The following is a 55,179-nucleotide window of genomic DNA, read 5'->3' on the forward strand; positions in this document are numbered from 1 at the left end:
AGCTGTTGGGGTTGATGCTGTAGACGATCGGGCGGCCGGTGGCGCGCAGGGCGTCGCGCATGAGTGTGAATCGCGCGACCTGCTCGTCACGGGTGCCGCTGGAAGAACACCAGTCGTACTTGAGGTAGTCGACGCCCCATGAGGCGAAGGTGGCGGCGTCCCGGGCCTCGTGCCCCTTGCTGCCCGTCGACCCGGGATAGGCGCCGGTGGTCTGCGCGCAGGTGCGTTCGCCCGGCACCTGGTAGATACCGAACTTCAGGCCCTTGCTGTGGATGTAGTCCCCGAGCGCCTTCATCCCGCTGGGGAACTTGGTCGGGTTGGCCCGCAGGCTGCCCGCCGCGTCGCGCTGCGGGTCGAACCAGCAGTCGTCGACGACCACATAGCGGTAGCCCGCGTCGCGCATGCCCGAGGACACCATCGCGTCGGCGGCCTGACGGACCTGGGCCTCGGTGATCCCGCACCCGAAGCTGTTCCAGCTGTTCCAGCCCAGCGGTGGGGTGAGCGCCGGGCTGCCCGGTGCGGCGGAAGGGGTGGAGTGAGCGGAGGCCGTCACCGACGCGGTGATCGTCAGCGCGGCGGCCGCGAGGAGACGGAGCAGTCGTCTGCCTGATCGTATGGGCACCTCGGGTCCTTTCGTCGGCAGGCCGACACGAGACAGGGGATGGCTGCTGCACCGCCGTCCACCTTCAGCAGGTACATGACAGTCGCGATCATTCGAAATTTCGAACTGCTTTCGGATCGTCGACGCCACGGATACTAGGGAGGTCTCCGAGCTTGTCAACTGATCCGACCGTGCGGGAGGCCCATCAGCACGCTCCACCGCAGACTTCGAGACAGCGAAATTTTCGGAGAGTCACACGAATCATGCGAGACATACTGGCGGGAGCTCTCCACCCCTTAGCGTCCAGGACGCTCACGAGTCGACATCCGTTCTCCATCTCGAACACGACAGAGGGAGCGACGCATGGATATGTCATGCTCTCGTCGACCTATGGATCGTCGCAGGGTACTGGCCGCCGGCACGGGCCTGGTCACCGGTGCGTTCCTGCCGCTGGCCGGAGCCGCGGAGAAGACACAGGGCGAGTCCAAGCAGGGCGTGCACCACCGGTCGTTGGTCCGCCCGCCGACAGCGAGGGCGGCGGTCCTGAGGATCGCCGAGCACCTCCCGGCACGCACCCACGTGCAGGTCAGCGGGTCGATGGCGCGGTCTGCCGTGCACCTGTACGGCAAGGCTGGGATGCTGAGGAAGGAAGCGCTGCCCAGGACGTGGCCCGGACCCGACAGGGGTGATGAGCACCGTGGCGGACATCCATGCGAGTGCTCAAGGATCCGCGGTTCCCCTTGTTCCGGCGCTGTCGCCCACCGACCCTCTGGGCGATCCGTTCCTGCGCACCCGATTCGCCCTCCCCGCGAGGCCCCGGACGTACCTGCGGCGACAGCGGCTCGTCGACCACCTCGACCAGGCGCTCAGGACTCCGCTGACTCTGCTCAACGGCCCGGCCGGAGCCGGCAAAACCCTGCTGGCCGCCGATTGGGCCTCCGGGCTGGGACCGCCGGTCGCGTGGGTCACCCTCGATGGCGGCGGCGACCATCGCCCCGGGGTGTTCTGGTCCTACGTCCTGCAGGCTCTGCGCGCCTGTGGCGCACCGGCATCCGACGCGGTCGGGACCCCCGACAACGCCACCAGAGTGGGCGACAGGCTCCTGTCCTCACTTGCCGCGGAACTGAGCGTTCGAGACCGGCCCGTGCTCCTCGTGCTCGACGAGTACGACCGTGTGACCGATACCAACGTCGCGGAGCAGTTGGAGTTCGTCCTGCACCACGCGGGCCCGGGCCTGCGCCTCGTCCTGGTCACCCGCACCGAGCCGCTGCTCCCGTTGCATCGCCACCGGGCGGTCGGCGACCTCACGGAGATCCGCTCCGCGGAACTGGCCTTCACTCCCGAAGAGGCCGCCGCACTGCTCGAACTGCACGGCGTGGACGTTCCGATCCAGGCAGCGCGGAACCTGGTGGACCGGACCCGGGGCTGGGCGGCCGGTCTGAGCCTGTCCGCCCTGGCCGCCAGGGAGAGCTCCGACCCCGAGCACTATCTGAAGGAGTTCGAAGCGGACCGCAGCACGGTCGCGGACTTCCTGCTCGCCGAGGTTCTCAAGGGACAGACGCCGCAGGCACAGGACCTCTTGCTGCGCGTCAGCGCCCTGGAGCGCTTCTGCCCCGATCTGGCCAACGCGCTGACCGGCCGTATCGATGCCGAACCCCTTCTCACCGGACTGCACCGCCAGAACGCGTTCGTCGAACGTCTCGAGCACACGTGGTACCAGCTCCATCCGCTGTTCGCGGAGATACTGCGGGCGCACCTGCGCGTTCGCCTGCCCGGACTGGAGCCGGAACTCCACAGACGGGCCGCGCGGTGGCTGCGTCGTCACGGCCACCTGCCGGAGGCACTCGCCCACAGCGCCGCCGCGGACGACTGGGATCTCGCGGCCGGTGCCCTTGTGGACGACCTGGCGATCGGTCGACTCTTCACCGGTCCGGGCTCGCACGACCTGGCGCGGCTGTTCTCCCACATGGGGCCCGAGGCGAGAAGCCCGGCCACGGACCTCGTGCGTGCCGCTCACGACCTGTCCCGCCACGACCTCGATCATGGCCTGGCCCGTCTGCACCACGTCCAGGAGCAGCTTGTCGGTGACGCCCGCGACGTCGCGGCCGCCCGGCTGAGCTGTGCACTGCTGGAAGCCTTGGCCGCCCGGCTTGCCGGATGCCCCCCACGGGTGGAGAAGGCCGCCGAGTCGGCCGCTGGACTACGGCAGGAGGTACCGGCTCACCTCCTGGACAAGCATCCCGAACTCACGGCCCTGTTGCTGACCCATGTCGGCTCGACGCTCCTGTGGGCCGGGCGTTTCCGGGAGGCTCGTGCCGTCCTGACCACCGTGGCCGGGGCTCCCGGTGAAGCATCCACCAAGGCGCCCCGGGAGGAGGCGATGGGACACCTGGCCTTGCTCGACTACCTCAACGGCTGGCCCGGCAGGGCGGAGCGCAAGGCGCTGGCCGCGCTGCCCGAGGCCGATCGGCCCGGTTCGGCCCAGCCGTCCGGATCCGGGATCGGACGGCTCGTCCTGGCCGCCGTGGCCGTCGACCGCGACGAACTGGACCGGGCTCAAGCCCTCATCGACGAAACGGCCGCTCTCCCCTTGAGCACACGTGATCCGGTGATGGCCGCGGGGCGAGCCCTGGCCGCAGCGCGCCTCCTCATGGCCAGGGGGGAGATGCGCGCCGCTGTGGAGGCGGCCGACCCGGCCGTCCCCGCCGCCGTGGCCTCCCCATGGGCGACGAGCCGGGAAGCGCTCGTCTCCTCGGCCGCCCACCTGGCCGAGGGGCGGCCGGACAGAGCCACCGAGGTGCTCCGGGCTGTCTCCGTCGACCAGCCCGTGTGTGCTGTGGAGGCCGCGTCGATCCAGCTCGCCGCACGACGTCCCGCGACAGCCCTCGACCTGCTGGACAGCCTCCACGCCGAGGAACGGACCGGCCCGGCGGTGTCAGTGGGGGCAGCGCTGGTGAGGGCCCGGGCCGCCGACGCGGCCGGAGACACCGCCACCGCCCGCAAGCTCTTGGCGCGGGCGCTCCTCGACGCCCGGCGTGAGCGGCTGCGGCGTCCGTTCCTGGATGCCGGGGCATGGATCCGGCCGCTCATCACCGCGGGTCCGCTGCACGATCTGGCGGCAGGCTGGCTGACGCCCGCTCCGCCGCCCCGCGGCGAGCGGCCTGGACCGCAGCCGCCGCCCGCACCGCTCGTCGCGGTGGAGCTGAGCGCACGCGAGCGGGATGTCCTGGAGCGTTTGGCCCGGATGATGTCGACGGAGGAGATCGCCGCCGATCTCTGTCTGTCGGTGAACACGGTGAAGACCCACCTCAAGAGCATCTACCGAAAGCTGGCGGTGAACCGGCGGGGCGAGGCGGTGCGCCGAGCACGCGGCCTCCGGATGCTGTGAGGACGTGGCGGGGCGGCGGCACCGCCACCGAGGCGGCGGCGGACGGCAGGGACGTCGACCGAGGCGGGAGGCCGCCGTCCGCCCTCTCCCCCCGGCAGGACCCGACACTGAGGCCACGATCACCGTCATCCGGCCCACCACCGCTCTGTATGCGCTGGTCATGGCCGCTTTCATGTGGTCGACGCATCACCGCGGCTCATGGCCGTCACCGGCCGGGTCACCTGCTTCGGGTGAGGTCGAACCGGGCAGGGGGGTGGGACGATGACGGAAAGGGCGCCATCCGCCTGTCCCGGCAGCCGTGGGAGGACAAGCTCGTGCGCTACGAGATCCGCGTCGAGGGGCATCTCTCGGAGACACTGGCCAAAGCGTTTCCGGAGCTGGGTCATGTGGTGATGGCCGGCCAGACGGTCCTGTTCGGCCCGGTCGTGGACGAAGCGCACCTGTACGGGCTGCTGGCGCGCTGCCAGTCACTGGGACTGCGTGTCGTGGAGATGCGGCCGGTGCCGGAATGAGGCGACCGGCACGCCGTGTGTCCGGTCGCCCTGGGCCCATCAGATGGCGGAGGGGAGCCCGCCGGCCCTGGGGGCGAGCAGCGGGAGGTCCTGTGCGGGGCCCGTACAGCACGCCTGCCCTCGGGAGAGATACAAGACGAGCAGCAGCCGTCGGCGCATGCTTCCACCCGCCCGGTGCGGCTCGCGGCGGGCTACCGCTCGCGTACTCAGACCGGCGCGGGTGATCGTACTCAGCCGGTGCGGTGGTCGGACGTGGGGTGAGGTCGCGGCGGCGCTTGTACACCTCGGCAAGGTGCACGGCTCCCGGGCGGCGGGCCGCCACGGCCCCTGCCTCGTCAACCGGGCAGGACCCGGCCCACCTCATCGGTAGGGCTGCCAGGCCGTGTCCTGCCGGGTCTCATCCGGCGGCCGTGGTTACTCAGCCTCCGCTCTTGCGCCGGAACGACCGCTGATTCGCGGCCGGGCCGTGCGTGCCGCGGATCTTCGACGCGTGGGTGTTGGCGGCGAGGTCGGCGGCGTCCGCCTGCATGCCGCGCTTGCGCGCCAGAGCCTCCCGAAACTTGCGCTTCAGGTCGGACTGACCGTCATCGTCGGGCGAGAGGTCGGTGTTCTCGGCGTCAGCCGACTCCGATCCTTCTTGTGCTGTGGACTCTGCGGCCATAGTGACCTCCTGGGCTAGGACGCTGGAGAGCACAGCTTGTCATGCCGGGCACCGCGTGAGCGCCGCCGTCGGCAACGCCGAGCGCCGTGGCTCATGGCTGTCGCCCAGGCGCGTGAGGTGTCACGTTGTCGAGGGCCGGTCGCCTCCGCGACGAACCGGTCCTCGAACCCGCCGAAGTCGGCGGCCGTGGACCGGTCGGCCGCCGTCGCCAAGGATCAGCGTCAGAACAGCCGCCCCTGGCAGCCTTGTCGGGCAGAGCGCGGAGCGGGCCGGCCGGTTACCGCCGGGGCCGGTTCGTCGCCGAAGAGGGGGGCCGTGCCGCACTCGTCCAGCTCGGCCGGGATCCGTCCGTCCACCTCCGGGCGCGGCGGCGCGTCACGGTCGAACTCCTCCGGAGTCATGCACACCCAGTCGCGGCCACCCTGCTCATCCACGCGTCGTCACCGCCCCTCCCCCGGGCCCACCCCCGGAATGCTTCCCGGGATCAAGTGCCGCCCACCCATGATCAGTTCCACCATCGGGGCATGTCCGAACACCCGGGCCCGGATGGCCCACGAGCCGCAGCCGTCACGGCCCGCCATGGCGCGCGGACCGACTTTGAACACACCGATGACAAAGTATGGACATGACAAGCAGAAGTCTCCTACCTTTGCGACGCGACCAGCGCTCCACCCCGGGAGAGACCGGAACGATCCGGCACGGTCCGGTCCCCAGCACCGGAGGACCAATGCGCCAACGACCCTTCTCCCGAACCCGAAGACCTTTCTTCGCGCCACTTGCGTCCGCCATCATGGCCGGCGGCGTACTCGCCACCCCTGCGACCGCGGCCGACCCCTCCCCGGCGGGAGCCGGCCCCTCCCCCACGGTTGCCGCCGACCTACCGCCGCAGGAGCCCGGAGTCACCCTGCGCGTCTACGACGTCCAGGCTCCGCTCAGCAAGCTGTGCACCCTCAAGCCGGGACAGACCCCCAACCACGACAAGCTCATGCCCACCGTCGACTGGTCCCGCGGTGCGCCGCGCCGGAATCGGCCGACGGCCGGGCGAGTGGCGCCGGCGAAGACGCCGCTCGCCGTCAGCGACGGGGGTGAGACGGGAGGCCGTCGAGGTTGGCGCCCTCGGCCTCGGCCGCGTCGGCCAGGGCCTCGGCAGCGGCCTCCTCGGCCTGCGCCTTGTCGCTGGCGGCCTGGGCGACCATGTCGCCCGGGGGCTTCTCGCGGGTGGCCGACGACTGGGGCAGCACCTCGGTGAAGGCACGGGACACGCCCTGGAGTGCGGCGGTGATCTCGCTGGGGATCACCCAGAAGTTGTTGCCCGAGCCTTGCGCGAGCTGGGGCAGGGTCTGCAGGTACTGATACGCCAGCAACTTGGGGTCGGGGTCGTTGCGATGTACGGCCTGGAACACCTCGTCGATGGCCCGGGACTGGCCCTCGGCCTGGAGGATCGCGGCGGTACGGTTCCCTTCCGCGCGCAGGACGGCGGCCTGTTTGTCGCCTTCGGCGGTGAGGATCTGCGACTGGCGCTGCCCCTCGGCGCCGAGAATCGCCGCCCGCTTGTCCCGCTCGGCTCGCATCTGCTTCTGCATCGCGTCCTTGATGGACTGCGGCGGGTCGATGGCCTTGATCTCCACCCGGTTGACCCTCAGCCCCCATTTTCCGGTGGCCTCGTCCAGGACTCCCCGCAGCTGGCTGTTGATGGTGTCCCGTGAGGTGAGGGTCTTCTCGAGGTCCATGGACCCCACGACGTTGCGCAAGGTGGTGACGGTGAGCTGCTCGACCGCCTGAAGGAAACTCGCGATCTCGTAGAAGGCCGCTCGTGGATCGGTGACCTGGAAGTACAGAACGGTGTCGATCTCGACGACGAGATTGTCCTCGGTGATGACCGGCTGCGGTTTGAAGGAAACCACCTGTTCCCGGAGATCGATCACCGGATGAACGCGGTCGATGTAAGGGATCACGAGGCTGAGGCCCGGATTGAGGGTCCGGTGGTAACGGCCGAGGCGCTCGACATTGCGAGCGCGTGCCTGGGGCACGATACGGACCGCTCGCACCACGGTGAAAACCGCGATCAAGGCGACGATCAGGCCGGCGATCAAAAAGGCCGAGGTTTCCATGGTTTCAGTCCCGGGGGTAGACGATCGCGGTGGCGCCGTTGATCTCCATGACGTCGACGGTCTTTCCGGGGGGAATCACCAGCGTCTCGTCGTAGGCGCGGGCCGTCCACTCCTCGCCGTCGATGCGGACCCTGCCCCCCAGGCCCGTTACCTCTGAGACGACATAGGCACCCTTGCCGACCAGTGCCTCCACGCCGAATCTCGTCGTCTGGGGCCGGAGTACATGGCGCAGTGCCAGGGGGCGTACGAAAATCAAGGTGACGGTGGCCACGAGGGTGAAAACCAAGAACTGGAACGGCAGCGGCAGCCCGACCGCGGCGGACCCCGCCGTGACCAGTGCGGCCGCACTGAGCATTCCGAGCGCGGCAGTGAGGGTGAAGATTTCAGCCGCAGCCAATACCGCTGCGATGATCAACCAGATCAGCCATGGATCCATTGCGTGCCTCTTCTGACCGGTGTGGTTGCGGAAGGGCCTGACCTCCATCATTGCATCCTGATACGGCACAGCCGGGATACCCCCGGGGGACGGGAATCCAGCCGAATGACCGGAGACCTGCCCGTCGCGATGTGGATTCCGAGCAAACTGCTTCGACCTTTGGGACCGTTTTACCCACGTGGAAAGATCCGTGAACCCGCTCGAAGTGGTCAGGCCGAGTGCGGGAGCCGTCCCGGGCCACGCGGGGGGGGCGTGTCGTGCCGGTCCGCCGTGCTCACGGCGCGTCCGGCCCGCGTCGCCGCCCCGGCCCGTCACTGACGCGCATCCCGCGTGCGTCCCGGTCGCTCCCCCGCGGTCACTCGCTCGTCACTCCTTCATCCCGATGGCGTCCACCGGACGGACACGGAGCACCAGGCGGGCGGGCAGCATCGCCCCGGCCATGGCCAGCAACGCCGTCGACCCGACGATCGCGAGCCAGCCCAGCACCGGCGCCGTCGGTATCGGTGTGCCGGTCAGCGCCAGCGCGACCAGAGCCAGCGGCGGCACCGACAGCAGCGTTCCCAGGAGCCCTCCGACGGCGACCACCGTGAAGCTCTCGAGCCGCACCATCCCCAGCACCTGCGACCGGCTGCTGCCGGTCAGCCTCAGCAGCGCGAACTCCCGGCGCCGGGACGCGGTGTTCATCGCCTGGGTGTTGACGACGGTGAGAGCGGTGTAGGCGATGATGACACCCACCACCACGTAGTTCACCCACGCCATCGCCCTCTGCTCCTCGACCTGGGCATCGGCCGCCAGTGCTCCGATCGGCTCGGCTCCCGGATAGGTCCGTGCCAGAGCGGACAGCCGGTGTGCGACGTCACCGGAGGCACCGGGGGCCGACCGGATCAGCACCGACTGGTCGACGCCCGCGGTGGTGTGGGAGAGGAGCAGGTCGTGGTCGAAGGTGAGGTCGGCGAAGCCGAGTCCCCTGCCGTACACGGCGATCACCTCACCGGTGAAGGGCGTCCCGTCCCCGAGGTGCAGCCGCGCCCGGTCCCCGACGTCGAGCCCCAGCCACGAGGCGGCCGTGGTGCTGAGAGCCACCGTGTCCGGAGCCAGAGCCGACAGCTTCCCCCTGCGTTCGTCCAGGTCGACCGTGGCGGACACGGCCGACGGCTGAAGTCCCTGCGCGGTCAGGGAGACGGCTTCCTCCGTGCCGAGCAGCGAACCCACACCGACCGCCTTGGACCGCACCACACCGGTGGCGGCCGTCACCCCCGGCAGTTCGGCGGCCCGGCGCGCGAGCTCCGGCGACATGCCGGTGGGAGCGGCGAGCACGTGATCGGCGACCGTGCCGGAGCGGATTTCCTCGGTGGACCGGCTCAGCTGAGTGGTCTGGGTGAAGACGACCGTCGCCGCGAAGGAGACGGCCAGGACGATCGGGGTGACCGCGGCCGCCGTCCGGGTGGCACGGGCACCTGAGTTGGCCGCCGCGAGCCAGCCGGTGACACCGGTCCGGTCGAGGAGCGGGGCGAGGAGGGCCGTGGCGGTGCGGCTGATCAGCGGACCGAGGACCGCGGCGGTGATCACGAGCAGCAGGACGAGGGAGTTGGCCAGACCGACCAGGGTGAGGAAGTCGGCGCGGAAGCCGAGGCCGAGACCCAGCACACAGACGGCCGGCGCGAGCAGGACACCGCCGGTGATCAGACGGCCCCTGCCGATGCGCGCGGGCTCGGCGGAGGCCTCGCGCAGCGCCTCCGTGGGGCGGACGCGGGCAGCCCTCCGGGCGGCGACGAGGGCCGCCGCCACCGCGGTCAGGACCGTCACGCCGACGGCGGTGAGGAACGGGAGCGGGCCGACGACCGGCCGGAAGTCCGGCGGTACCAGGCCGCGTCCGGCGAACTGTCCGCTCAGCCAGTGGACCACACCGACGCCGAGAGGGCAGCCGAGCACTCCCGCGACGAGACCCGTCACCGCGGACTCCGCCGTGATCATGCGGTACAGCTGCCCCGGGGTGGTGCCGATCGCGCGCAGCAGGGCCATCTCGCGATGGCGGTGGCGGATGGCGAGGGACGTCGTGGCGCACAGCACGAACACGGCCACGAGCAGCACGTTGCCGCCGATGGCCGTGGCCAGCTCCACGAGGTTGGCCGCGCCGACCGCGATGTCGGTGAATTCCGCCTCGCCGCGTTCGTCACCCGTGTACACCGCCGCACGGTGCCCGGCCACCACCCGTTCGACGGCGGGCACCACCTGCGAGGACGGTGTACCCGGCGTGGTGAACACGCCGAAGGCGTCGACGGACGCACCGGACAGGGGTGCCAGCCGCTGCATCGCGGCCCCGGAGGCATAGAGCACCGACTGTCGTGGAGTGCGGTCCCCGTCGAGGGCCACCAGTCCGGCGACCTTGAAGGTGAGCGGAGTGGACGAGGTCATGAGCCGTACGCTGTCGCCGGTCCGCAGCCCGGCCCGGGCCGCGAGGCGGGTGTCCAGGACGACCTGCTGGGCACCTTGCGGCGCGTGCCCTTCGGTGAGGCGGAATCCTCCCAGGACTCGGCTCGACCAGGTGTGCGCCTGCGGGACGGCCCCGTTGGCGCCGGTGACGGCACGGTCCGCGTCCGGCAGACGGACCGTCACGCGGCGGTCGGGCACCACGGAGGCGACACCGTCGACCGCGGCGAGATCGCGGGCGAGGGAGGCGTCGAGTCGTGGTCGTTCGAGCAGCGGCTGGGAACTGCGGTACTCGGATCCGTCGGCGGACCTCACGTCGAGGTCGACGGCCTGACGGCCCGCGACGATCAACGGGGCTCTGTCGTACCGTTCGGGTGGCAGGGCGGAGCGCAGCCCGGATTCCAGGAGTACGCCGCAGGCGCTGACCACGGCCGCCCCGAGCAGGAGCGCGGTGAACGTGGCGGCGAAGGCCCCCGCGCGGGCGCGCAGGGTGGCCAGGGCGATACGCAGCATCAGCGGGTCCTCCGCAGCTCGGTCATGACGCTCTTGACCTGAGCGGCGGACGGCGCGTCCACACGGCGGACCACGCGTCCGTCGGCGAGGAAGACGACCTGGTCGGTGCGCTGGGCGGCGACCGGGTCGTGCGTGACCATCACCACGGTCTGGTGCAGGTCGGTCACCGCCTGCCGGAGCAGCCCGAGGATGTCGTCGGCCGTGTCCGGGTCGAGTGCGCCGGTCGGCTCGTCCGCGAAGATCACTTCAGGGCGGGTGATGAGGGCGCGGGCGATGGCGACCCGCTGCTGCTGCCCGCCGGAGAGTTCCGAGGGGCGGCGGCCGAGCAGGCCCACGAGTCCGACCGCGGCCGTGACACCGCGGACCGAGTCGTGGTCGGTTCCCTCTCCGGCCAGCCGCAGCGGCAGGGTGATGTTCTGCTCCACGGTGAGCGACGGCAGCAGGTTGAAGGCCTGGAAGACGAACCCGATACGGGTCCGGCGGAACCGGGTGAGCCGTCTCTCGTCCAGCTCGCCGAGGTCCTGCCCGCCGAGCCGCACCGTTCCGGAGGTCGGCCGGTCGAGCCCGGCGGCGCAGTGCAGGAAGGTGCTCTTCCCGGAGCCGGACGGGCCCATGACGGCGGTGAAACCGCCGACGGCGATGCCGGTGCTGACGTCGTCGAGTGCGACGACCGCGGACGATCCGCGGCCGTACTTCTTGGTCACCTCGGTCAGCCGTACGGCGGTTGCTGACGGATCGATGCCGAAAGGGGCGCCGGGGGGCGCTTGCCGACTGTGTGCTCCGAGCATGTGGGACCTCTGGGTCGTCGGTGGGTGAGGGGTCCTTCCAGTCCACCGGCGTCCGAGGTCCGGAGCCTCCGTCCTCACGTCGAATCACGCCCTCCGCCCGGCGGGTGAGGGAGACGACCGCTTCCACCGGCCGGACGAGACCGCGTGGCGTCCCACCACGCCGTGCGCGACGCGTCTCCTCCTCACGAAGGAGGCCGGGAGGAGGAAAGGGGGCGGCGGGAGTCAGACCTCAGGGTGGGCGGGCCGGGTGAGCAGGCCCTTTACCGTGGGGGGGCATGAGAGAACCGGGGTCACTCGCAGGCCGCCAGGTGCCTGCCGCGGTGACGGACGTGACCCTGGCCGTCCTGGCGGCGGCCGCGTGCCTGGCACTGCCGCAGGCGATCCCCCCGGGCGGTGTCCCGCTGCGACAGCCGGACCAGTGGTGGCTCGTCCTGGTGCTGTCGTCCACGCTGCCCCTCGCCGTGCACCGTCGTGTGCCGCTGGCCGGGCTGCTGGTCATGACGGTCGGGGCCGGGACACTGCAGTACCTGGACTACATCCCCCAACTCGCCGGGCCGGAGGGCACGTCGATCGGCCCCACCTACCTGTCCGTGGCCATCGCCGTGTATCTCACGGCCGTGCGGGGCGCGCCCCGCGTGACGGCCTTCGTGGCCACCGTGTTCATTCCGCTCAGCGCGCTGACCGAGGCGTTCCTCGCGCCGCGGGGGCACCGGCTCGCGGCGTTGCTGACCGACGCGGTGCTCCTGCTGGCGGCATGGGCCCTGGGCCGGCTCTCTCGGGCCCGGACGGCCGTCCGGGACGAGGCCATGCAGCGCGCCGCGGCCCTGGAACGCGAGCAGGCCGCCAACGCACGCGCCGCGGTGATGCAGGAGCGCGCACGGATCGCCCGTGAACTGCACGACATCGTGGCCCACAACGTGAGCCTCATGGTGGTGCAGACCATCGCGGCCGACCGGATCCAGGACCGGTCGCCCGACAAGGCCCACGAGTTGCACGCCACCGTCGAGCAGACGGGCCGGGACACCGTCACCGAGCTGCGTCGGCTGCTGGACGTGCTGCGCACCGACGAGGAGGGGGAAGGCACACCGTCCAAGGAGCCGCCCCAGCCGACGATCGAAGCCCTGCCCTCCCTCGTCGCGGCCGTCCGGGCCACCGGTTTGGACGTCGACTACGAGGTCTCCGGCTCCGTGGTCGCGCTGCCCGCCGGGTACCAGCTGACGGTGTACCGCATCGTGCAGGAGGCGCTCACCAACACCGTCAAGCACGCGGGCGCGACGCGTACCCGGGTGCGTCTGGTGTGGGAGGAGGAACCGGAACGGTTGCACGTCCGCGTGTGTGACGACGGACCGGGGGACGCGGCGGGGACCCCCGTGCCCGGATACGGTTCCGGTCATGGTCTGCTGGGGATGCGGGAGCGGATCGCCGCGACGGGCGGCACCCTGCACACGGGCCCTCGGCCGGGCGGCGGCTTCTGCGTCCACGCCGTGCTGGACCTGCCCGAGACCGACGGTCCGGCGAACAACCGAGGAACGGGGCACCATGCGGTCCATCAGCGTGCTGCTGGCTGACGATCAGCCGATGATCCGGACCGGCTTCCGGTTCATCCTGGAGGCCGAGCCGGACATCGAGGTCGTCGGAGAGGCCGCCGACGGTCAGGAGGCCGTCGAGGAGACGCGGCGGCTGTCACCGGACGTCGTCCTCATGGACATCCGCATGCCGCGGATGGACGGGGTCGAGGCGACCCGTCTGATCGCCGAGAGCGGTCTGCCCGGCCGGGTCGTCATCCTGACCACGTTCGACCTCGACGAGCACGTGGTCGACGCCCTGCGGGCCGGGGCGAGCAGCTTCCTCGTGAAGGACGGTCCCGCCGATTCCCTGGTCTCGGCCATCCGCACGGTCGCCGCCGGCGAGGCCGTGCTCGCTCCTCGGGTCACCCGGCGTCTGCTGGAGCGTTTCGCCGGCCTGCCGTCGGAGTCGCCGCCGCCCGTGCCGCCGCGCCTGGACGTGCTCACCGGCCGCGAACTGGACGTGCTGCGGATCCTGGCGCGTGGTCTGTCCAACGCGGAGATCGCCGTCGAGCTGAACATCGGCGAGACGACGGTGAAGACGCATGTCGCCCACATCCTCGAGAAGTTCCGCCTGCGCGACCGCGTGCAGGCGGTGATCCTCGCCTACGACTCGGGACTGGTCTCCCCGCGTCCGGCCCGCGGATCCGAACCGTTCTGATCCGGCAGGACGACCGGGCCCCGCGGGGCCCTGAGTCCTCTCCTCCTCATCCTCTGTGCGCCGCCGCGACCCGCGGCGTGCGCCCGTCACACACCAGGGAGAGTGTCATGGACACCTTGATAGGTCTGCTCGTCGTCCTCGTGGGGCTGACCACCATCGCGACCGTGGAGAGCCGGGCCCGTCGGCTGGACCGGCGGATGGCCCGTCTGGACCACAAGCTCGGTCTCCTCATGAACCACCATGGCGTGCCGGACGACGACCCCGCCCTGGCGGAAGTGGCGGCCCTGGTGCGAGCCGGACAGCACATCCCAGCGATCAAGAAGTACCGCGAGGCCACCGGCGCCGGGCTGGTGGAGGCCAAGCAAGCGGTGGACGGCCTGAAGGAACAGCGGTAATGACGTCACGTGTCAGGTGATCGCAGGTGGCCGGGGCCGGGCGAGGAGCCGGAGGCGTCCGGCCGATGTACTACCCAGGGCTACTCCCGCGGTGTCCCGGTGCGTTGAGCGGCTCTGTCCGACCGGCCCGGGCAGAGCGGGCAGAGCCTTCGCGGGCGGGCGGCGTCCGCCGGGTGCCTCAAGGGGCGTGACTCACGCCGCTTCGGCGTTGTCCCGCCGCAGCGCCGCGCGCAGCCAGTCGTCCGCGGAGCCCGGAGTCGGCCGCGGGCGGCCGCCCGGCGGAGTCAGGACGGCGGCGGCGAGTTCCCAGTACCGGTCCAGGCGCGGTTCTGCCGACAGCCGGGCCGCCAGCGAGCGGCGGAAGTCGGGGGTGTCGCGGCTTCGGTAGGCGCTCGCGTATGCGGCGACGTAGCCGTCCAACGCCTCGCCGGGATGCGGGTCGCGTGCCCTGCGCAGGTGGGGGGCCGCGAGTTCGAAGGCTTCGGCGAGGCCCGCGTACAGCAGGGCGGCGCCGCCGGCCCCCGCCACGCGGTGCACCTCCGGCTGGGGCTGCCGACCGCCCGGGCAGGGAGCCGCCGTCATGGCGTTCAGCCGGGCGAAGGCGAGTACCTGGGACGGGTGCGGTTCGTCGGGCGGCCGGGGGACGGCCACTTCCAGGAATGCCGCGGTTGCCTGACGCGGCATCCGTGGTGGCAGCCAGGCGCGCCAGAACCTGGCCAGGGGTGCGGTGCTCGGCGGGCTGCTCAGCGTGCTGAGCAGCCTCAGCCGGCCGGCGCGCTGAGCGGGCGGGCAGTCCCGCACCAGGTGGAGTGCCGCTTCCCGCCAGCGCAGGATCTTCACCTCACTGCCGAGCTCACGCAGGCGGCTGTCGACGGCGTTCTCCAGTGCACGGCCGATCGCGTCTTCGTCCTCGAGGATGCGGCGTATCTCGGGCAGGGGCAGGTCAAGGCCGCGCAGGGAGCGGATCAGCTGCAGGCGTTCCAGTGCCGGGGCGCCGTAGCGGCGGTGTCCGCCACTGCTGCGGGCGGCTTCGGGGAGCAGGCCTTGGTCGGAGTAGAAGCGGACGGTCTTCACGGTGGCACCGGCGCGTTCGGCGAGTTCTCCGATGCTCCACAACGGCTGCTGTGACGTGGACAGTTGAACCTCCCTCAAGGGGAGTTCCTACGGTACCGGTGCGCGGGCCGGGCACACGCTGCGGCCCGCGGACGATGACGTACGCGACCGGCGCGGCGTCATGTGACGGACCCGGGGAGGGCTTTGTGCGGGTGTTCATCTTGGTGTCGGGTGCGTTCACCGGGGCCCATGTCTGGCAGGAGACGGCCGCGCGGCTGACCGCGGCGGGCGGCGCGGCGCACGCGGTCCCGTTGACGGGCATCGACCCGGCCCGGCCCGCCGCGCCGGAGCACGTCGGTCTCGAGACGCACATCGATGACGTGATCGCGGCGATCGACGCGGTGGACGTGACATCAGGGCGGGAGATCGTGCTCGTCGGTCACGACTACGGGATCCATCCGGTGCTCGGCGCCGCCGATCGGCGGGCCGAACGTGTCACACGCGTCGTGTACCTGGACTGCGGGATGCCGCAGAACGGCGTTCCGGCGCTGGCCGCCGTGCCGGACCAGACACTGCGCGCGCGACTGGCCGAACGCGCCGAGGCAGGCGGGCCCCGGGGTGTCCTTCCCGCACCGGCCCGTGACGCATGGGAGCGCTGGGGCAGTACCGCCGGCGTGGGCGAGGCGGCCCTGGACCGGCTGACCGCCCTGGCGGCGCCGCAGCCGCTGGGCACCCTGCTCCAGCCGCTGCGGCTGACCGGAGCGGTGGCCGCGGTCCCCGTCACGGGCGTGCTGTGCGCCAAGAACGGCGCCAGCATCGGCATGGTGCAGAGGCTCGTCGACTTCGGGGACCCCGCTCTGGCCGTCCTGACCGAGCCTCAAGTCACCTTCTTCGAACTCCCCACCGGGCACTGGCCGATGCTGTCCTGCCCCGCCGCACTGGCAGACGTCCTGCTGCGGGCCGCGGCCGGTGAGGGGCACCGTCTGCGGCCGACCGGTGACGACGCGCCGGCGCCCGCCCACCTGCGGCCGTTCCCGCTGGACGTGCCGGAACTGCCTCGCGACCGCCGAGGTCATGTCGATCTGTACGTCCCCGACGGCGAAGGGCCGCGACCGGCCGTGATCTTCGTGCACGGCGGACCGGTGCCCGCCGGAGCGCGGCCACGCCCGCGTGAGTGGCCGACGCTGGTGGGCTACGCCCGCCTGGCCGCCTCCGCGGGCATGGTCGGCGCGACCCTCGACCACCGCCTCCACGACCTCGCGGACTACGAACGTGCCGCCGCGGACATCGCCGCCGGGGTGGAACTGGTGCGTGCCGACACCCGGGTGGACGCCGGCCGGATCGCCCTGTGGTTCTTCTCCGGCGGGGGCCTCCTCATGACGGACTGGCTGACCCGGCCCCCCGCATGGCTGCGCTGCCTGGCCGCTTCCTACCCGGTCCTGGCCCCTCTTCCCGCGTGGGGGATGTCCGGCAGTCGCTTCCACCCGGCCGGGGCGATCGATCAGGCGGGGACCCTGCCCGTCGCCCTCCTCCGCGCCGGGCTGGAGACACCCGAGATCGCCGCGACCGTCGACGCGTTCGTGACCGCGGCCGAGGACGGCGCGGTGCGACTCGAACTGGTCGACGTCCCCAACGGCCACCACGGGTTCGAAACGCTCGACCCTCCAGAGGAGACACGCCCGGCCCTGCACCATGCGATGCGCTCGGTGGTCACCCACCTGACAGGATGACGCCCCGAGGGACCTCGAGGGTGTGACGGTCGCGCCGAGCGATGGGTTCGGGGCTGCCGCCAAGGCGGTGGCGAAGGGCGGTCGGCGGCCCCGGCTGCGCCGCTGCGCGCCACGGCCGGGGGTTGACCCGGTGGGCGGTCCGGCCGCGCTCGCCGTCTCCCGGCCGCGGACGAGACCTGAGGGGACCGAGGGCCCCGGCATCGAGGTCCGCTGCCGGGTGGCCGCGCGCCACCCGGCAGCAGTGAAGGTCCGTGCTCGAATCGGATCTACAGGTCGGCGGCGTCCACCACGTCGCGCAGGTCGACGAACTTGAAGCCGGTCGCAGTGCGCGAGCCGCCCTCTCCGTCAGGGACCTCAGGGGTCTCGTGACCGTCCTGGACGACCAGCAGACCGTTCGGGTAGCGGCTGCCGAGCGGTGCGTTCAGGACGGCGGCGCCATCGCACTCCTGGGACCCGTCGAGGGTCGCCGAGGCCGCGCCGACACGGAAGCCGCCCTCGTACTCGTTGTGCTCGCTCACCTCTCGGTCGTACAGGGCGAAGGTGTCGTCGCCCTGGCTGGAGGCGAAGAGATAGCCGTCGCCGTCCCGCTCCTGAAGCAGCGTCAGTCCCTCGACGTCCGCGGAGAGCCGCTCGCCTCCGAAGCCGGGGTCGGCGCCGGCCGTGCACTCCTCGGTCGCCTCGTCGTAGACGCCGGGGACGCCGTACTCGCGGACCTTGTCCACCAGGACCGGCTCGCGGGTGAGGTCGGCGCGCATCCGCCAGATGCCGATGTCCTCCTGGCCGGCGTAGAGCGTGCCGGTGGCGGGGTCCACCACCATGCCCTCCACCTGCGGGAGTTCACCGGGCTCCGTGCAGGGGGACCAGGTCGTGCCGTTCGGCAGGCGGAAGGACGCGGGCAGGTCGAGCGTGCGGACCTTCCGGTAGGTGACGGTCCCGCTCGCGGTCGGCGTCAGCTCGACCAGCGCGAGGCGGGTCCGCTCCCGCCGGCTGACCAGGGCGTAGGTGCGCCCGGTGGACTTGTCCTGCCAGGTGGCGAGGCCGTACGCGGTGCGCTGTTCGTTGATGTCGGCCTGGTCGGTGGAGAAGACCGGGGCGGCGGCCGGGTCGGTGATGTCGGTCAGCGGGCCGCCGGGCCTGGACGGGTCGATGCGGAAGATCCGCAGGCGGTCGTTGCCGCGGTCGCTGACCACGGCCACGTCGGCCCGGCCGGTGGGGGTGCGCAGACCGGTGACGACGTCGACGTTGTTGTACCGGCCCGGTGCGTCATCCTCCGCGGGCGGACGGGGCGCGGGCAACGACTGCACCAGGCGGGCGCCCAGGTCGTACACCCGCAGTCCGCCCTCCTTGGCGGTCGCGAGGACGAGGCTGCGGCCGGGGTCGGCCGCGTTGCGCCAGATCGCCGGATCGTCGGCGTCGGAATTGCCGCCCGCCTCGTCGTCGTAGAGGGCGGGGGTCTCGCTGACGGGTGTCACCGTCGGCAGGCTCCCACCGTCGGCCCCGGCCGGGGCGGGGGCCGACAGGAAGAGCACGGCGGTGGACAGGACGAGGGCGGCGGTTCTGCGTCCGGTGCGGTGTGTTCTCACAGGCGCTTCCTTGATCGACGTCGTGGACATGCCGATGGTGCGGGGAGAACTTTGCGCGCAGGAGGCCGCTTTCTGTACGGGTGATCACGGAAGGGCCGACTGCACGCCAACTGCCGTTCAACGCACAACGGTAGGACACGGCGAGAAGCCGGTGCAGTGGACGCCGGTACGGGCGTCGGTACGGGCGTCGGGCCGCACGGAGAACCGCCCGAGAACCCACTGGAATACGGGCGTAGCATGACAAACACGGCTCGTCTCGGTTCCGTGCCTCAGCCGTTCCGGCGGAAGGAGCCCTCATGTCCACGCCTGAATTTCGCGAGGCTCCCCCGGACCGTGCGAGGCAGGAGGCCTTCGCCGGTGAAGTCGTGGACGTCCTGAACAAGGGCGCGCTGGCCCTGCTGACCAGCGTGGGCCACCAGTGCGGCCTGTTCGACACCATGGCCTCGCTCCCACCGTCGACCAGCACGGAGATCGCCGAGGCGGCGGATCTGGACGAGCGGTATGTGCGCGAGTGGCTGGGCGGCATGGTCGTGGGCGGATTCGTGGAGTACGAACCGGGAAGCCGGCGCTACACACTGCCACCCGAGCACGCCGCGTCGCTGACGACCGCGGCCGGCCCGGACTGCCTGGCCGGGATGATGCCCTACATCGCGCTCATGGGCGAGGTCGAGCAGCAGGTCGTGCGCAGTTTCCGCGAGGGCGGAGGCGTGCCCTACTCGGCCTATCCGCGCTTCCAGGCCCTTCAGGCCGAGGAAACAGCCCGGGTCTACGACCAAGCGCTGGTCGACACGATCGTGCCACTGGTGCCCGGACTCACGGAGCGGCTGCGCGACGGCATCGACGTCCTCGACGTCGGCACGGGACAAGGACATGCTCCTCTCGTGCTGGCGCGGGCCTTCCCCGCCAGCCGCTTCCACGGCATCGACCAGTCCGAGGCCGGGATCGACGCCGCCCGCTCACAGGCGGCCCACTCCGGGCTGAGCAACCTCCACTACACCCTCGGCGACTCGACGGAGATCAGCGGCACCTACGACCTCGTTACCGCCTTCGACGTCATCCACGATCTGGCACGGCCGGCCGAGACGCTGGAGGCGATCAGGCGGGCTCTGGCCGAGGACGGCACGTTCCTCATGGGTGACATCGCCGCCTCCAGCAAGCTGGAGGACAACATCGGCCACCCCTTCGGACCCGCGCTCTTCGGCTTCTCCGTCTTCTACTGCATGACGACCTCACTCAGCACCGGCGGAGCGGGGCTGGGCACGGTCTGGGGGCAGGAGACGGCGGTGCGGATGCTCAGGGAAGCCGGCTTCGCGGACGTCGAGGTCACCTCCGTGGACGGCGACCCCGTCAACGCCTACTACATCGCCACCCTGCCCTGACGGCTGGGGAGTGCCGCATCCTCTTCAGCCGGCGACCTGTGACGGCCCGGCGGCAGCGGACGAAGGGGCACTGCTCGGGCGGCGTCGTCCACGAGTCTCCGTGCCCGCCCGCGGTCCGGCGGGGCGGATTCGTCGGGGAAGAGCCGGTGCAGGGGCCGTACGAGCAGGCGGGTCAGCCGCCACGCGACGAGCACGGCCGCGACGGGCAGGACCATGCGCAGCAGCCCGGTGGCGGGAGACGGCGGCGCGAACACGGTCAGCAGGAGGCCGCCCCCGACGCTCAGGAACCAGGCCACGGCCGTGAGCGTCGAGACGGCCACCGCCACGGGTACGCCGTCCATGCCCCAGGCACGGAGGTTCGCGTCCGCGTCGAAACTTCCGGCCGAGGTGAAGCCCGCGGCGACGAGGAACCAGAAGCACAGCACCACCACGAGGGCGGTGGTCAAAAGAATCGTGGGCGGGCCGGTGGCGACCGAAAGCAACATCCGCATGCCGTACCCCCCATCCCGTCCGCACCGCCCGTCGACCGCGCTCGGCGCAGTGCCGCTCGCTGTGCTGTCCGGTGCCGGACACCTGCCGGTGTCCGGCACCGGGATCCCCCGTAGTGCTCCCCGCGACCCATCCTGCATCGCGGACGGATGCCCGCGCATTGCTGCTTTCCGGCAAGGTTGGCTGCGGTCTGCCTGCCGGTCGGCAGCATGTCGAGAACTCACCTGCGGAATGGCGGAGTTGGAGATTCCTGAGGTGTGTCGATGCTGCAGAGCGCGGTGATCGGCGCACGACTGCTGGAGCGGTCCGCGGAGGATCTCTGACGTGCGGGTACCGCCGCGCGTCGACTTTCCGGCGCGGACCGGGGACCCAAGGCTTCTCTCGCGCATGCGTAACATGCTCCCTATGAAGTCGCTCATTACGCCCGTGCGGGGTGGAACCGTCGTACGACGGGCTGTCGCCCGGGACGCCAAGCGGCTGACGCGCCTCGTGCGCGGCTCGCGTGCCTACGAGGGTCAGTACGCGGCCATGGTCGCGGACTACCGCGTCGGACCCGACTACATCGAAACGCATCAGGTCTTCGTGGCGGTCGAGGGCGATGAGGGCGCGGGCCGGGTGCTCGGTTTCTACTCGCTGGTCCTCACCCCGCCGGAACTGGACCTGCTCTTCGTCGAGGACGGGATGCAGGGCCGCGGCATCGGGCGACTGCTCGTCGAGCACATGAAGTCCGAGGCGCGCACGGCGGGGCTGGACCGTGTCCGGGTGGTGTCCCACCCTCCGGCCGAGGGTTTCTACCGCAGCGTGGGCGCGCTGCATACCGGGACCGCCCCCGCGAACCCGCCCGCGGTGGCCTGGGACCGGCCCGAGCTGGAGTTCCCGATCCCGTGACCGCCACGCGTCCCTCGCTGTCTACTTCGGTGGGGTGACGAGACAGAAGGGGTGACCGACGGGGTCGGCGTACACCCGGTATCCGACCGACTTGTCCGACCCGTCGAGCAGGGTCGCGCCCAGCGCGAGCACACGCGGCTCGGCCACGTCGAGATCCGCGACCATGACGTCGACATGCATCTGCTGAGGGTGGTCAGGGACGGACCACTGCGGCGGCCGGAAGTCGTGGACCCGTTGGAATGCCACGAGAGGGGCACCGGACTCATTGCCGAGCACGACGAACTCCCTGCTGTCCTCCAGCCGCGAGAGTGACAGCAGTTCCCCGTAGAACTCGGCGAGCTCGGAAGGCTCAGGGCAGTCGATGACGATGGCGTACAGCTGTCCGATCATCCCGCCGACTATGGTGCTCACGTCCGAGAAGCACCACGTGTTTTACGCTTCGTCCCGTGAGGACGGACCGCTCCGGACTCAGTGATGCTCCGGCTCTGGCGAGGTCAGTTCTGCGCGGTGGGCGGACGACGATCTCGTTGACGTCCACGTCCACCGGTTGCTCGACGGCGAAAGCGATGGCCTGAGCGATCGCTTCGGAAGGAATCGCCATCTGGTCTCGCATCTCCGTGAAATCGTTCCACGCCGGCCGGGACTCCGCGGCGGGACCGCAGTGAACGGAAGGGGAACCTCGGAGAAGTCCGGCCGCCCACCGAGGCGCCCGCCGCCTTCGCGCCCGGGCGGCGCAGCCCCGGAGAATCGAGCATCCGGGTCACGGAGGACTGACCCGCAGCGTCAAGTGCGCTCGGGCCTCCTCGCCGGTGGGCAGGCCCGTAGCGGCTCAGCGAAGCAGCGCTCCGCGTACGGAGATTCCGCGCCGCGTGCGCAGCCACCGCAGCTCCCACATCGCTACGCCGGTGACGGACAGGGGAGCGCCCAGGACGAACGCCACCCGCACCCCGAACGGCACGGTGCCGTAGGTCACCGCCAGCACGATGAGGGTGGTGCGGATCTGGGCGAAGCGGTCGTCCACCACGGCGTCGGCGTCCGAGGCCGATCCGTAGGACAGCAGCATCCAGGAGATGGCGACCAGGCCGAGGATCGTCCGCAGGACCTGCACCCTCTTGACGGCCGGATCGTGGACACGATCCGGCCGGGACGGCGTGAACACCGCGCGTCCCACCGCTATCGGATTGAAGAGACGTCCGAAGCTCAGTCGGCGCGCCCGATCCGGCGGCCGCGGGCCCGGCGGGGACGCGGGCGGCCAAGCCGGTTCGGGCGGCCGTCCCGCTCCGTACGGGTCCCCTGGCGCCCCGCTACCGCCCCCGCTCACCTCCGAGTCCCTTCCGTCGCCGTCCTCAGAGGTCCCGAGGAGAATACGCAGATATCAGGGTGCCGAAACGCTGGTCTGCAGAAGGCCGAGGGCCGCCGCCAGGCAACCGCTGGGGCAAGGACACGACGAGACGAGGGGCGAGCGCCGCGATCGGACTCGACGCGCCATGCGCGGCCCCGCCTCAGCACAGCACGCGCAGTGCGCCGGGCAGCACTGTGGCCGTGACGGGGAGGACGGCCTCGATCTCGCCGTCCGCGCCGTAGGGGAGCTCCCTGTCGGCCTCGATGCGTATCTCGCGGCCGCGTACGACCCGCACTTGGGGGCGGTGGACGTGGGCGCCGGTGTCGAGTTCCTTCATCAGCGCGAAGAACAGCCGGCGCGGCGCGTCACGGATCATGACGACGTCCAGCAAGCCGTCGTCCAGTCGGGCCTCGGGAGCGATACGGCGCGCGGAGCCGTAGTAGCTGGAGTTCGCCGCCACGACGGTGTAGCCGGTGCAGGCGTGTTCCGTGCCGTCGACGGTGATCCGGTAGCGGGCGGGGCGCCAGGTGCTGATCGCGCGCAGGGCACCGGCGTAGTAGGAGGCCGAACCGCGCAGCATCCGGGATCGGTTGGCGTGCAGGTTGGCCAGCGCGTCCACGCCCGCGTAGACGCTGCCGAGCACGACGGTACTGGCATGGACGGACGAGGTGACCTGGATGGTGTCCACGGCACGCGGTGTGCCGTGGAGCAGCACCCGGGCCACACCGTCGGGATCGCCGGGCAGGCCCAGGGCCCGGGCGAAGTCGTTGCCGCGCCCGGCCGGGACCATGCCGAACAGTGCTCCGGTGCCGCTGAGGGCTCCGCCGATGCTTCCGGTGATCCCGTCGCCGCCGACGGCGAGCACCACCCGGCCGCGTTCCCCGGCAGTGCGGGCGAGTTCGCGGGCGTGGGCGAGGCTGCGGCTGTACTCGGTCTCCAGCCCGGCGCCCGCCTCCCGCAGCAGTCGGGCCACCTTCAGCAGCGCCGCAGCGCTGGTGGCTCCGCCCGCGGTGGGGTTGACGACGGCGGTGAACTGTCGCATCGATGTGCCTCCGGGCTGACGGTGGTGCCGGTCTGTCGTCTCATGAGGTGGCGCGCGCCCAAGCGGGGGGCGCGGCAGGGGGGCTGCGGTCAGTCGGTCGGCAGCAGGACGCCGGGGTTCAGCAGGCCGTCCGGGTCCAGGCGTCGTTTGACGGCCGTCAGCGCCGCGACACCGAGGTCGGTGGCCTCTCGCACGTACCAGTCGCGGTGATCGGTGCCGACGGCGTGGTGGTGGGTGATCGTGCCGCCTGCCGCGAGGATCGCCTCGTTCGCAGCGTGCTTGGCGCGCGTCCAGTGCGCCACCGGGTCCTCGCCCTGCGCCGAGACGACGGTGAAGTACAGCGAGGCACCGTTCTCGTAGACGTGCGAGATGTGGCACATGACCAGGGGCGGGGTGCCGTTCTCGGTGAGCGTGGCGGTCAGTGCGTCGCGGACGGCCGCGTACAGGCCGGGCAGCCGCGACCAGTAGGCGGCGGTCTCCAGAGTCTCGGCGAACGCGCCCGCCTCGAGGAGCGAGTCCCGCAGGTACGGTGCCGCATAGCGGCCGTGCGCCCAGCGCCGGCCCGGTTCGCCGCCCGCGAACTCGCCCTCGCAGTCGGTGAGTACGGCAGCGGCGGCTGCCCGGCGCCGAGCGGCGTCCTCCTCGGTTCCCTCGAAGCCGACCACGGCGAGGCATCCCGCGCTCCGCTGCTCGACGCCGGAGCCGATGACGTCGGGCTGGGCCAGGCCGATCAGCGTCTCGGTCTCGTCGGACAGCCTGAGGACGGTGGGACGCGGGCCGTCCTGGGCGAGCCGACGCAGAGCGGCGGCGCCCGCGTCGAAGGAGGCGAAGCGCCACCCTTCGTAGCGGCGGGTTCGCGGGACGGGCCGGACGCGGACGGTGACGGAGGTGATGACGCCGAAGGCGCCCTCCGAGCCGAGCAGCAGCTGTCGCAGGTCGGGGCCGGCGGCCGAGCGGGGGGCACGGCCCGTGTCGAGGGTGCCTTCGGGTGTGGCGAGGGTGAGCCCGAGGACCATTTCGTCGAAGCGGCCGTAACCGGCCGAGGCCTGGCCGCTGGAGCGGGTCGCGGCGAAGCCGCCGATGGTGGCCCACTCGTAGGACTGGGGGAAGTGGCCGAGGGTGAAACCGTGTTCGGTCAGGAGCGCCTCGGCCTCGGGTGCGCGCAGACCGGCCTGCAGGGTGGCGGTCCGGGAGACGGAGTCGAGGTCGAGCAGGCGGTTCAGGTGCCGCAGGTCCAGGGCGACCAGGGGCCTCCGACCGGTGGGTGCGAGTCCTCCGACTACGGACGTTCCGCCGCCGAACGGGACGAGGGCGAGGCCGTGTTCGGCACAGACGCGGAGCACGGCGAGCACCTCGTCGTGGCTCTGCGGAAGGACGACCGCCGCGGGCGCGTCGCCGGTGTCGCCGGCGCGGATGCGCAGCAGGTCCGGGGTGGACTTGCCGCGGGTGTGCCGGACGCGGCTCTCGGTGTCGGTGCGCACGCCTTCCACCCGATCGCCGAGTACGGCTCGCAGCGCGTGGAGGGCGGCGCCCTCCAGGGCGGGCGCGGAGATCTTGATGTCCTCCAGCCGCGCCGATGCCGTGGGCCGCGGCTTGACGCCGAGCCAGTCGCGCAGCAGCCCTGTCACGGTGTCGGGCAACGGCGTCGCCCTGGCCGGGTCACCCCAGCCGTTCCACAGCATGTCCATGCCTGTCGTCCTCGCCGGTCGTCGGGGGTTGCCGCTGGAGCGGCTCTAGCCGTTACACTGTTACACATGACGCCTAATCGTCACAACAGCTCGGCCCAGCAGAAGTCCTCCGACAGCGACGTGGTGCTCGACGCCGTCCGCGACTGCGTCCTCGCGGTCGGGGTGCGCCGGACGACCATGACCGACGTGGCCCGCCGCGCGGGTGTCTCCCGTATGACGCTCTACCGGCGCTGGCCCGACGTCCGCTCTCTCGTCGGTGATCTGATGACCCGTGAGTGGATCGCCGCCGCGACCGGAGCCATGCCCGAGGGCCGGCCCGAGGTGGGCACGCGTCCGCCGCTCATCGACGGCCTGGTCGCGGGAGTGAACGCGTTCCGCGCCCACCCGCTCTTCCAGAAGATCGTCGACGTGGACCCCGAACTCCTCCTGCCCTACGTACTGGACCGGCGCGGCGCCAGCCAGGAAGCCCTGCTGGAACTGCTCGCGGCGGCCCTGCGCGAGGGTCACGCGGACGGCTCGGTGAGGGAATCCCACGCCGAACGCCAGGCCCGGACCGTGCTGCTGATCCTCCAGTCCTTCGCCCTGTCCCTGCGCACCATGACCGACGAGGACGACGAAGAGCTCACCACCGAGGCGTTCCTCGCCGAACTGCGCACCGTCCTGGAGAGGACCCTCACCCCATGAGCCAGACCGCCGTCCCGGCCGCCGGGGCCTCCCTGTCCGCAACCCGGCGCGCCCGCGAACTGTCCGAGGCGACCGACGGCCGTGTGGTGGACGTGCTGGTCGTCGGCCTCGGCGCCACAGGTGCCGGAGCGGCCCTGGACGCCGCCGCCCGCGGACTCGACGTCGTCGCCGTGGACGCCCACGACCTGGCCTTCGGCACCTCCCGCTGGAGTTCCAAGCTCATTCATGGAGGGCTGCGTTATCTGGCCTCGGCGCAATGGGACGTCGCCCATGAGAGCGCCGTCGAACGCGGCGTGCTGATGGAGCGTACGGCCCCCCACCTGGTGTCCGCCCAGCCGTTCGTCCTGCCCCTGACCGGTCTCGTCTCGCGCCGCCAGGCCGCGCTGGCCTGGGCCGGCTTCCGGGCCGGCGACGCCCTGCGGCTGTCGGCCCGCACGGCTCGCGCCACCCTGCCCGCCCCGCGTCGGCTCTCCCCGGTCGAGACCCGGCACCTGGCCCCGGCACTGCGCCCCGACGGGCTGCGCGGCGGCCTGCTGTCGTGGGACGGAAAGCTCACCGACGACGCCCGCCTGGTGACCGCCCTCGCCCGCACCGCCGCCGCGCACGGCGCCCGCGTACTGACCCGCGCCCGGGCGCTGGAACTGACCACGAGCGGCGCCCGCGTACGCGACGAACTCACCGGCGACGAAGGCGAGATCCGCGCCCGCACGGTGATCAACGCATCAGGTGTGTGGGCCGGCGACCTCGTGGACGGCATCCGGATCCGGCCCTCGCGCGGCACCCACCTCGTCCTGCGCTCGGAGCACATCGGCCGGCTCCCCGCCGGCCTGCACATCCCCGTCCCCGGCGAGACCAACCGCTTCGTCCTCGTCCTGCCGCAGGGCGACGGCCGCGTCTACGTCGGGCTCACCGACGAACCCCTCGACGGGCCCGTGCCCGACGTCCCCGAGGCACCCGAGAGCGACATCGGTTTCCTGCTCGACGTTCTCGGCTCCGTACTCGACGTCCCCGTCCGCCGCAGCGACGTCGTCGGCGCGTTCGCCGGCCTGCGCCCCCTGCTGGACACCGGCCACACGGCATCGCCCGACGGCGCCGCCCGCACGGCCGACATCTCCCGCCGGCACGCGGTGCTGACCTCACCCGACGGCGTGGTCAGCGTGGTCGGCGGCAAACTCACCACGTACCGCAGGATGGCCGAGGACGCCGTGAACGCCGCGCTCGACGCACACGGCCTGGCCGCCGGCCCCTCACCCACCGCCACCCTCCCCCTGGTCGGCGCCGCGGCCCCCCGTACCCTCGCATCGCTGCGCGCCCCACGCCGCCTCGTCCAGCGCTACGGCACCGAGGCACCGGCGGTGCACGACCTGGCCGTACGGGAAGCGCGACTGGGCGAGCCCGTCGTCCCGGGCCATCCCGTCACCGGCGCCGAAGTGCTGTGGGCACTGCGGCACGAGGGCGCCCTGGACGAGGCCGACCTGCTCGACCGGCGCACGCGCATCGGACTGGTACCGGCGGACCGGGCCCAGGCGATGGAGGCCGTACGCGGGCTGCTCGGAGAGGCTCTCGGCACGGGAAGCTGAAGCCGCCGCGTCCCGTACTCGCCGGGTGGGCCGACCAGGGGAAGGCTTCAGTCGGGCCAGTGGGCGCCGGCGAGGCTGCGGCGCCTCGCATCGGCCGTGACCGACCGGGCAACGATCAGGCACGGGAACAAGAGCCGGGTGATGCGGACACGCGGCGCGACGGTCCAAGAGCGCATGGCAGTGAGGAGGGCCCGCCGTGTCGGCGGCTCTGCAGAAGGCCCGCGATACACGGGGCCGGTGGCAGCCCCCTCGGCTCGTGGTTCGAACCGAGGGAGCCTGGCGCTGATGGGCTCCCGGGAACCTACCTCCGCTTACCGACGAGGCTACTCCCCCACTCACCGCAGAAGGCAGCCCGCCGTGGCGCTCGGCGGCTGCGCTCCACAAGGACAGCACGATGAGCAGGTCTGGGGGTAAGCGATAGAGGCGGCGCCACCTTCACCATCCCCTGGCGCCGCAGCCGCAGCACCATGCCGAGCCGATGGGAGCGTGAGAACGATGGATCGCCCGCACAACAGCCACACCGAGACGGCTGAAGTGCGCCGGCCTGCGAAACCGGACGATTCCGCGACCAAGATCGAGATCTTGGAACGGGACAACGACCACCTGCAGGCGGCCATCACCTCACACGCCGTGATCGATCAGGCGATCGGCGTCGTCATCGCTCTCGGCGGTCTGCGGCCTCAGCAGGGCTTCGACGTCCTCAAGGAGATCTCCCAGCACACCAACATCAAACTCCGCACGATCGCCGACCACGTCGTCGACTGGGTCAGCAGCGAACGCATGCCCGACGATGTTCAACAAGCCCTCAACACCGCCCTGCGAAGAGCACGGTGTTCCTAGCCGTCTCCGGGCGGGGCGTCGAGTCCCTGGTTCATGGAGCCACGGACGCGGTCGGGGCCGATGATGACGGTGTCACGCGTTCTCGCTCATGCCGTCCGCTCCGGGGCGATCTCGGCGATCAGGCCCTCGCCGAGGGTCCTGATCTCGTCGCGGAGGGGGCGGACGGCCTCGACGCCCTGGCCGGCCGGGTCCTCCAGCTTCCAGTCCAGTTAGCGCTTGCCGGGGAAGACCGGGCAGGTGTCACCGCAGCCCATGGTGATGCAGACGTCCGACCGCTACCTCGCGGTGTGGATCCTCATCGCCATGGCCGTCGGCCTCGGGCTCGGGCGAACGACCTGGCGTGCGGCGACCGCGAGGCCGCCGCCGTGCTCGTCGCGGTGAACTCGGTGTTCCAGGTCCTCGCGTTCGGCCTGCTGGGCTGGTTCTACCTCGACCTGCTGCCCCGTTGGATGAACCTCGGCGACGGCCAGGGCCTGGACGTGTCCGTCTGGCACATCGCGCTGAACGTCATCATCTTCCTCGGCATCCCGCTGCTCGCCGGCTTCCTCACCCGCCACATCGGCGAACGGAGGGTGGGCCGCACCGCCTACGAGGCGAAGTTCCTGCCCCGAATCGGCCCGTGGGCGCTGTACGGGCTGTTGTTCACGATCGTCGTCCTCTTCGCTCTGCAGGGCCGGACGATCACCTCCCGACCGCTGGACGTCGCCCGGATCGCGCTGCCGCTGCTGGTCTACTTCGCGATCATGTTCTTCGGCAGTTTCCTCCTCGGCAAGGGGCTGGGACTCGCCTACGACCGCACGGCGACGCTGGCGTTCACCGCGGCGGGCAACAACTTCGAGCTGGCCATCGCGGTCGCCATCGCCACCTTCGGCGTCACCTCCGGCCAGGCCCTGTCCGGAGTCGTCGGCCCGCTCATCGAAGTGCCGGTCCTCATCGGGCTGGTCCACGTGGCGCTCGCCTGGCGCTGGAACTTCGCCGCCGCCTCCGTTACCACGGTTCCGTGACCCGGCGCTCGGACGTGAGGGTGGTGCCGCTCGCCGCCGCGCACTGGAGGAAGGAGCCAGCGATACCGGAGGCATCGCCTCGGCGACATCTGCCGACGGTGCCCAGTGGGCCGACGGCAGCCGCACCGGCGCGGACGCGGCGATCCGGCGCACCGGCCTCCGACCCGCTCTGGCCCACCTCGCCCCGCTGAACCTGCGGGACGGGCACGGGCCCGTTCCCACCGACGGCCCCCGCGCTCTGGGCGAGCTTCGGCTGCACCTGCTCGGTCACGAGGACTGGACGGGGCCGGCGTCGGCCACTCTGATCGGTGTGGGACGCCCGGCCCGAGACGCCGTCGGCGAGATCGCGCAACGTCGGCGCGGCCGGCCGCTGCTGTGAAGGGACCGTCAGGGCCGCGGGGCACCGGTGTACCGAGGGCCGGTCGGGCCGACGCCCTTGCCGCGCCGGATGCGGGAGGTGTCGAGCGACGGCACCGGCCGTGAGGCCGCGAGTGGCCACGGTGCCGACGAGGCCCGCGGCGGGCGTCAGGCCGCGGCCGGCATGGCCAGCAGCTTTCCCATGGCCGCCAGCACCGACGGCTCGACCCGGTAGTACACCCAGGTGCCACGCCGCTCGGACGTCAGCAGCCCGGCCTCCTTCAGCTTCTTCAAGTGGTGGGAGACCGTGGGCTGGGAGACGCCGACGTCGGAGATGTCACACACGCACGCCTCCCCGCCCTCGTGCGAGGCCACGGCGGAGAACAGTCGCAGGCGCACCGGATCGCCGAGCGCCTTGAACATCCGCGCGGCCGTCTCGGCCTCCTCGGCACTCATCGGGCGCTCGGTCAGCGGCGGGCAGCACGGGGCGACACCCTGACCGCCGGTTTCGAGCAGCGGCAACGTCTTCGCATTCGGCATGCGTCTATGTTGACACACATCGAACCAAGGTGGCCGATCGTAATTTTCCCGGTGCGAGCCACGGTGCGGCAAACCGTCGCCCGCGGCGCGCCCGGGCCGCCCGCCGCCGACCAGGAAGCACACACACCCGGCCATCAGTTAGATGAATGTCTATGTTGACGTTCATCGATACAGATGCCATGCTGGGCCGCACAAGCCATCGACGGATGTCGAAACACGCAAGGAGTCGCCGTGAACGCGCCTGCCGAACTGCCCGTCGTGGTGATCGGGGCCGGGCCCGTGGGTCTGGCCGCCGCCGCCCATCTGCTCGACCAGGGCATCGAACCCCTGGTCCTGGAAGCCGGCCGCACCGCCGGGACCGCCGTGGACGGGTGGGCGCACGTGCGCCTGTTCTCCACCTGGGGCGAGGTCGTCGACCCGGCGGCCGAGAAGCTCCTCTCCCCCACCGGCTGGACACACCCCGACCCGGCCACCTACCCCTCCGGCGGCGACTGGGCCGACCTCTACCTGCGCCCGCTGGCCGACGTCCTCGGCACCCGCGTCCGTCTCGGTGCGACGGTCACCGGCGTCTCGCGCAGCGGCCGGGACCGCATCGTGGACGCCGACCGGGAGCAGCAGCCGTTCCTCGTGCAGATCGCCTATGCCGACGGCCATGAGGAGCGCGTTCTCGCCCGCGCCGTCGTCGACGCCTCCGGCACCTGGGCCACGCCCGGCCCGGCCGGTGGCAGCGGGCTGCCCGCCCTCGGCGAGAAGGCCGCGGCCGACCGGATCGCCTATCGCGTACCGGACCTCGACGACCCGGCCGTCCGGGCCCGGTACGCGGGCAAGCGCACCGCCGTCATCGGCTCCGGCGCCTCCGCCTTCACCGCCCTGGCCTACCTCGCCGACCTCGCCACGTCGGACGACGGCGCCGGGACGAAGGGAGTGTGGATCCTGCGGCGGGGCATCTCGGGGTCCACCTTCGGGGGCGGAGAAGCCGACCAGCTCCCCGCGCGCGGCGCCCTCGGTATGGCGGCGAAGGCCGCCGTCGACCAGGGACACGCGGATGCGGTCACCGGCTTCCGCGCGGAGATGATCGAGCGCGCCACCGACGGCCGCCTGGTCCTCGTCGGTGAGGACGGCCGCCGCCTGGACGCGGTCGACGAGATGATCGTGCTGACCGGCTTCCGCCCCGACCTGTCTTTCCTGGACGAGCTGCGCCTGGCCCTCGACGAGCGCCTCCAGGCGCCCGTCGCCCTGGCCCCGCTGATCGACCCCAACCAGCACTCCTGCGGCACCGTCTACCCCCATGGCCACCGCGAGCTGTCCCACCCGGAGCCCGGCGTCTATCTCGTCGGGATGAAGTCCTACGGCCGCGCACCCACCTTTCTCGCCATGACCGGCTACGAGCAGGTCCGTTCCGTCGCCGCCGCGATCGCCGGCGACATCGACGCGGCCGACCGCGTGGAACTCACCCTCCCGGAGACCGGGGTATGCGGCGGCGCCGGACTCTTCGACGCCCCCGACACCGCACAGGCCGACGGCGGCGGCTGCTGCGCCCCGGCACCGCAGTCCCTCCGGCTCGTCGCCCCCGGCACGGTCGGGGTGCCTGCCGAGGACACCCCGCCAGGCGGCTGCTGCGGCTCCTGACCGACCCGGGCAACCCACTCGCGGGGTCGCGACCGGAGCAGGGGACCGGTCGCGACCCCGCGCCCCTGCGGTGAGCTGCGGGCGTGGGGGCAGTGGCACCCCGCATGAGCGGCCATGACCGAAGCAGGCGTGAGCCCGGACCCATCCGGGCCGAACGACGCCCCCCTTGTTGTCCCTTGTTCTCAGCCGTCACCCGGAGGGTTCGATGCGGAGGACGGCGACCTTGCCGAGGACGTCGGCGACCTTCAGGCTCATGGCGTCATTGATGGTCGCCGCGGGCCCCTCGCCGCAGCTGAGCCGGACACCGCCTCCCCCCTCCGACGACGTGCCGCCCCCACCGGAACAGCCGGAAACGCTGAATCCCGACCCCGTGAGCCTCGCGACCATCTCGACCTCGCCGCCGCCGATCGCCGTCACCTCGATCGGCCCGAGCCCGTACGTCTCCGGCACGGTCACGACGTCCCCCACGGCCCGAGCCGAAGACGGCGACGAGCAGCGCTCGGCGCTTCTCCGTTTCGCTCGGTGGGGTGTGGTTGTACTCGAAGATCTGCTCGGTGCGCCGCCGAGAGGCCTGGAAGGCCGCTTCCGACTCGGTGTAGACGAGCCCTTCGGCGATCCTGGCCAGGACTTCCTCGTGCGCGTGCGTCACAGCGGAACGCTCCTTCGTCACCCCGTCGGGCACAGGCCCGGCGCGCCCCGGTCGACCGCGCGCATCGCGAGCCTACGTGCACCACGACGACGCCATGAGCCCTTCCGGACCACGGCTGACGGACTTCACATGTTCCACCGCGGCTACCGAACGTGTCAGTTGTGTGTGGCCGCGTTTCGGGGGTAGTCGAACGCCTTAGCCGGGTTGCTCAGGACGAGGGTGGCGGTATGGGGTCAGTGGTGCGCGAAAACGAGGACCAGCCGTTGGTCGGCCGTCCTCTCCGGTCCTCGATCGCCCTGGAGAGCGGGGAACGGATCGGTGAAGCACGCGATGCGACCCGCCGTTTCATGACCGAGGTGCAGGCCGTTCACGGGATCCCCGTTTCGGAACGTGCGATGGGCCTGGCGGAGCTGGTGGTCAGCGAACTGGTGACCAACGCGCACAAGTACGCTCCCGGCCCGTGCCTGCTCGATGTGGAGGTCTGCGACGGCACCGTGGACATCAGCGTCTGGGACAGCGATCCCGCCCTGCCGGTGCCCCAGGAGGCCGATCCGCACCGGGTCGGCAAACACGGCTTGGAGATCGTGATGGCCGTGTGCCGCAGTTTCGAGATCCACCGCGAACCGGTCGGCAAGCGTGTGAAAGCCGGCATCGTGCTGGCCGACGATCCCGGCGGGCATCCGGCGGGCCGGCTGATGTGAGCGAGCCGGTCGACCACGGCGGACCAGGGGCCACGGCCGCGAGCGGTGGTGCCCCACCCGTCCGACGGGTGAGGCGCCCCCGTCGTCTCTAGCCCTTCCGCAGCTCGGCCCACACGCGTGCGGCCATGACATCGGCCTCGTCCTGCGGCGTTCCCGCCTGCACCAGGATGATCCCGCGGGACTGGTCCGGGAACGTGACCTCCCGCATCGCCGTACCCAGCGGACGCATCGGCTGGTCCGGCATGGCGGCCTCCCTTCTATGGCTGCCGCCCACGCTATGGGGGCGACCGGCAGAAGACGGGGACCTCCCACCGAACGCATCACCACGCCGTGTCATGGACGACCCGCGCATGCGTCAGAGCCGGCGAAGGTGTGCTCCCGTTCGGCGGCATGACGGTTCACCTGATGGACGACGGGTGCCACCGACGTGGAGGTCACGCCGACTCGGAGCCGCCGAGCATCGCGGAAGCCCGCTGGAGCGGATCGACGAGCCTCGTGGGCGCGGCCTTGGGAAGGGTGCGGCAGGTGAAGCCCAGTTGCGTCATGGCCCGCAGCACTTCGCCCGTGCTGAAGTCGCGGGGGTCCTGACGAGTGATCACGCGGCCGACCTGCTTGGCGGGGTAGTGCCGCCGCCCGACGATGACGGAGTCGCCGACGACCGGCTCGGGCTTGACACCCTTCATCGTTTCCAGCACGCCGTTCTTGGTCAGGTCGAACGGAAAACGGGCGATGACGCAGCGCATGATGCCTCACAGGGAGAAGAGGGGAAGGGAGAGGGGCGAGAGCCGGCCGCGGATCAGGCGGGTCAGGCAGGTCAGGCGGGTCAGTGTGAGAGGGCGAGCACGCCCAGGGCGTTGCCGTGCTCGTCGACCACGGGCAGGGCCCCGAGCCGCCGGTGGCGCATCGTGCGCTCGGCGTCGGCGATGGTGGTGAGCGGCGTGGCGAAGGACTCGTCGTCACCGACGATGTCGCGCAGCCGGACCCGGTTGGTGAATCCGAGGCCGTCGCAGACGTCGGTCAGCCGGGCGTGGGTGACCATGCCCGTGCACTGGCCGTCCTCGTCACAGACGACGAGGTGACCCGAGCGGGCGGCTGCCATGACGGACAGCGCCACCTCCACGGTCATGTCGTCCCAGACCTGCGGACCGGCCGCCTCCATGGCGTCGGCCGCCATCCTGTGCGGCAGTTCGGCGTTGATCGCGTGGTGCTGCGTTCGGGTCGGCGTCAAGAGGTGCCTCCTGGGGGCGTCGGCTTCCTGATCTGGACGGTTCTACGCTGCCGCGACGCCGGTGGACCGCTGTGCGGACGCACGCCGTGCCGCGGAGGCGGGGCTGCGCCGACCGCGGGTGGTGGCGCGGCGCTTGGGGCGTTCGACGACCGGTGCGGCGATGACGACGGGGACGCCGGAGGGCGTCCTGGAGCCGGTGATGCGGTGCAGGGCCTCATCGCCGGAGCTGACCTGGGTGATCTGCGGGACGATGCCGGCCGTGGCCATGAGGCGGTCCATGGCGCGGCGCTGATGCGGAACGACGAGGGTGACGACACTGCCGGACTCGCCGGCGCGGGCCGTGCGGCCGCCGCGGTGGAGGTAGTCCTTGTGGTCGGTCGGGGGATCGACGTTGACGACGAGGTCGAGGTGGTCGACGTGGATGCCGCGTGCGGCGACGTTCGTGGCGACCAACACGCCGACGTGTCCGTTCTTGAACTGCGTCAGCGTGCGGGTGCGCTGGGGCTGGGACTTGCCGCCGTGCAGGGCGGCGGCCCGCACCCCGCTGGCCAGAAGGTGTTCGGTGAGGCGGTCGACGGCGTGCTTGGTGTCGAGGAACATGAGCACCCGGCCGTCGCGTGCGGCGATCTCGGTGGTGGCCGCGTGCTTGTCGGCGCCGTGGACCTGGAGCACGTGGTGCTCCATCGTCGTGACGGCGCCGGCGGACGGATCGACGGAGTGTACGACCGGGTCGCTCAGGTAACGGCGCACCAGCAGGTCGACGTTGCGGTCGAGCGTCGCGGAGAACAACATGCGCTGCCCTGCGGGGCGCACCTGGTCGAGCAGGGCGGTGACCTGCGGCATGAAGCCCATGTCGGCCATCTGGTCCGCCTCGTCGAGCACGGTGACGCACACCTGGTCCAGTCGGCAGTCACCGCGCTCGATGAGGTCCTTCAGACGTCCCGGGGTGGCGACGACGACCTCGGCACCGCCGCGCAGCGCGCTCGTCTGACGGCCGATCGACACGCCGCCCACGACCGTGGCCAGACGCAGCTTCAAGGCTCGGGCGTACGGCGTGAGCGCGTCGGTGACCTGCTGCGCGAGTTCACGTGTGGGCACGAGGATCAGCCCCAGCGGCTGCCGGGGCTCGGCACGCTGCCGAGCCGTGCGGGCCAGCAGGGCCAGCCCGAAGGCGAGGGTCTTGCCGGAACCGGTACGCCCCCGGCCGAGGACGTCGCGTCCGGCGAGGGAGTTGGGGAGGGTCGCACCCTGGATCGGGAACGGCACGGTCACGCCCTGCCGGCCGAGTTCGGCCAGCAGCTCCACGGGCATGTCGAGATCGGCGAAGCTCGCCGCGGCGGGCATCGCCGGGGTGATCGTCGTGGGGAGGGCGAACTCGCCCTGTACCGCTGCGGGACGGCGGCCGGGGGCACCGGAGCGGATCGGGCGGCGGCTCCAAGCCGCGGTGGCGGATCGCCCGCCACTTTTCCCGGGGGCGGCATTTTCGCCACGGTCGGGGGTGAAGCGGTCGTTCGTGTGTGTGCGGTTCATGCGGAACCTTCCTCGATGCGGCGCAGTCAAGGAATTTCCGCAGCGATGAGCACGGAGAAACACAAGAATGACCGAACTGCACAATCGAAACCGAGTGGACTCGGCTACGGCGTGTCTCCGATTCCGGGGTGTCCGGTAAGGGAGCACTGCGGCAAAAAGCACGCAGCTGGGGCCCGCACCCCGAAGGATGCGGGCCCCAGCTGCACGTACGCGACAGTCAGCGTCAGGCGGGAACGATGTTCTCGGCCTGCGGACCCTTCTGGCCCTGCGTGATGTCGAAGTTCACCTTCTGGCCCTCCAGCAGCTCGCGGAAGCCCTGGGCGGCGATGTTCGAGTAGTGGGCGAACACGTCAGCGCCGCCACCCTCCTGCTCGATGAAGCCGAAACCCTTTTCCGCGTTGAACCACTTCACGGTACCAGTAGCCATGTCAATCTCCTTTGGGGCAGTGCATCGGTGCCCGCACTGTACGGACACCGTGTCGCCGCGATGATGACCCCGCCCGGAAAAAGACCGGAAAACAAATGCGCTTCCAGCGACCCGAAGGCCGGTCAGGAGCATGTGAAATTCGGGAACCACAACTGCAACTGAGAACGACAGTAGCACGCTGAAACGGCCCGGGCACATGTAGAGATCTCTGCCGGATCAACACCGCAATAAAGCTGCCTGCCCGGTTCGCCAAATTCTGACCCGGCGGACACAGATATCGAAGCGCCACCCTGGCTCGCCGGCACAGGCTCCCCGGTCTCCCGGAAACGGCGACAGAGGCGGTGACTCCGCTCTGCCGGGTACTCGGTCCGCCGCGAAGGCGGGCACGAGCGCCCTGCTCGGGCAGACGTGAGGAGGTTCGGGATGCGCTTGCGAGACCACGTGGTGGTGGTGACCGGGGCGTCCAGCGGGATCGGACGGGCCGCGGCGGTGGCTTTCGCGCGCAAGGGCTGCGCCGTGGTGCTGGCCGCGCGACGCGAGGAGGCGCTGAAGGCCACGGCCCAGGAGTGCGCGAAGCATCGCGGGGCGCGGACCCTCGTCGTGCCGACCGACACGACGGACTTCAAGGCGGTCGAGGGCCTGGCGCGGCGTGCGGTGGAGGAGTTCGGCCGGATCGACGTCTGGGTGAACAACGCGGCCGTCAACGCTTTCGGCCGTTTCGAGGACGTGCCGCTGGAGGACTTCCGCAAGGTCCTGGACGTCAACGTCATGGGCTACGTCCACGGGGCCCGAGCGGCTCTGCCGGTGATGCGCGAGCAGGGCACCGGCACGTTGATCAACATATCCAGCATCGTGGGTGCCGTGGCGCAGCCGTACAGCCACCCGTACGGCATGTCCAAGCATGCCGTACGCGGACTCGGCTCAAGCCTTCGACAGCAGCTGCGGGTGGAGGGAGTGAAGGGCATTCACGTCTGCACGATACTGCCCGCCACCATCGACACCCCGCACTTCGGGCAGGCGGCCAACTACACCGGGCGCAAGGTGGTGGCCATGCCGCCCGTCTACACCCCCGAGCGAGTCGCCCGGGCTGTGGTGCGTCTCGTCCGCCGACCACATCGCGAAGTGGTGGTCGGGCCCGCCGGCCGGGCGCTGGTGCGCCAGTCGCGGATGGCGCCGGGACTCGCGGAACGGGCCATGGCGCGACAGACGGACCAGACCCATCTGTCCCACGACGAGGAGGCCCCGGCCACGCACGGCACACTGCACGTCCCGGCCCCGGGGGAAGGGGCGGCGCACGGAGGCTGGGGCGGCCGACGGCGTACCGCGATCCGCAGGACCGCCGTCGCGGCCACACTGGCGGGAGCGGCCGTGGCCGCCGGGCGGCGGATGGGGCGCCCGGTCGGCGCTTGACGGGTACGACCCGGGCGGCACGGCGGAGCAAGAGCGGGCGGGAGTCTGAAGGGAGTCGCGCGGGCGCGGGCAGCGCCACGCGAGCCACATCCTCAGGCACGCGCAGGTCCAGACCCCGAGCCACACGGGCGCGGACACCGCGGGCAGCGCCACTCGAGCCACATGCTCAGGCACGCGCAGGTCGAGACCCGAGCCGGAGGGCCGGTGGACCCCGCCGTACCCGCGCGGTGCGGCCTGCGACCGTGCGTCTGCCCCGCCTCAGCCGCCGCCTCACGCGCGACGCGGATGCCCCCGGCCCGGGCTGTGGGAGCCGGTCCGGTCGGCCTGGGGTCCCGCCCCGGCCGACCGGGCCGGGGCGGGTTCGTCCTCACGATGCCGTCCGCGCAGACCCGTGCGCGGGCACCGGCAGCCGGACGGCGTCCATGACGAAGCCGCTGCGGACGCGGGTCGGCATGCGGTTGAGCGGGATGCGCAGGTCCTGTTCGGGCACGTCGTACTCCAGGCGGGCCAGGCGTGGCCCGAGGGCTCGCAGCAGCGCGATCGTGACGTCCTCGCCGGGACAGCGGTGACCGGTGTCGCGGTCACCGCCTCCCTGCGGGATCAGTTCGTCGCCCTCGGGCGGCCTCGCCAGGTAGCGCTGCGGTTCGAAGGCGTACGGATCCTTCCAGAGGGCGGGGTCGTGGTTCTGCCCGTAGAGGTCGAGCAGAATCAGCGTGCCGGACGGGATCGGTTCGCCCTGCCACTCGAGGTCGGTGACGGCCCGGCCGCCCAGGAAGGGCGCGAAGGGGTAGAAGCGCCGCAGCTCGTGGGCGAAGGCCACGGCGTAGGCGGGGTCGTCGCCGAGCAGGCGTTCCCGCAGGTCCGGCCTGCGGCGCAGCGCGTGACCGGCATAGGTGACGAACCAGCACACGGCGACGGTCGGGCGGATGACGTTGAGCAGTTCGACCGCGGCCGTGTGCGGGTCGAGGAGCCCGCCGTCGGCGTCCCGGTGCCGGACGATCCCCTCCAGTACCGACCCGGCCGGCGCCGCGACGGCGCCCGCCCGTACGTCCTCGACCAGACGTCCCAGCCAGGCCTCGCAGCGGGCACGGGCCCGGCGGGCCCGCCAGTGGCGCGGCCCGGGTGTGGCGAAACCGTCGACCATGGCGACCAGATCCCGGGCCAGTGGGCCGGGGTCCTCGACGACGAGTCCGGCCCACTGGCACACGCCCTTGGTGAGGATGCGGCTCGTCTCGTCGAACAGCACGACCCGGCGGCCGGGCCACGACTCCACCGCCTCGTCCCACTCCGCTGCGACGCGGTCCACCAGACCGGCGACCGCCTCCGCCCCGGTGAGGAGGGACAGGAACATCTCCTTGCGCACGCGGTGGTCCCGCCCGTCCAGGGTGTGCACGGCTCCGTGCCCGAACAGCGAGCTCAGCACCGGCCCGGGCAGCGCTGCCCGCCGCTCCACATTCCGCTCGTCGTAGAAGAATCGCACCGCCTCGGGGCCGTGCAGGGCGACGGCCTGCCGTCCCATGAGTCGGGTGCGCACGAGTGGGGCGTCGGTGCGGCGCCTCCGGTCGGGCAGCCATGCGTATCCCTTGGCCAGGAGAGCGAGCGAGCTGTCAGCGATCGGTGGACGACTCTGATTCATGGCGCGGCGAGTGCCCGCCGGCACCGGCCGGAAACGCGGCCACCACCGTGGTGCGGCGTGCGTCATGGCCACGGCCTTCCCCCTGGGCGCGGGTGATCGACAAGGGCCTGACGATCCGGGGCGCCCGGCAGCACGGGCAGCGATACATCCCGATGCTGCTGGACCGATTGGCGGCCGGTGAACTGAGCACCTCCCATCTGGCGACCCACACGGTGTCCCTGGAGGAGGCGCCGCGGGCCTACGAGATGTTCAAGGAGAAGGGCGACGGCTGCGTCCGCGCGGTCATCCGGCCGGGCGGCTGGCCCGGGGCGGAGCTCGCGCGGAGCGTAACGATGGACGCGTCGGCCGCGGGCTCCCCTCCCTGCGGTGGGCGCTCCGGCCGTCGCAGCGGGCAGCACCCACGCCGAAGGGCCGCCAGGACACACCTGGCGGCCCTTCGGTCGGTGAGGTCGCAGCACAACTGGCGGCCCTTCTCAGCGAGGCCTCAGCACAACGGCTGAGGACGCCAGCCGGGCTCAGCGCCGATCCGACCGGCTTCACGCCGTGTCATCAGGGGTGCTCCGGCCGCTGGTCCGGCGGCACGCCTCCGCCTTCGCCACCGCCCTTGTCACCCTTGTCCTGGCCATGGGCCCGGCCGCCTTCGGTCCGGTCCTGCCCGGCCTTGATGTCGGCGCTGTCCTGCGGTGTCGCGCCGCCCTTGCCGCTGCGTCGCTGTTCCGGCTGCTGTGGATTCGACATCTGCGGTCACCCCGCTCTCGTCATGGGTCCGTCGCAGCGACGGGTTCCCTCGGGGGCGGAACCCACGCGCCCCGCTGTTCCCGGCGCTCAGCCACGCCCCCTCGTACAGTTGAGTGACGGGAATCGAATCCCTTCATCCTTCGCCCCGATTCCTACGGAAGAGCACTCATGCACCACCCGTCCGGCAGCCCGGACGACGACTCCGGCTCACTGTTCGGGCTCGACGCCCTCGCCCCTGGACCCGCGGTGACCGACCAGCGGCCGTCCTTCCGCGGCTCCCCCACGGCCCGCCGACTGCTGCCCGTGCGTGAGATCTACGCCGAGCCCGCCGCTGCCGCGTCCCCGCGGGGGCGGCAGGTGCGGGCCCGCTTCCCCGACGCACGGGTGACGATGGTGGAGTCCCACTGGCGCGTCCCCGGCCTGCACGGCAACGAGGGGAACATCGAACGCTGGGTGCGCATCAAGGGGGAGACGCTGGTCCTGGGTGAGAAGAAGACCCTCACCACACGCCCCAACGGCCGGTCGGCGGACTGGATCGCCCCCGGCACGTCCAACGGCTGCGCCATGGCCTGCGCCTACTGCTATGTGCCCCGGCGCAAGGGGTATGCCAACCCGATCACCGTCTTCACCAACGTCGACCGGATCATCGCCCAGCTCGCCCGGCACGTGGCACGGCAGGGTCGCAAGCCCGAGCCGAACCAGTGCGACGCGAAGGCGTGGGTGTATGACATCGGGGAGAACGGCGACTGCTCGGTGGACGCGCTGATCTGCGACAACACCGCGGATCTGGTGCACGCGTTCCGGCAGTGGCCCACGGCCAAGGCGTCCTTCGCCACCAAGTTCGTCAATCCCGACCTGCTGGCCCTGGACCCGCGGGGCCGCACCCGCATCCGCTTCTCGCTCATGCCGCCGGACGACGCCCGGCTGCTCGATGTGCGCACCTCGCCCGTCGCGGAGCGTATCGGCGCCGCGGCGGACTTCCTGGACGCGGGGTACGAGGTCCACTTCAACCTCTCCCCCGTGGTCGTCCGCCCCGGCTGGCAGGAGGCATGGGCCGAGTTGCTCGTCCACCTCGACGACGTCCTGCCCCAGCGGGTGAAGCGGCAAGCCGCCGCCGAGGTGATCATGCTCACCCACAACCGGGAGCTGCACGAGGTCAACCTCGGCTGGCATCCCCGCGCCGAGGAGGTCCTGTGGCGGCCGGAACTCCAGCAGGCCAAGCGCTCCGAGAACGGTGCCCTGAACCTCCGCTACCGCAACACGGTCAAGGGTGAGGCGGTGCAGGCCCTGCGCACCCTGATCGAACGCCATGCGCCGTGGCTGCGGGTGCGTTACGCCTTCTGAGCGCCGGGAGGGACCCCGGCATCGGCGAGTGCTCCGGGGGTGGGCCGGACCTGCCCTTGAGAGCGGCCGCGCGGCCGGACAGAGCAAGCTCGCCGAGCGCGTGAGCGTGGTCCCCGCCGATGCTGAGGGAGTTCCTGGCCCTCCGACCCTTCCGGGACCCTCATGCCCCTCCCCCGCCCGGGCGCCCGTACCCGTACCGGTGCCCGCCCTCGTCCTCGCCTCCTGCGGCTGTCCCTCGTGGCCCTGCTCGGCGCCTCCTGCCTCGGCGGGCTGCTCCTCGCCCCGTCCGCGGGCGCCGTTGCCGGCCGCTCCGGCGGCACCGGTGAAGACGCCCTGCAACGGCAGCTCGAAGAGCTGGTCGCCACTCCCGCAGGACCACCCGGGGTGATCGTCGTACTGCACCGGGGCGGCGCCCCGCGTGTTCTGCGCGCCGGTGTCGCCGACCTGGAGACCGGCCGCCCGATCGAACCCACCGACCACATGCGGATCGCCAGTACGGCGAAGGCGTTCAGCGGCGCCGTGGCACTGCGTCTGGTGCAGGAGGGCGCGCTCGGCCTCGACAGCACCATCGGCCGTACGCTGCCCGGGCTGCCGCGCGCCTGGCGCTCGGTCACTCTGCGGCAGTTGCTGAACCACACCAGCGGGCTGCCCGACTACAGCGAGGACCCCGAGTTCCTGGCACTGCTGCAGGAAGACCCGCGCCGCACCTTCGACCCCCGCCGACTGCTGGACTTCGTCGCGGACGAACCGCTGCGCTTCCGCCCCGGGGCGCGGTACAGGTACTCCAACTCCGACAACATCGCCGTCGCGCTGATGGCGGAGGCCGCGACCCGGTGGCCGTACGAGGAACTCCTGCGCCGGATCGTCTACCGGCCGCTCGGCCTGCGCGACACGAGCCTCCCCCTGGGCTACGAGATGCCGGAACCGTACATGCACGGTTACGCCGTCGAGCCGCCGGAGGACGTCAGCGAGGCGCTCAGCGCATCCGGCGTGTGGGCCTCGGGCGGCATCGTCTCCACTCCGCGGGACATGACGCGCTTCATCCGCGGTTACGCCGCCGGACGGCTCACGTCGCAGGCCGTGCTGCGCGAGCAGCGCCGCTGGATCGAGGGCGCTTCCGAACCGGCCGGTCCCGGCCGCAACAGGGCGGGGCTCGGCATCTTCCGCTACGACACCCGCTGCGGGACCGTACTCGGCCACACCGGCAACTTCCCGGGCTACACCCAGCTGATCGCCGCGACCCCCGACGGCCGCAACTCCCTCACCTTCTCGCTGACCACACAGGTGAACAGGGCAGTCGACCCCGCCCTCCTGGAACGGCTCCGCGCGGTCGAGGAGAACGCGGTGTGCACTCTGCTCGGCGGACACCGCCGCTGAGCGGACGCCGGGCCCGGCGACGCGCGGCCCAGGGTGCTCCACGTGGGCGTCACGGCGGGCCGGCGTCCACGGTGCCTGCCGCGGCGTGTTGCGGACCGGGCCCTCCGCGCCGCCGCGCGGGGGCCCGGGAGTGCGCCGCCTCCCGTATCCCTCGCGTCGGCAGGCACTCGAACGGGACGTCGTCCCGAACCCTCACCCACCGTTCGAGGCCACCCCGTACGCCGGATGCACCCACGGGGCGACCGGTGTCCGGGGGCGCGGATGCGGCATCGCCCGAATGCGGGTGATGCGGGCGGCAGCCGGCAGGGCATTCAGTCCTACATGAGTGATCACCACGAGGGACCCGACGCAGCCCACCGCCGCCCGCCCGGCACGACCGACACCACCGTGCGAGCCCTGGGCGCCCTGTCCAAGGCCCTGGAGACGACCGAACGCGCGCGAGGCCACCTCTACGCCTTCCACCAACTGACCGGCGGGGCCGACTTCGAGCTGGACCGCGCGGTGGACCTTCTGCGCGAGGCCGGACACCCCGAATGGGCGGAACGGGTCCGGCACGACATCCTGGGCCGCAACGTCATTCCGGGGCACTGGACCTTCCAGATCATCGAGGCCTACAACGACACGTACTACGAGCCGTTCAAAGCCGCGGAAAGGAAGGCCCGCCAGGAACTGGCCGACGGGAAGGACCACCTGTACGAGGCCGAGCTGAAGGAAGAGCGGCGCACCGGTGGACACCCCGACCACACGGACCGGCCCGGTACGTCCTCGTAGGGCCACGCCACCGGATGGCCCATATCACTGGTTCACGCCCTTCACGGACATACCCTGCGCGGTATGAACAAATGCCATATCGCATACCTGTCGTGCGCGGCCGCGCTCCTCGGGACAGGCCTCGGCGCCGTTCCGTCGACCGCCGCCCACACGCTCCATCTGGTGAGACCCGGGGAATCGATCCAGAAGGCGGTGGACGCCGCCCGGCCGGGAGACACCGTGCTGCTGGCGTACGGCACCCACCGCGGAAGCGTCACCGTGGCCACGCCCGGAATCACCCTGCGCGGCATGGGCCACGGCACGGTGCTCCGGCCCGGGGCGGGCACGAGCGCCGCCCGCGGCGGATCGGGCACCGGGAAGGCCGCCGACAACTGCGCCGCGGCCGGGAACGGCATCTGCGTCACGGGCACGAAGGACCACACCGTCGACGGTGTCACCATCGCCTCCCTGACGGTGACCGGCTTCCCCAAGACCGGGGTGCACGCCCATGCGGCCGACGAGCTGACCGTGCGCAACGTCGCCGCGGTCGGCAACGGGGTGTGGGGCATCGCCTCGGAGCGCTCGGCCCGTGGTGTGTTCCGCGGCAACATCGCCCGGGACAACGGCGACGCCGGCCTCTTCCTCGCCAACACGGTGACGGAGGAGGAGGGAGCCGCGGAGACCGGGGGCACGGTGGTGGAGCGCAACCGGCTGGAGGGCAACCGGATCGGTGTCACCGTCCGCCGGCTGCGCAACCTGACCGTCGCGGGCAACCACCTCACCGGCAACTGCGCGGGTCTCTTCGTCGTCGGCGACGAGAACAAGCCCAAGGCCGGCCTCGTGACCGTGCGCGAGAACCGCATCGAGCGCAACAACAAGTCCTGCCCGAAGACCGCCCGGCTGGACGCCCTGCAGGGCTCGGGCATCGTCCTGACCGGCACCGACGACAACCTGATCACCCGCAACGAGATCCGGGACAACATCGGCACGTCCCCGCTGTCGGGCGGCATCGTCGTGTTCAAGAGCTTTGTCGGCACGCCCAGCGAGCGGAACCGGATCAGCGACAACCTGCTGCAGGGCAACTCCCCGGCGGACCTGGTCAACACCGACCTCGGCAAGGACAACACGTTCCACGGCAACTCCTGCCTGTCGTCCAAGCCCGCCGGCCTGTGCTGAGCGCCCACCGTCGAGCTGCGCGAACCTGAGGGTTGCCACGACCGCGCGGACACCCTCGTGCTTCACATGACCCACGTGGAATGCAAGTAGAAAGGCGGCACATGACGACCACTCAGCCCGCTCCTCCGCCGTCCATGCGGCTGCGGGAGCTCGCGTTCGGGGCGGCATGTGCCGCCGCCCTCCGCGCGGCCGCCCGGCTGGGCGTCGCCGACGCCCTCGGTGACAGCCCCATGGCCGTGGAGGACATCGCGGCCACGGTGAAGACCGAACCCGGCCCGTTGCGACGCGTCCTGCGGGCCTTGTCCTGTTACGGCGTCTTCGCCGAACGCCCGGACGGGACGTTCGCGCACACCGACGTCTCCCGGCTGCTGCGCGAGGACGACCCCAACAGCCTGCGCGCCATCGCACTGTGGTGCACCGAGCCGTGGACCTGGGACGTCTGGCCGAAGCTGGACGAGGCGGTGCGCACCGGCCGCAACGTGGTGGAGGATCTGTACGGCAAGGAGTTCTTCCCCTACTTGAACGAGGACGCCCCGGAGTCGGCCGACGTCTTCAACCGCGCCATGACGACCTCCAGCGTGCAGTCGGCTCGCGACGTCGCGGAGTTCCTCGACCTCACGGGATGCGCGTCGGTCGCCGACATCGGCGGCGGCCAGGGTCACGTGGTGGCCAGCCTGCTCGACAAGTACCCGGGCATGCGCGGGACGCTGCTCGACCTCCCCCGCGTGGTGGAGCACGCCGTGCCGAGACTGCGTGCGGGCGGCGACCTCGCGGACCGTGCCGACGTGGTGCCCGGCGACGTCCGGACGGCCGTCCCGGTGAAGGCCGACGTCTACGTCATCAAGAACATCCTGGAGTGGGACGACGAGAGCACGGCCCGCACCCTGCGCAACGTCCGCGAGGCCGGCGGCCCCGGGACGCGGGTGGTGGTCATCGAGAACCTCGTCGACGACTCGCCGTCGATGCGGTTCAGCACCGCGATGGACCTGCTGCTGCTCCTCAACGTCGGTGGGGCGAAGCACACCACCCAGAGCATGGTGGACCGGCTCACCGAGGCGGGCCTGGTCATCGACGACATCAGCCCGGTCAACCCCTACCTGCACGCGTTCGACTGCCACATCCCCGGCTGATTCGACCGCGCCCCGTGGGACCCGGTGATCCCGGGGCTCCCGCTGCGGGCAGACCGACGGCCGCCGGGTCCGCGACGCTGCGGACCCGGCGGCCGTCGAGTGCCGGCGGTGGTCAGCCGGCCGGCTCGCGCTCCCAGAGGTAGAAGCGCTGCGCCATGGCGTCCTTCGGGGAACGCCAGGTGTCGGGGTCGTAGGCGCTGACGTATGCGGACAGCCGCTCGCTGACGTCCCGGAACTCGGGATGCCCGGTGATCCCGGCGATGGCGGGTCCGGGCTCGCGCTCGGACTCGATCAGGTGCATGTACACATCGCCGAACTGGAAGAGGCTGCGCCGGGTCACGCCGACCAGGTGCGGCAGCTCCCCGCGATCGGACTCCTCGAACACCTTGGCGATGTCGGGAGCCGATCCCGGCGCCATCCGGGCGACGATCAGAGCTTGGTGCATGGGTCTGTTCTCCGTCCGGCTCAGTCGGTCAGACCGGGGCTGGCACCGCGCTCGGCGGCGATCTTCTCGATACGGTCGCGGATCAGGCCCATCTGCACCTTCGAGTTCCGGTTGATGTTGTCCGTCATCCACGCGTCGTCGACCGGCGCGTCCGGCTTCATCGCGAAGTCCTGCGTCCAGACCATGCGCGTGCCGGCCGGTACCTCCTCGTACCGCCAGTGGATGTCCATGTGGGCGAAGGGACCCGTCTCGACCCGGCGGGCCTTGACGGTGAGTGTCTCGCGGTCCGGCTCACGCTCGGAGACCCAGCTCCACACGGTGCCGTTCTCGTCCGGGTGCATCGTCAGCCGGAAGGTCGTCCTGCGGCCCTCCCGGGAGAGGATCTCGACGGAGGCGTACTCGCTGAACAACTGCGGCCAGTTCTCCAGGTCGTTGGTCACGTCCCAGACCAGGTCCACGGGTGCCGCGATGGTGATCTCGTTCTGCGTGTGTCCGGCCATCTCATGCTCCTGCCATCAGGGCACTGTTGACGAGGTCGAGGAACTGCCGGGGCGTCTTGGAGCGTTCGGCGTCGGTGGGCATCGGCGTGCCGTACCGGTTCTCCAGCTCGCCCACGATGCCCAGCAGGCCCAATGAGTCGACGCCCATGGACTCGAAGTCCGCCCCGTCGCGCCGGAGTTCCTCCGGCGTGACCGGGGCACCGGCGCACTTCTTCATGAGTTCGGCCAGCTCTTCCACAGTGATGCGGTCCGTCATGCCATTCCCTTCCTCTGTTGTTCCGTGGCTCCTCAGGACGAGGCGCCGGTGACGCCGTGCCGCAGCACGAGCGCCGAGTTCGACCCCATGAGTCCGCGGCTCAGCACCAGCGCCGTGCGTACCTCGGCGGTCCGGGCGCGGCCGGTCACGAGGTCGAGGTCGTGGCAGATGTCGAAGACGTTGGGGGTGGGCGGGATCAGGCCGTGCTCCATCGACAGCACCGCCGCCGCGGTGTCCATCAGCGGCGCCGCGCAGTAACCCCGGCCGATCCCGGTCTTCGGCGCCGTGACGGGCACCCGGGTGCCGTGGGCGCCGAGAGCATCGGCGATGGCCAGGGCCTCGGCGCGGTCCGCCTCCGGCACGCCGAGGGCATCGGCGAAGACCACGTCGATCTCCTCGGGGGCACAGTCGGCCTCCGCGAGAGCTCCCCGGACGGCCTGGGCGAGTCCTTCCCTGGACTCCTCCCAGCGGGAGGCGCCCGTGAACGTCGCCGCGTGCCCGGCCAGGTGGGCCCGCACCCGCACGCCCCGTTCCCGGGCCATGCCCTCCGCCTCCACCACGACCATGGCTCCGCCCTCCGCGGGCACGAACCCGCAGGCCGCGGACGTGAACGGGCGGTAGGCGCGGGCCGGGTCGTCGAGCGTGCTGAGTTCCTCGTAGCCGAGTTGGCAGACGACCGAGTAGGGGGCGATCGGCGCCTCGGTCGCCCCGGCCACGATCACATCGGTGCCGCGCCGCACGGCGCGCGCCGCGTGGGCGAGGGCGTCCAGACCGCCGGCCTCGTCGGCGGCGACGACCGAGCAGGGCCCCTTGAAGCCGCGGCGGATGGAGATCTGGCCCGTGCTCGCGGCGTAGAACCAGGCGATGGACTGGTAGGGCCCGACGAAGCGGCTGCCCTTGCCCCACAGCCGCTGGAGTTCACGCTGCCCGAACTCGCCGCCGCCGGAGCCGGCCGCGGTGACCACGCCCACGGAATACGGGGCGCCGTCGGTCTCGGCCCGGTGGAGCTGGGCATCGTCCAGCGCGAGGTCGGCCGCGCCCATCGCGAAGTGTGTGAACCGGTCGGTCTGAACCAGGAAGCGTTCCTCGATCGCCGCCGACGGATCGAAGTCGCGCACCTGGCCCGCGACCCGCAGCGGCAGCTGCTCACAGCCCTCCCGCGTGACCCGGTCCAGGACGCTGAGGCCTTCCCTGGTGGACTTCCAGAAGGTCTCGGTACTGGCTCCGTTGGGCGCGATCACACCGATTCCCGTGACGACCGCGCGCCCTGGGCGAGGTTCGCTCATCGTGTCTTCTCCCTCGGCCGGTTCATGACCACCGCGGACTGGAAGCCGCCGAATCCGCTGCCCACCGAGAGCACGCTGTCGAGCTTGCGCTCGCGGGCGACGCGTGGGACGTAGTCCAGGTCGCACTCGGGGTCGGGTGTCTGGTAGTTCGCGGTCGGCGGTACCACCTGGTGGGTCAGGGCCAGCACACAGGCGACGAGTTCGATCGCTCCGATGGCGCCCAGGGAGTGGCCCACCATCGACTTGATGGAACTCATCGGCGTCTCGTAGGCGTGCGGGCCCAGCACCCGTTTCACCGCGGCCGTCTCATGGCGGTCGTTCTGCTTGGTGCCCGACCCGTGCGCGTTGACGTAGTCGATCGCGGTGGGGTCGAGCCGTGCGTGGTCGAGGGCGTCCTCGATGGCGCGGGCCATCTCCACGCCCTCGCTGGTGAGGCCGGTCATGTGGTAGGCGTTGCCGAACGTGGCGTAGCCGCCGAGTTCGCAGTACACCTGGGCGCCGCGGGCCCTGGCGTGCTCGAGCTCCTCCAGGACGAGTACGGCGCCGCCCTCTCCCATGACGAATCCGTCGCGGTCGGCGTCGAAGGGACGCGAGGCGTGCGCCGGGTCGTCGTTGTTCGAGGAGGTGGCTTTGATCGCGTCGAAGCAGGCCATGGTGATCGGGGAGATCGGCGAGTCCGAGGCGCCGGCGATACAGACGTCGGCCCGGCCCTCCTCCACGGTGTGGAAGGCGTACCCGACCGCGTCGAGCCCGGACGTGCAGCCCGTGGAGACGGTCTGCACCGGGCCCCGCGCTCCGAACCGCTCCGCCACGGTGGAGGCGAGCGTGCTGGGCGTGAAGGCGCGCTGCAGGTGCGCTCCCGCTTCCCGGTGGTCCACGTCCCAGCGCTGCCCACCGTGGCTGACCAGGACGTAGTCGTTTTCCAGCCGGGTCGTGCCGCCGACCGCGGTGCCCAGGGAGACGCCGACCCGCCACGGGTCCTCGGCGCCGAGGTCGAGACCCGCGTCCCGCACCGCTTCGTCCCCCGCGACCAGGGCGAACTGGATGTAGCGGTCGCACCGTTCCACGTCGCGCACCTCCAGGCCGTGGGCCAGGGGGTCGAAGTCGCACTCGGCGGCGATCCGCGAGCGCAGTCCGGACGGGTCGAAGAACGTGATGGCCCGAGTCGCCGTGCGCCCGGCCGACAGGAGATCCCAGAAGGCCGGCACGCCTATGCCGCCGGGAGCGACGATGCCTATGCCGGTGACCACCACCCGCCTCGTCATGACCGGACCTGACGTCGCTCGGCCGCCTCCGCTCCCACCACCGCGGCCTCGGCTTCCGTCTCCTCGGTGTCGACGTGGCCCAGCGGCGGGTTCGGCGCCAGGGGGCCGAGGTGGAAGACCAGCCGGGCCTCCACCTTGCCGACGTTGCGGAAGCGGTGGCGCATGTTGACGGGAATCAGCAACCCCTGCTCGGGCTGGAGGGGATGCGGCTCCCCGTCCAGGTCCACTTCGAGCTGTCCGCACACCACGTACACGAACTCCTCGGAGTACGGGTGGTAGTGCTCACCGATGCGGTCGCCGGGTTCGATGAGGGCCACGCCCATGAATCCACTGGTGGCGCCCACCGCGGCCGGAGTGAGCATGGCGCGCAGGTCACCGCCTCGCCGGCGGTTGGGCTCGACGTCGCTCAGGCTCACGATGTTGGGACGAGATGTGATCACGGGTTCCTCCGTTGGGGTGCTGCACCGACGCGGGAGAGGCAGGCACCGCCCCTCCCGCTTGATGGCGGGTCAGGCGTCGGGCGACCGGCGGTCGGTGACGAGATCCATGCGCGCCCGTTCGAGGAGGCGGTCGAGGCCGCCGTCCTTCGCCACGGGCGCGTCCATGCCCGCGGCGTCCTCCAGGAGCGTCGTCAGCTCGGCCACCTGCGCCGTGTCGGACAGACCGAGAAGGAGGCCGGGGTCGGCGTCCTGGAGTCGGCCGCGTACGTCGATCAGCCGTACGACGACGTCGTCGCGCTGGAAGATCGTGCTGCGCAGCACCGGGCTGCGCGGGTCGTCCGCCGCCGCCTCGTCACGCCGGGCCAGGAGTTCGGCCAGCCGCATTCCGCGCTCCGGCCGCGCCGGGTAGTACAGGGCGTACCGCTCGGCCCGGGGGTTCTGCTCTCCCGCTGTCACATGGTGGACGGCCGGCAGTGCGGCCCGGGTGAAGAAGACCCTGGCGGACTCGGGGTCGTTGAGGTCCCGGTCCTGCTCGAGATGGGGATTGATGGCCTCCTCGACGGCCCGCACCTCGGGCTGCCGGGCGACGTGACGCAGCGCGGCCAGCAGGTCGCCCCGGACCTCGACGGCCCGCACCACCCGGTTGCCGTGCATGAACAGCGAGGTGCGGCACAGCCGGGTGGTGTCGTCGACCTTCGGCTCGGGCGACTCGTAGTCGGCGAGGATCTTGGCGACGATCTCCTCGCTGCCCGGCTTGACGGTGAAGGTGAGCGCGTGCCGGATCACACCGTCGCCGATCCTGGGGGCGGTCTGGAGCCGGCGGTCCGCCCGGTCGGCGTCCGTCGCGGGGCCGCCGGTCTCGCGGACGACGTGGAAGCGCAACGACCGGGTGTCGCGCACGCAGCTGTGCAGCGGCTCCACCATTCGCACGTGTTCTTCGCTGTTGACCCAGGCGAGGAACGGCGGGGCGCTCTCCCACTCACTGGTGATGAGCCACTGGGAGGGGTTCTCGATCGACTGGCACAGCTGGTCGCTGACGTGACCGGGGACGGACGCGACCTGATTGCACAACTGTTCGTAGGCCTCGAGGAACTCCTGCTGGGCTCCGTCGTTGACGTCGACCAGCAGGACGACTCGGAGCCGGGAACCGTCGAACACGGACTGGGAGACATGGTGCGACGCCTGACGCGCCCGCGAACCTGCCACCTGTTCGGACGTGGTGGTCATCCTGCGCACATCTCCTTCGCGGAGGGGAAAGTGAGCGCTGGTCGCCGTGGTGCGACGTCAGCGTTCCTCGATCCTGTTGCCGTCTCCGCACATCGCGCGACTCGGACGAAGTAGGTGAGTGACGGGGCGGGGACGCCCGGGACGAGAAGTGCCCAGACGGAGCGGGCGATCCGCGCGGTCCTCGGCCTGCCGGTCGCACTCCCCCGCACAGGTGACGAGCACATGTTCGCGTCCCGATGGTTTCGTCATACACCGATCACGGGAAACGGCGCCGCCGGTCTTCTGTCCCGGTCGGGGCGGCCGACATCCCGCCCGTCGGCTCGCCCCGACCGGGACCAGATCGCGCCGCAGCCGGCCCCGGCTGCGCGATCGGATCCCCAGGATGATCAGGCGACTGCCAGCGCGGTCCGCAGCACCTCGTGCAGCGCCGCCTCGGCATCCGCGTCCGGCCCCTGCGACCGCCACACGACGAACCCGTCGGGCCGGACGAGCACGGCGCCCCCGGGACCCGTCCCATGGCGCTCCGCCCAGTCGGCGGCGTCCTCCGGCACCAGGTCGGCCTCAGCTCCGGTGCCCACCCGGTACGACCTGAGCGGAATGGACAGCTTGTCGGCGAGGCGCACGGCGACCTCGTGCCACTCGTTCGGCTCAGTGGCGTCACTGAGCAGCACGAGGGACCGCTCGTAGAGGTCGAGCGTCGAGATCCGTTCGTCCCCTCGGCGTACCCACAGGTGGGGGGCCCGGCTGCCGGGGCCGCCGGTCAGGTCGAGGCGCTCCGGCACCACCGGGACTTCAGGGTCGGCGCCGACGACGGCCCCCTGCGGGTAGCGGTAGCCGAGGGCGACGTTGAGGATGCCCTTCTGAGGGCCACCACCGCCCGCCGCGGGGGGCGCGGCGAATCCGGGGTGGCTGTGCTCGGCGGACCGGACCGCGGCCCGCGCACTGGTGGCCTCGGCGACGGGACGGCGCTCCGCGTCGTAGGTGTCCAGCAGGTCCTCCCCCGCCCAGCCGTCGAGCACCGCGGCCAGCTTCCAGGCCAGGTTGTGGGCGTCCTGGATACCGGTGTTGGAACCGAAGGCGCCGGTGGGGGACATCTCATGAGCCGAGTCACCGGCCAGGAAGACCCGTCCCGACCGATAGCTGCGGGCGACACGCTGAGCGGCGTGCCAGGGGGCCCTGCCGGTGATCTCCACGTCGAGGTCGGGGACCCCGACCGCCCGGCGGATGTGTTCGACGCACCGCTCGTCCGTGAACTCCTCCAAGGCCTGCCCGCGCTCAGGGTGCCAGGGGGCGTGGAAGACCCAGTTCTCGCGGTTGTCCACCGGCAGCAGGGCGCCGTCGGCCTCCGGGTTCGTCAGGTAGCAGACGATGAAGTGACGGTCGCCCACGACATCGGCGAGACGGCGGGAGCGGAACGTGAGGCTGACGTTGTGGAACAGGTCGCCGGGGCCGCTCTGGCCGATACCGAGTTGCTCACGCACGGGGCTGCGCGGGCCGTCCGCGGCGACGAGGTAGTCCGCACGGATGGTGGTGTGCTCACCTGTCTCGCGGCTCTTGACCACGGCGGTCACTCCCGCGGCGTCGCTGTCGAACGACATCAGTTCGGTGGAGAACCGCAGGTCGCCCCCGTGCTCGCGGGCATGGTCGAGCAGGACCGGTTCGAGGTCGTTCTGGCTGCACAGGCACCAGGCGCTCGGGCTGAAGCGGGCCAGCCCACCACCCGGGTCGATGTCCCTGAACAGCCACTCGCCCGCGTCGCCGACCAGGGTGGGCGTCTGCAGGATGCCGTGGTTGACGGCCAGGGTGGCGGCCGCGTCCCGGATCGCCTTCTCGACACCCGCCACCCGGAACAGTTCCATCGTGCGGACGTTGTTGCCACGGCCTCGTGGGTGGATGGAGGTGCCTGCGTGGCGCTCCACCAGCATGTGCGGTACTCCCAGCCGTCCCAGGAACAACGAGGTCGACAGGCCGACCAGGGAGCCGCCCACGATGAGGACCGGGACACTGATGGTGTGGGCGCCCGTCCGTCCGGCTCGTTCGTTCATCACTCTCGCCTCCAGCGCATCGATGCCGCCGACCCAGCCGGATACGGCGGAGATCCTCATCCATGCCCCGGGAAGGTGACGGCGCCTCAGGCTTCACCCGGCTGCGTCGCGCTGCGGGCAACGCCGGACCGGCCCGGACGAACCACCTCACCTGAAGGATCTACGCTCCGACCGACGTGCCCGGCGCCCGTGTCCCGTCGCCGGAGTCCGGCCGTCGAAGCGGCCCCCGGGACACACCGACGCCGTCTGTTCCGTCGCCGTGCACCACGACGGCCGGGCGACTGCCGTGAGGTGGGGCGGGACATGCCTGTGGGCCCCGGGTGATCCCGGGGCCCACAGGCCGGCAGCGGTTCGGTGGGCTACCAGCGATACCAGCGGCCCTTGCGGCCTCCTGTGTCCGCGCTGCGCATCACGAAGCCCAGCAGCCAGACGACCAGCACGATGACGGCGATCCACCACAGTGCCTTCAGCGCGAATCCCGCGCCGAAGAGGACCAGAGCCAGAAGCAGAACGAGAAGCAGGGGAACCATAGTTATCGACCTCCGTCACTCCTCGTGCCCGGCGATGCGAAGAAAACACGACCGATCTCCCTGGTTTCTTCACTCTTTTTCCGGGAATTGGGCCTGATTCCTCACTTGGCTCGATCAGATCTCGTCCGGCGGGAAGTCCCCGTCGCGGAGGACGGCTCTCACCGAACTCGGCGTCGTTCAACGTCGGCACCCCGAAGAAGCCGCTCATGAGTCCGTTCAGGTCCAGCGTCGTGGCACCGGCCGGAGCGGTGGGCTTGGCGCCCTCGCGCAGCCGCACGGTCAGACCCAGCTTCTTGACCGCGGCGCCCTCGGCCAACTCGGCGAGGTCCGCCTCCACTTGGGACGGCTCGCCGTCCTTGAACGTGAAGTCCGCCGTCACCTTGGCGTCGGGAACGTCCTTCGGGTCCTCGGCCGTAGGCAGGCCCATGCCCGGCGGCAGGTCCTTCGCCGGCAGGCGATCTCACCGAGCAGGTCGGTGATCAGCGTACGGAAGGGGGCCGTGGCGACGATGTGCTCGGTGCCGTCGCCGTCGCCGGTCGTCTTGAACTTCCCATCACGGGCGACGACCTCGCGAAGCGCCCTCACGAGCTTCTTCTGCGTTGCAGCATCGAGGGACGGCGCGGGCGCGGGACCGCCTTCGGCCTCCTGGCCCTTGGCGACGGCCTCTTCCATCTTCTTGGTGCTGAACTTCACCCACTTGCCCTCGATGACGTCCTTCAACGCCCCGGCCTCCGGGGGCAGCTCACGTGATCGTTCACAAGACTCACCACACGCCCCTAGGGTTGTGCTGTCCGGTGAGTGCCCGGGGCTGCCCGGCGCCCACCGACAACACGTCGACGGGAACGGGAGGTTCGGGCCTTGTTCGAGGACTTCGAGGTCAGGCAGGTCGAGGTCGATGAGGCATCGATCCTCGTTCGCCACGGCGGGGAGGGGCCGCCGGTGGTGCTGCTGCACGGCCATCCGCGTACCTCCGCGACCTGGCATCGGGTGGCCCCACTCCTCGTCCGGCGAGGTTTCACCGTGGTCTGCCCCGATCTCCGGGGGTACGGCCGTTCCACCGGCCCGGCGCCCACCGCGGACCACGCCGCTCACTCCAAGCGGGCCGTCGCCGGTGATGTGGTCGAGGTGATGCGCTCCCTCGGCCATGCCCGGTTCGCGCTCGCCGGGCACGACCGCGGAGGCTATGTCGCGTTGCGTCTC

Annotated in this window: 55 protein-coding genes and 6 pseudogenes (1 of these 61 only partly in view); 25 read left to right on the forward strand and 36 right to left on the reverse strand. The window is 71.4% G+C overall.

Annotation, left to right across the window (positions count from 1 at the left end; genetic code table 11):
• Positions 1–622 (reverse strand): glycoside hydrolase family 27 protein (locus QNO09_RS33505; protein ID WP_283973996.1); only part of this gene is annotated, 622 nt, incomplete at its 3' end.
• Between the two features lie 667 nt (positions 623–1,289).
• On the opposite strand from QNO09_RS33505, the gene QNO09_RS33510 reads away from it, so the two are divergent.
• A complete protein-coding gene (locus tag QNO09_RS33510) occupies positions 1,290–3,989 on the forward strand; it encodes a helix-turn-helix transcriptional regulator (protein WP_283973997.1) in 2,700 nt (899 codons plus the stop codon).
• 314 nt (positions 3,990–4,303) lie between these two features.
• Positions 4,304–4,501: a DUF8691 family protein gene (locus QNO09_RS33515; RefSeq protein WP_175437358.1), complete on the forward strand. Its 198-nt coding sequence runs from the start codon at positions 4,304–4,306 to the stop codon at positions 4,499–4,501.
• A gap of 418 nt (positions 4,502–4,919) precedes the next feature.
• Here QNO09_RS33515 and QNO09_RS33520 read toward each other — a convergent pair whose 3' ends face one another.
• Positions 4,920–5,162: a DUF5302 domain-containing protein gene (locus QNO09_RS33520; protein ID WP_283973998.1), complete on the reverse strand. Its 243-nt coding sequence runs from the start codon at positions 5,160–5,162 to the stop codon at positions 4,920–4,922.
• Between the two features lie 221 nt (positions 5,163–5,383).
• Positions 5,384–5,596, reverse strand: a complete 213-nt coding sequence (locus QNO09_RS33525) for a hypothetical protein (protein ID WP_283973999.1) — start codon at positions 5,594–5,596, stop codon at positions 5,384–5,386.
• 293 nt (positions 5,597–5,889) lie between these two features.
• Here QNO09_RS33525 and QNO09_RS33530 point away from each other — a divergent pair.
• Positions 5,890–6,168 (forward strand): annotated as a pseudogene (locus QNO09_RS33530) (hypothetical protein); the annotation flags it as partial.
• 67 nt (positions 6,169–6,235) lie between these two features.
• On the opposite strand, the gene QNO09_RS33535 reads toward QNO09_RS33530, so the two are convergent.
• The 4 genes from QNO09_RS33535 to QNO09_RS33550 form a co-directional block, all read right to left on the reverse strand.
• Positions 6,236–7,273: an SPFH domain-containing protein gene (locus tag QNO09_RS33535; protein ID WP_283974000.1), complete on the reverse strand. Its 1,038-nt coding sequence runs from the start codon at positions 7,271–7,273 to the stop codon at positions 6,236–6,238.
• A gap of 4 nt (positions 7,274–7,277) precedes the next feature.
• Positions 7,278–7,709 carry an NfeD family protein gene (locus tag QNO09_RS33540; RefSeq protein ID WP_283974001.1) on the reverse strand — a complete coding sequence of 144 codons (432 nt, stop codon included), beginning with the start codon at positions 7,707–7,709 and terminating at the stop codon, positions 7,278–7,280.
• Between the two features lie 366 nt (positions 7,710–8,075).
• Complete coding sequence (locus QNO09_RS33545) at positions 8,076–10,652, reverse strand: FtsX-like permease family protein (RefSeq protein WP_283974002.1); 2,577 nt, start codon at positions 10,650–10,652, stop codon at positions 8,076–8,078.
• A complete protein-coding gene (locus tag QNO09_RS33550; protein WP_283974003.1) occupies positions 10,652–11,440 on the reverse strand; it encodes an ABC transporter ATP-binding protein in 789 nt (262 codons plus the stop codon). Before QNO09_RS33550 ends, QNO09_RS33545 begins: the two co-directional genes overlap by 1 nt.
• Positions 11,441–11,760: 320 nt before the next feature.
• Here QNO09_RS33550 and QNO09_RS33555 point away from each other — a divergent pair, with 320 nt between their 5' ends.
• From QNO09_RS33555 to QNO09_RS33565, 3 genes are all read left to right on the forward strand, one after another.
• Entirely contained in the window at positions 11,761–13,008 is a 1,248-nt protein-coding gene (locus QNO09_RS33555) for a sensor histidine kinase (RefSeq protein ID WP_283974004.1), read from the forward strand.
• Positions 12,980–13,666 carry a response regulator gene (locus QNO09_RS33560; RefSeq protein WP_283974005.1) on the forward strand — a complete coding sequence of 229 codons (687 nt, stop codon included), beginning with the start codon at positions 12,980–12,982 and terminating at the stop codon, positions 13,664–13,666. Before QNO09_RS33555 ends, QNO09_RS33560 begins: the two co-directional genes overlap by 29 nt.
• A gap of 107 nt (positions 13,667–13,773) precedes the next feature.
• Positions 13,774–14,061 (forward strand): hypothetical protein, encoded by a 288-nt coding sequence (locus QNO09_RS33565; RefSeq protein ID WP_283974006.1) that lies wholly within the window; start codon positions 13,774–13,776, stop codon positions 14,059–14,061.
• Between the two features lie 192 nt (positions 14,062–14,253).
• On the opposite strand, the gene QNO09_RS33570 is transcribed toward QNO09_RS33565, so the two are convergent.
• The gene (locus tag QNO09_RS33570; RefSeq protein ID WP_502962379.1) at positions 14,254–15,198 is read right to left on the reverse strand and encodes a helix-turn-helix domain-containing protein; all 945 of its coding nucleotides are present in this window, start codon (positions 15,196–15,198) and stop codon (positions 14,254–14,256) included.
• A 122-nt stretch (positions 15,199–15,320) separates the two neighbouring features.
• Between QNO09_RS33570 and QNO09_RS33575 the strand changes: the two genes are divergently transcribed.
• Entirely contained in the window at positions 15,321–16,844 is a 1,524-nt protein-coding gene (locus tag QNO09_RS33575; RefSeq protein ID WP_283974008.1) for an alpha/beta hydrolase, read from the forward strand.
• A gap of 266 nt (positions 16,845–17,110) precedes the next feature.
• Here QNO09_RS33575 and QNO09_RS33580 read toward each other — a convergent pair whose 3' ends face one another.
• Positions 17,111–18,427 carry a phytase gene (locus QNO09_RS33580; RefSeq protein WP_283974009.1) on the reverse strand — a complete coding sequence of 439 codons (1,317 nt, stop codon included), beginning with the start codon at positions 18,425–18,427 and terminating at the stop codon, positions 17,111–17,113.
• 296 nt (positions 18,428–18,723) lie between these two features.
• On the opposite strand from QNO09_RS33580, the gene QNO09_RS33585 reads away from it, so the two are divergent.
• The gene (locus QNO09_RS33585; RefSeq protein ID WP_283974010.1) at positions 18,724–19,806 is read left to right on the forward strand and encodes a class I SAM-dependent methyltransferase; all 1,083 of its coding nucleotides are present in this window, start codon (positions 18,724–18,726) and stop codon (positions 19,804–19,806) included.
• Here QNO09_RS33585 and QNO09_RS33590 read toward each other — a convergent pair.
• A complete protein-coding gene (locus QNO09_RS33590; RefSeq protein ID WP_283974011.1) occupies positions 19,785–20,297 on the reverse strand; it encodes a hypothetical protein in 513 nt (170 codons plus the stop codon). The genes QNO09_RS33585 and QNO09_RS33590 overlap by 22 nt on opposite strands.
• Positions 20,298–20,700: 403 nt before the next feature.
• Between QNO09_RS33590 and QNO09_RS33595 the strand changes: the two genes are divergently transcribed.
• On the forward strand, positions 20,701–21,183 hold the full coding sequence (locus QNO09_RS33595; RefSeq protein WP_283974012.1) for a GNAT family N-acetyltransferase: 483 nt from the start codon (positions 20,701–20,703) through the stop codon (positions 21,181–21,183).
• 21 nt (positions 21,184–21,204) lie between these two features.
• Here the strand turns inward: QNO09_RS33595 and QNO09_RS33600 are convergent, their stop codons facing one another.
• The 5 genes and pseudogenes from QNO09_RS33600 to QNO09_RS33620 form a co-directional block, all read right to left on the reverse strand.
• Positions 21,205–21,594: a VOC family protein gene (locus tag QNO09_RS33600; protein ID WP_349637006.1), complete on the reverse strand. Its 390-nt coding sequence runs from the start codon at positions 21,592–21,594 to the stop codon at positions 21,205–21,207.
• A 97-nt stretch (positions 21,595–21,691) separates the two neighbouring features.
• Positions 21,692–21,802, reverse strand: a pseudogene (locus QNO09_RS33605) (oxidoreductase); the annotation flags it as partial.
• A 210-nt stretch (positions 21,803–22,012) separates the two neighbouring features.
• Positions 22,013–22,354: a hypothetical protein gene (locus QNO09_RS33610; protein WP_283974013.1), complete on the reverse strand. Its 342-nt coding sequence runs from the start codon at positions 22,352–22,354 to the stop codon at positions 22,013–22,015.
• A gap of 331 nt (positions 22,355–22,685) precedes the next feature.
• Positions 22,686–23,567 (reverse strand): diacylglycerol/lipid kinase family protein, encoded by an 882-nt coding sequence (locus tag QNO09_RS33615; RefSeq protein WP_283974014.1) that lies wholly within the window; start codon positions 23,565–23,567, stop codon positions 22,686–22,688.
• A gap of 89 nt (positions 23,568–23,656) precedes the next feature.
• Positions 23,657–25,255: an FAD-binding oxidoreductase gene (locus QNO09_RS33620; RefSeq protein ID WP_283974015.1), complete on the reverse strand. Its 1,599-nt coding sequence runs from the start codon at positions 25,253–25,255 to the stop codon at positions 23,657–23,659.
• A 66-nt stretch (positions 25,256–25,321) separates the two neighbouring features.
• Here QNO09_RS33620 and QNO09_RS33625 point away from each other — a divergent pair, with 66 nt between their 5' ends.
• From QNO09_RS33625 to QNO09_RS33635, 3 genes are all read left to right on the forward strand, one after another.
• Positions 25,322–25,939: a TetR/AcrR family transcriptional regulator gene (locus tag QNO09_RS33625; RefSeq protein WP_283974016.1), complete on the forward strand. Its 618-nt coding sequence runs from the start codon at positions 25,322–25,324 to the stop codon at positions 25,937–25,939.
• Complete coding sequence (locus QNO09_RS33630; RefSeq protein ID WP_283974017.1) at positions 25,936–27,519, forward strand: glycerol-3-phosphate dehydrogenase/oxidase; 1,584 nt, start codon at positions 25,936–25,938, stop codon at positions 27,517–27,519. The genes QNO09_RS33625 and QNO09_RS33630 overlap by 4 nt, the downstream gene beginning before the upstream one ends.
• Before the next feature lie 495 nt (positions 27,520–28,014).
• A complete protein-coding gene (locus QNO09_RS33635) occupies positions 28,015–28,359 on the forward strand; it encodes an ANTAR domain-containing protein (RefSeq protein WP_283974018.1) in 345 nt (114 codons plus the stop codon).
• 86 nt (positions 28,360–28,445) lie between these two features.
• On the opposite strand, the pseudogene QNO09_RS33640 reads toward QNO09_RS33635, so the two are convergent.
• Positions 28,446–28,631 (reverse strand): annotated as a pseudogene (locus tag QNO09_RS33640) (low molecular weight phosphatase family protein); the annotation flags it as partial.
• On the opposite strand from QNO09_RS33640, the gene QNO09_RS33645 reads away from it, so the two are divergent.
• The 3 genes and pseudogenes from QNO09_RS33645 to QNO09_RS33655 form a co-directional block, all read left to right on the forward strand.
• Positions 28,612–28,740 carry a hypothetical protein gene (locus QNO09_RS33645; protein ID WP_283974086.1) on the forward strand — a complete coding sequence of 43 codons (129 nt, stop codon included), beginning with the start codon at positions 28,612–28,614 and terminating at the stop codon, positions 28,738–28,740. The pseudogene QNO09_RS33640 and the gene QNO09_RS33645 overlap by 20 nt on opposite strands.
• Positions 28,689–29,363, forward strand: a pseudogene (locus tag QNO09_RS33650) (arsenic resistance protein); the annotation flags it as partial. The gene QNO09_RS33645 and the pseudogene QNO09_RS33650, both read left to right, overlap by 52 nt.
• Positions 29,364–29,451: 88 nt before the next feature.
• Positions 29,452–29,742, forward strand: a pseudogene (locus QNO09_RS33655) (pyridine nucleotide-disulfide oxidoreductase); the annotation flags it as partial.
• A 146-nt stretch (positions 29,743–29,888) separates the two neighbouring features.
• Here QNO09_RS33655 and QNO09_RS33660 read toward each other — a convergent pair.
• Positions 29,889–30,260 (reverse strand): ArsR/SmtB family transcription factor, encoded by a 372-nt coding sequence (locus QNO09_RS33660; protein ID WP_283974019.1) that lies wholly within the window; start codon positions 30,258–30,260, stop codon positions 29,889–29,891.
• A gap of 231 nt (positions 30,261–30,491) precedes the next feature.
• Here QNO09_RS33660 and QNO09_RS33665 point away from each other — a divergent pair, with 231 nt between their 5' ends.
• A complete protein-coding gene (locus tag QNO09_RS33665; protein WP_283974020.1) occupies positions 30,492–31,889 on the forward strand; it encodes an NAD(P)-binding domain-containing protein in 1,398 nt (465 codons plus the stop codon).
• Between the two features lie 189 nt (positions 31,890–32,078).
• Here the strand turns inward: QNO09_RS33665 and QNO09_RS33670 are convergent, their stop codons facing one another.
• Together QNO09_RS33670 and QNO09_RS33675 are read right to left on the reverse strand one after the other, a co-directional pair.
• Positions 32,079–32,357: a hypothetical protein gene (locus QNO09_RS33670; RefSeq protein ID WP_283974021.1), complete on the reverse strand. Its 279-nt coding sequence runs from the start codon at positions 32,355–32,357 to the stop codon at positions 32,079–32,081.
• 64 nt (positions 32,358–32,421) lie between these two features.
• Positions 32,422–32,571 (reverse strand): annotated as a pseudogene (locus QNO09_RS33675) (hypothetical protein); the annotation flags it as partial.
• A gap of 206 nt (positions 32,572–32,777) precedes the next feature.
• Here QNO09_RS33675 and QNO09_RS33680 point away from each other — a divergent pair.
• Positions 32,778–33,239 carry an ATP-binding protein gene (locus QNO09_RS33680; RefSeq protein ID WP_283974022.1) on the forward strand — a complete coding sequence of 154 codons (462 nt, stop codon included), beginning with the start codon at positions 32,778–32,780 and terminating at the stop codon, positions 33,237–33,239.
• A gap of 88 nt (positions 33,240–33,327) precedes the next feature.
• Here QNO09_RS33680 and QNO09_RS33685 read toward each other — a convergent pair whose 3' ends face one another.
• From QNO09_RS33685 to QNO09_RS33705, 5 genes are all read right to left on the reverse strand, one after another.
• Entirely contained in the window at positions 33,328–33,483 is a 156-nt protein-coding gene (locus QNO09_RS33685) for a hypothetical protein (protein WP_283974023.1), read from the reverse strand.
• A gap of 190 nt (positions 33,484–33,673) precedes the next feature.
• Positions 33,674–33,982 (reverse strand): SCO5918 family protein, encoded by a 309-nt coding sequence (locus QNO09_RS33690; protein WP_283974024.1) that lies wholly within the window; start codon positions 33,980–33,982, stop codon positions 33,674–33,676.
• 80 nt (positions 33,983–34,062) lie between these two features.
• On the reverse strand, positions 34,063–34,413 hold the full coding sequence (locus tag QNO09_RS33695) for a CBS domain-containing protein (RefSeq protein ID WP_283974082.1): 351 nt from the start codon (positions 34,411–34,413) through the stop codon (positions 34,063–34,065).
• A gap of 96 nt (positions 34,414–34,509) precedes the next feature.
• A complete protein-coding gene (locus QNO09_RS33700; RefSeq protein WP_283974025.1) occupies positions 34,510–35,997 on the reverse strand; it encodes a DEAD/DEAH box helicase in 1,488 nt (495 codons plus the stop codon).
• A gap of 223 nt (positions 35,998–36,220) precedes the next feature.
• Complete coding sequence (locus QNO09_RS33705) at positions 36,221–36,424, reverse strand: cold-shock protein (protein WP_283974026.1); 204 nt, start codon at positions 36,422–36,424, stop codon at positions 36,221–36,223.
• A 423-nt stretch (positions 36,425–36,847) separates the two neighbouring features.
• Between QNO09_RS33705 and QNO09_RS33710 the strand changes: the two genes are divergently transcribed.
• Positions 36,848–37,834 (forward strand): SDR family oxidoreductase, encoded by a 987-nt coding sequence (locus tag QNO09_RS33710; protein ID WP_283974027.1) that lies wholly within the window; start codon positions 36,848–36,850, stop codon positions 37,832–37,834.
• Between the two features lie 367 nt (positions 37,835–38,201).
• On the opposite strand, the gene QNO09_RS33715 is transcribed toward QNO09_RS33710, so the two are convergent.
• The gene (locus QNO09_RS33715; RefSeq protein ID WP_283974028.1) at positions 38,202–39,470 is read right to left on the reverse strand and encodes a cytochrome P450; all 1,269 of its coding nucleotides are present in this window, start codon (positions 39,468–39,470) and stop codon (positions 38,202–38,204) included.
• Between the two features lie 92 nt (positions 39,471–39,562).
• Here QNO09_RS33715 and QNO09_RS33720 point away from each other — a divergent pair, with 92 nt between their 5' ends.
• On the forward strand, positions 39,563–39,970 hold the full coding sequence (locus QNO09_RS33720; protein WP_283974029.1) for a hypothetical protein: 408 nt from the start codon (positions 39,563–39,565) through the stop codon (positions 39,968–39,970).
• A 49-nt stretch (positions 39,971–40,019) separates the two neighbouring features.
• On the opposite strand, the gene QNO09_RS33725 is transcribed toward QNO09_RS33720, so the two are convergent.
• Positions 40,020–40,208: a hypothetical protein gene (locus QNO09_RS33725; protein WP_283974030.1), complete on the reverse strand. Its 189-nt coding sequence runs from the start codon at positions 40,206–40,208 to the stop codon at positions 40,020–40,022.
• 168 nt (positions 40,209–40,376) lie between these two features.
• Between QNO09_RS33725 and QNO09_RS33730 the strand changes: the two genes are divergently transcribed.
• The 5 genes from QNO09_RS33730 to QNO09_RS33750 all read left to right on the forward strand — a co-directional run bounded on the left by QNO09_RS33730 (position 40,377) and on the right by QNO09_RS33750 (position 45,985).
• A complete protein-coding gene (locus QNO09_RS33730) occupies positions 40,377–41,552 on the forward strand; it encodes a spore photoproduct lyase family protein (protein WP_283974031.1) in 1,176 nt (391 codons plus the stop codon).
• 162 nt (positions 41,553–41,714) lie between these two features.
• Positions 41,715–42,929, forward strand: a complete 1,215-nt coding sequence (locus QNO09_RS33735; protein ID WP_283974032.1) for a serine hydrolase domain-containing protein — start codon at positions 41,715–41,717, stop codon at positions 42,927–42,929.
• 321 nt (positions 42,930–43,250) lie between these two features.
• Positions 43,251–43,700: a hypothetical protein gene (locus QNO09_RS33740; RefSeq protein WP_283974033.1), complete on the forward strand. Its 450-nt coding sequence runs from the start codon at positions 43,251–43,253 to the stop codon at positions 43,698–43,700.
• Between the two features lie 63 nt (positions 43,701–43,763).
• Entirely contained in the window at positions 43,764–44,855 is a 1,092-nt protein-coding gene (locus QNO09_RS33745) for a right-handed parallel beta-helix repeat-containing protein (protein ID WP_283974034.1), read from the forward strand.
• Positions 44,856–44,956: 101 nt separating this feature from the next.
• A complete protein-coding gene (locus tag QNO09_RS33750; protein ID WP_283974035.1) occupies positions 44,957–45,985 on the forward strand; it encodes a methyltransferase in 1,029 nt (342 codons plus the stop codon).
• 112 nt (positions 45,986–46,097) lie between these two features.
• Here QNO09_RS33750 and QNO09_RS33755 read toward each other — a convergent pair whose 3' ends face one another.
• From QNO09_RS33755 to QNO09_RS33800, 10 genes are all read right to left on the reverse strand, one after another.
• Positions 46,098–46,430 carry a TcmI family type II polyketide cyclase gene (locus tag QNO09_RS33755; protein WP_283974036.1) on the reverse strand — a complete coding sequence of 111 codons (333 nt, stop codon included), beginning with the start codon at positions 46,428–46,430 and terminating at the stop codon, positions 46,098–46,100.
• Positions 46,431–46,450: 20 nt separating this feature from the next.
• Positions 46,451–46,930, reverse strand: coding sequence for an SRPBCC family protein (locus QNO09_RS33760; protein WP_283974037.1), 480 nt, complete (start codon positions 46,928–46,930; stop codon positions 46,451–46,453).
• A 1-nt stretch (position 46,931) separates the two neighbouring features.
• Positions 46,932–47,186, reverse strand: a complete 255-nt coding sequence (locus QNO09_RS33765) for an acyl carrier protein (RefSeq protein ID WP_283974038.1) — start codon at positions 47,184–47,186, stop codon at positions 46,932–46,934.
• A gap of 32 nt (positions 47,187–47,218) precedes the next feature.
• A complete protein-coding gene (locus QNO09_RS33770) occupies positions 47,219–48,472 on the reverse strand; it encodes a ketosynthase chain-length factor (protein WP_283974039.1) in 1,254 nt (417 codons plus the stop codon).
• Positions 48,469–49,737: a beta-ketoacyl-[acyl-carrier-protein] synthase family protein gene (locus QNO09_RS33775; protein ID WP_283974040.1), complete on the reverse strand. Its 1,269-nt coding sequence runs from the start codon at positions 49,735–49,737 to the stop codon at positions 48,469–48,471. Before QNO09_RS33775 ends, QNO09_RS33770 begins: the two co-directional genes overlap by 4 nt.
• Positions 49,734–50,177 carry a cupin domain-containing protein gene (locus QNO09_RS33780; RefSeq protein WP_283974041.1) on the reverse strand — a complete coding sequence of 148 codons (444 nt, stop codon included), beginning with the start codon at positions 50,175–50,177 and terminating at the stop codon, positions 49,734–49,736. The genes QNO09_RS33775 and QNO09_RS33780 overlap by 4 nt, the downstream gene beginning before the upstream one ends.
• A 69-nt stretch (positions 50,178–50,246) precedes the next feature.
• Positions 50,247–51,404, reverse strand: coding sequence for a SchA/CurD-like domain-containing protein (locus QNO09_RS33785; RefSeq protein WP_283974042.1), 1,158 nt, complete (start codon positions 51,402–51,404; stop codon positions 50,247–50,249).
• A 386-nt stretch (positions 51,405–51,790) separates the two neighbouring features.
• A complete protein-coding gene (locus QNO09_RS33790; RefSeq protein WP_283974043.1) occupies positions 51,791–53,449 on the reverse strand; it encodes an FAD-dependent oxidoreductase in 1,659 nt (552 codons plus the stop codon).
• 359 nt (positions 53,450–53,808) lie between these two features.
• Complete coding sequence (locus QNO09_RS33795) at positions 53,809–53,979, reverse strand: DUF5670 family protein (protein ID WP_102911389.1); 171 nt, start codon at positions 53,977–53,979, stop codon at positions 53,809–53,811.
• A 375-nt stretch (positions 53,980–54,354) separates the two neighbouring features.
• On the reverse strand, positions 54,355–54,699 hold the full coding sequence (locus QNO09_RS33800) for a hypothetical protein (RefSeq protein WP_283974044.1): 345 nt from the start codon (positions 54,697–54,699) through the stop codon (positions 54,355–54,357).
• Positions 54,700–54,837: 138 nt separating this feature from the next.
• Here QNO09_RS33800 and QNO09_RS33805 point away from each other — a divergent pair, with 138 nt between their 5' ends.
• Positions 54,838–55,179, forward strand: the start of a protein-coding gene (locus QNO09_RS33805; protein ID WP_283974045.1) for an alpha/beta fold hydrolase. 519 nt of this gene lie beyond the right edge of the window; 342 of the gene's 861 nt are visible here — the first part of the coding sequence; its start codon is at positions 54,838–54,840; its stop codon lies off the right edge, out of view.

This window comes from Streptomyces sp. 378, assembly GCF_030124145.1.
In the GTDB taxonomy this organism is placed as follows: Bacteria; Actinomycetota; Actinomycetes; order Streptomycetales; family Streptomycetaceae; genus Streptomyces.

Bases quoted from the DNA above. Each gene is read 5' to 3' on its own strand.
- QNO09_RS33635 (WP_283974018.1), top strand. From the start codon at position 28,015: ATGGATCGCCCGCACAACAGCCACACCGAGACGGCTGAAGTGCGCCGG.
- QNO09_RS33790 (WP_283974043.1), bottom strand. From the start codon at position 53,449: ATGAACGAACGAGCCGGACGGACGGGCGCCCACACCATCAGTGTCCCG.
- QNO09_RS33705 (WP_283974026.1), bottom strand. From the start codon at position 36,424: ATGGCTACTGGTACCGTGAAGTGGTTCAACGCGGAAAAGGGTTTCGGC.
- QNO09_RS33560 (WP_283974005.1), top strand. From the start codon at position 12,980: ATGCGGTCCATCAGCGTGCTGCTGGCTGACGATCAGCCGATGATCCGG.
- QNO09_RS33770 (WP_283974039.1), bottom strand. From the start codon at position 48,472: ATGAGCGAACCTCGCCCAGGGCGCGCGGTCGTCACGGGAATCGGTGTG.
- QNO09_RS33730 (WP_283974031.1), top strand. From the start codon at position 40,377: ATGCACCACCCGTCCGGCAGCCCGGACGACGACTCCGGCTCACTGTTC.
- QNO09_RS33725 (WP_283974030.1), bottom strand. From the start codon at position 40,208: ATGTCGAATCCACAGCAGCCGGAACAGCGACGCAGCGGCAAGGGCGGC.
- QNO09_RS33785 (WP_283974042.1), bottom strand. From the start codon at position 51,404: ATGACCACCACGTCCGAACAGGTGGCAGGTTCGCGGGCGCGTCAGGCG.
- QNO09_RS33755 (WP_283974036.1), bottom strand. From the start codon at position 46,430: ATGCACCAAGCTCTGATCGTCGCCCGGATGGCGCCGGGATCGGCTCCC.
- QNO09_RS33795 (WP_102911389.1), bottom strand. From the start codon at position 53,979: ATGGTTCCCCTGCTTCTCGTTCTGCTTCTGGCTCTGGTCCTCTTCGGC.
- QNO09_RS33765 (WP_283974038.1), bottom strand. From the start codon at position 47,186: ATGACGGACCGCATCACTGTGGAAGAGCTGGCCGAACTCATGAAGAAG.
- QNO09_RS33535 (WP_283974000.1), bottom strand. From the start codon at position 7,273: ATGGAAACCTCGGCCTTTTTGATCGCCGGCCTGATCGTCGCCTTGATC.
- QNO09_RS33750 (WP_283974035.1), top strand. From the start codon at position 44,957: ATGACGACCACTCAGCCCGCTCCTCCGCCGTCCATGCGGCTGCGGGAG.
- QNO09_RS33660 (WP_283974019.1), bottom strand. From the start codon at position 30,260: ATGCCGAATGCGAAGACGTTGCCGCTGCTCGAAACCGGCGGTCAGGGT.
- QNO09_RS33760 (WP_283974037.1), bottom strand. From the start codon at position 46,930: ATGGCCGGACACACGCAGAACGAGATCACCATCGCGGCACCCGTGGAC.
- QNO09_RS33545 (WP_283974002.1), bottom strand. From the start codon at position 10,652: ATGCTGCGTATCGCCCTGGCCACCCTGCGCGCCCGCGCGGGGGCCTTC.
- QNO09_RS33595 (WP_283974012.1), top strand. From the start codon at position 20,701: ATGAAGTCGCTCATTACGCCCGTGCGGGGTGGAACCGTCGTACGACGG.
- QNO09_RS33550 (WP_283974003.1), bottom strand. From the start codon at position 11,440: ATGCTCGGAGCACACAGTCGGCAAGCGCCCCCCGGCGCCCCTTTCGGC.
- QNO09_RS33630 (WP_283974017.1), top strand. From the start codon at position 25,936: ATGAGCCAGACCGCCGTCCCGGCCGCCGGGGCCTCCCTGTCCGCAACC.
- QNO09_RS33695 (WP_283974082.1), bottom strand. From the start codon at position 34,413: ATGGCGGCCGACGCCATGGAGGCGGCCGGTCCGCAGGTCTGGGACGAC.
- QNO09_RS33590 (WP_283974011.1), bottom strand. From the start codon at position 20,297: ATGCGGATGTTGCTTTCGGTCGCCACCGGCCCGCCCACGATTCTTTTG.
- QNO09_RS33775 (WP_283974040.1), bottom strand. From the start codon at position 49,737: ATGACGAGGCGGGTGGTGGTCACCGGCATAGGCATCGTCGCTCCCGGC.
- QNO09_RS33740 (WP_283974033.1), top strand. From the start codon at position 43,251: ATGAGTGATCACCACGAGGGACCCGACGCAGCCCACCGCCGCCCGCCC.
- QNO09_RS33710 (WP_283974027.1), top strand. From the start codon at position 36,848: ATGCGCTTGCGAGACCACGTGGTGGTGGTGACCGGGGCGTCCAGCGGG.
- QNO09_RS33620 (WP_283974015.1), bottom strand. From the start codon at position 25,255: ATGGACATGCTGTGGAACGGCTGGGGTGACCCGGCCAGGGCGACGCCG.
- QNO09_RS33540 (WP_283974001.1), bottom strand. From the start codon at position 7,709: ATGGATCCATGGCTGATCTGGTTGATCATCGCAGCGGTATTGGCTGCG.
- QNO09_RS33510 (WP_283973997.1), top strand. From the start codon at position 1,290: ATGAGCACCGTGGCGGACATCCATGCGAGTGCTCAAGGATCCGCGGTT.
- QNO09_RS33615 (WP_283974014.1), bottom strand. From the start codon at position 23,567: ATGCGACAGTTCACCGCCGTCGTCAACCCCACCGCGGGCGGAGCCACC.
- QNO09_RS33585 (WP_283974010.1), top strand. From the start codon at position 18,724: ATGTCCACGCCTGAATTTCGCGAGGCTCCCCCGGACCGTGCGAGGCAG.
- QNO09_RS33715 (WP_283974028.1), bottom strand. From the start codon at position 39,470: ATGAATCAGAGTCGTCCACCGATCGCTGACAGCTCGCTCGCTCTCCTG.
- QNO09_RS33700 (WP_283974025.1), bottom strand. From the start codon at position 35,997: ATGAACCGCACACACACGAACGACCGCTTCACCCCCGACCGTGGCGAA.
- QNO09_RS33625 (WP_283974016.1), top strand. From the start codon at position 25,322: ATGACGCCTAATCGTCACAACAGCTCGGCCCAGCAGAAGTCCTCCGAC.
- QNO09_RS33645 (WP_283974086.1), top strand. From the start codon at position 28,612: ATGGTGATGCAGACGTCCGACCGCTACCTCGCGGTGTGGATCCTCATC.
- QNO09_RS33690 (WP_283974024.1), bottom strand. From the start codon at position 33,982: ATGCGCTGCGTCATCGCCCGTTTTCCGTTCGACCTGACCAAGAACGGC.
- QNO09_RS33520 (WP_283973998.1), bottom strand. From the start codon at position 5,162: ATGGCCGCAGAGTCCACAGCACAAGAAGGATCGGAGTCGGCTGACGCC.
- QNO09_RS33565 (WP_283974006.1), top strand. From the start codon at position 13,774: ATGGACACCTTGATAGGTCTGCTCGTCGTCCTCGTGGGGCTGACCACC.
- QNO09_RS33735 (WP_283974032.1), top strand. From the start codon at position 41,715: ATGCCCCTCCCCCGCCCGGGCGCCCGTACCCGTACCGGTGCCCGCCCT.
- QNO09_RS33745 (WP_283974034.1), top strand. From the start codon at position 43,764: ATGAACAAATGCCATATCGCATACCTGTCGTGCGCGGCCGCGCTCCTC.
- QNO09_RS33685 (WP_283974023.1), bottom strand. From the start codon at position 33,483: ATGCCGGACCAGCCGATGCGTCCGCTGGGTACGGCGATGCGGGAGGTC.